Here is a 57,671-nt window from a genome sequence, read left to right on the forward strand (position 1 = left end):
CTGCCCAACACGCCGGACTTCGCGACCAGCTACCTGGGCGTCCTGCGCGCCGGGCTCGTCGCGGTACCCGTCAACGCCGACTTCACCGCGCGGGAGCTGCGGCACGTGCTCGCCGACTCCGGCGCAGCGGTGCTCATCGCCACCGAGCGGGTCCGTGACCTCGTCGCCCCGTACGCCGCGGAGCTGCCGGCGCTCACCGCGGTGCACACCCGCCCGCCGGCCGACAGCGGCGAGCAGACCGTCGACCTTCCGGTCCGCGGCGCAGACGATCTCGCCGTACTGCTCTACACCTCCGGCACCGAGGGACGCCCCAAGGGCGCGATGCTGTCGCACGGCGCGCTCGCGGCCAACCTCGAACAGGTGAGCCGCATCGAGCCACCGGTGGTCGGGCCGGAGGACACCATGCTGCTGGCGCTGCCGCTCTTCCACGCGTACGGGCTCAACTCGGGGCTCGGCGCGGTGATCCGGCGCGGCGCGACAGGTGTGCTCGTCGACGACCTCGGCTCCGACATGGCGCTCGCCGCGGTCGCCCGGCACCGGGTCACCGTGCTGGTCGGCGTACCGTCGATGGTGCTGGCCTGGTCCATGGCGGACAGCGACGCGCTCACTGCGGCGATGGCCTCGGTCCGGCTGGTGGTCTGCGGCGCGGCGCCGCTGGAGCCGGCCGTGGCGGCCCGGTTCACCGCCGTCGCCGGCCGCCCGGTGCACGTCGGGTACGGCCTCACCGAGACCGCCCCGGTGCTCACCTCCACCCTGGTCGGTCGGGACCCCAAGGCCCGCTCGATCGGCCGGCCGCTGCCCGGCGTCGAGCTGCGCCTGGTCGGCGCCGACGGCACCGATCTGTGGCACGACGGGACGGCCGCGCCGGACGACGACCCCGACGGGCCGGACCTCTCCGACGCGGCACCGGGCACCGACCCCGGCCAGATCGTCGTCCGGGGCCCGAACCTCTTCTCCGGCTACTGGCCGGACGGGCGGGGCGGCCCGGATACGGCGGGCTGGTGGCCCACCGGCGACATCGCGTACGCCGACGAGGACGGTGACCTCTTCCTGGTCGACCGGCTCGGCGAGCTGATCCTGGTGAACGGCTTCAACGTGTACCCGCACGAGGTGGAGTCGGTGCTCGACGGGCACCCGGGGGTGGCCGAGTCGGCGGTACTGGGTGTGCCGCACCCGCGGACGGGCGAGACTGTCCGGGCGTACGTGGTGCGGGCACCCGGTGACCCGGTGACCGCGGTGGAGCTGCAGGGCCACTGCGCCCGGAACCTGGCCCGGTTCAAGTGCCCGACCGGCATCGAGTTCGTCGACGCCCTGCCGCACTCGGTGATCGGTAAGGTCCGTAAGACGCAGCTTCGCTCGGCGGCCACCACGCCCGCCCCGGTGCCGTCCCCGGCGGCGCCGGCCGACGACCTGTCGGTTCCGGCCGACCCGCGCACGGAGGTGCCCGATGTCCAGTGACGCCCGGCTCACCCTGATCACCCGGCCCGACTGCCACCTCTGCGAGGAGGCGCGCGCCGCGCTGGGGCGGGTGGTCGCGGTCACCGGGGACCGGTGGATCGAGTGGGACGTGACGACCGACGTGGAGCTGGAGCGCGACTACGGCGACCGGCTGCCGGTGGTGCTGCTCGACGGCAAGGAGCACGGCTACTGGCGGGTGGAGGAGGAGCGGCTGCTCCGGGATCTCACCACCCCCCAGCTCTGACCGCCGCCGGGTAGCCTTCGGCGACATGACCCCTGCACGTCCCCACCTGGTCTGGGACTGGAACGGCACCCTCCTCAACGACCTCAGCCTGGTGATCGACGCCACCAACGTCGTGTTCGCCAGCGTCGGAGGCCCGTCCGTGACCACCGACCAGCACCGGGTGCGGTTCCGCCGGCCGGTCGCCGAGTACTACGCCGACGTGCTCGGCCAGGCCGTCGACGAGGAGGAGTTCGGCCGGCTGGACCGGATCTTCCACGAGGCGTACCGCAGCGGCCTCACCACCTGCGAGCTGGCCGCCGACGCGCGGACCGCGATGCAGGCGTGGCCCGGCGGCCAGTCGCTGCTCTCCATGTGGTTCCACGAGGAGCTGGTGCCGACGGTGCACCGCTTCGGGCTGACCGGGAACTTCCTGCGGGTGGACGGGCTGCGCGGCGGGACCGGCGGCGACCGGAAGGCGAAGTCGCTCCAGAAGCACCTCGCCGAGCTGGGCGTCGACGGGCCCTCGGCGGTGCTGATCGGTGACTCGATCGACGACGCGGACGCCGCCTCGGCGGTGGGCGGCCGCGCCGTGCTCTACACCGGCGGTTTCACCGACCCGGCCCGGCTGCGCGCCTCCGGCCACCCGGTGGCCGACACGCTGACCGAGGCCGTGCGGCTTGCCCGGTCCCTGTTCTGACGGTCAGTTGCGCAGGTAGGCCAGCACCGCCAGGACGCGGCGGTGCTGCTCGGTGTCGGGTGGGAGGTTGAGCTTGGTGAAGATGTTGCGCACGTGCTTCTCCACCGCTCCGTCGCTCACCACCAGGGCGCGCGCGATCGCCGTGTTGGAACGCCCCTCGGCCATCAGCGCGAGCACCTCCCGCTCGCGCGGGGTCAGCTCGCTCAGCGGGTCGTCGCGGCGGCGCCGGGCGAAGAGCTGACCGACGACCTCCGGGTCGAGCACCGTGCCGCCGGCGGCGACCCGCCGCAGCCCGTCCAGGAACTCGTCGATCGCGGCGACCCGGTCCTTCAGCAGGTAGCCGATCCCGCCGCCGCCGGCACCGCCGGTGGTGGCGAGCAGATCGTCGGCGTACGACACCTCGACGTACTGGGAGAGGACCAGGACGGGGCTGCGCGGCACCAGTTGGCGGGCCTGCACCGCCGCCCGCAGCCCCTCGTCGGTGTGCGTCGGCGGCATCCGCACGTCGACGATCGACACGTCCGGCCGGTGCGCCACCACCGCCTCGACCAGGGCGTCGCCGTCACCGACGACGGCCACCACCTCGTGCCCGCTCTCGGTCAGCAGCCGCACCAGCCCCTCGCGGAGCAGTACGGCATCGTCGGCGATCACCACGCGCATGGTGGTGTTGTCTATCACGTCGGCGCTCACAGCGGCAGTTCGGCGCGGATCTCGGTGGGGCCGCCGGACGGGCTGATCACGGTCAGTTCGCCGCCCGCGGCCCGGACCCGGTCGGCGATGCCGGCCAACCCGTGCCCCTTCGCCGCGTGCGCCCCGCCCTGGCCGTCGTCGCCCACGCTCACCGTGAGCCGACGGTCCGCCCGCTCGACGCTCACCTGGCACTCGGTCGCCCGGCTGTGCTTCGCCACGTTGGTGAGCGCCTCGGCCACCACGAAGTACGCCGTGTTCTCCAGCGCCGGGTCGAGCCGGCCGCCCTGGGTGCCGAGCTCCGGGTCGACCCGCAGCTCGATGGGGATCAGCCCGCGCCCGGCGAGCGCGGCCAGCGCGCTCGGCAGGCCGCGGTCGACCAGGATCGGCGGTGCGATGCCCCGGGAGAGGGCACGCAGCTCGGCCAGCGTGTCCCGGGTCTGCGCGACGGCCTCGTCCAGGGTCCGCCCGGCCGCCTCCGGGTCGGAGGCGAGCTGCTGCCGGGCCCGGCTGAGGTCCATCGCCAACCGGACCAGCCGCTGCTGAGGGCCGTCGTGGATGTCCCGCTCGAGCCGGCGCAGGGCGGTCGCCTCGGCGGAGGCCGCGGCCCGCTTCTGCTCCTCCAGCACGATGATCCGGTCCCGCATCTCGGCCACCCCGGTGAGCATCGCCCGGGAGAAGCTGGCCTGCAGCAGGGCGCAGCCACGGACCACGATCGGCAGGGTGATCAGGAAGAAGACGCCGATCGCGGTGTAGAGGCCGACCCGGGTGGCGGTGGTGCCGCCCAGCCCGAGCAGGTCGGCCAGGTCGGTCTCGTCCGGCGGGTGGGGCAGCGCCCAGTCGTACGCCCAGTAGAGCGTTCCCCCGACGGCCCCGGCCCACCAGACCACGGTCACCACGAAGGTGCCCACCGCGACGATCAGCTTGAAGATGCCGTGCGACAGGTCGAGCCAGGACTGGGCGTCGGCGATCGGCACGAAGATCCGTCGCCAGGCGCTCGCGCCCGGCTCGGCCGCCCGGTAGTGGGGGCGTATCCGGGGCTGGTGCAGCACGGACGGCAACCGGAGCCGTTCGATGTCGGCCAGGCCCCGGGCGGCGTAGAGGGTTCCCGCCAGGACGGGCAGGCCGATCACCGTCACCATCAGGCCGATGCCGAGCGCCGTGCCGGCCAGCAGCACGACGAAGCTGGCCAGCGCCAACGGGAAGCCGAGCAGCACGTAGCCGGAGTCGTGCAGCAGTTGGCGGGTGACGGTCGGCGCCAGCTTCGACTGGTTGGCGGTGACAGTGACGGTGGTCATGTCAAAAGGCTAGGCAGTCCGGGGTCCGGGGCCCATCCCGCAGCCCGTCCTCTGCGCCGTAGGGCTGGCCCTACCTCCGGTTTCTCCACCGGTTGTGGTCGCGCTTTCGGCCGGAAAATAGCGGATCGCACCGATCGAAAAGGCGATTGGAGGCCGCCCACGGCGCGGGATTGGTCAGAGAAGTCGGGATTGAGCAATAATCTCCGTGCGGTGCCGGCGGATACCGCCGGATCGATCTTGCGGAATGGAGGGCCAGGTGGAGCCGCGTCGCGAGCTGACAAGATCGCGATTTGTGCACCTCTTCACAAGCGCCTACTCTGTGATTTCGACGCGCCCCGCTAGCACAGCCGGCACCCTCGGTCGCCAGCGGGAGTCCCGAAGCGGCCGACCGCCGGAGTTGGCCGAGGATCGCACCGCACGGAGTCTCATGAGTCAGCACCGTCACCCTGGCGCGCCCGGTAGCGCCGGTGCCGTACCGGCGCTCCCCGACCTGCCCGAGGCGACCGTCGCGCGGCTCCCGGAGTACCTCCGCGCCCTGCACAACCTCGCCGACGCCGGCCACGAGACCGTCTCCAGCGAGGGCCTCGCCGCCGCTGCCGGCGTCAACTCCGCCAAGCTCCGCAAGGACCTCTCCCACCTCGGCTCGTACGGCACCCGCGGGGTGGGCTACGACGTGGCGCTGCTCATCGAGCAGATCGAGTCCGTGCTCGGGCTCACCCAACGTCGGGCGGTCGCCCTCGTCGGCGTGGGTAATCTCGGTCACGCCCTGGCGGGCTACGACGGGTTCGCCAGCCGTGGCTTCCGGATCGCCGCGCTCTTCGACGCGGACCCGGCACGAGTGGGCGAGGAGATAAACGGCCTGGTAGTGCAGCATGTCGACGAGCTGCCCCGGGTCGCCGCCGAGGAGTCCATAGCGATAGGCGTGATCGCCACACCGGCCGCCGCCGCCCAGCCGGTGGCCGACCAACTGGTCGCGGTCGGCGTGACCAGCATTCTCAACTTCGCGCCCTGCGTACTCTCGGTTCCGGAGGGCGTCGACGTACGCAAGGTCGACCTCGCCATCGAGCTGCAGATCCTGTCGTTCCACGAGCACCGCAAGGCGTCGTTGACCGCGCTGCCCGCCACCGGTGGGTCCGCCCTCACCGCTCTGCCGGGTGGGCTCGCGGCCAACGACTCCCAGGAGGCGATCGGTACGTGAAACTCCTCGTCGTCGGCGCGTCCTACCGGACCGCCCCGGTCGCCACCCTGGAGCGGCTCGCCGTGCCGCCCGCCGAGTTCACCCGCATCCTGGACCGGCTGGTCGCCCAGCCGTACGTGAGCGAGGCGGTGCTGGTCTCCACCTGTAACCGGGTGGAGGTCTACGCCGCCGTGTCCGGTTTCCACGGCGGTCTCGGTGACATCTGCGCCGTCCTCGCCGAGCAGGCCGACTGCTCGCCGACGGCGCTCGCCAACCACCTCTACGTGCACTACGACGCCGCCGCCGTGAACCACGTCTTCCGGGTCGCCACCGGGCTGGACTCGATGGTCGTCGGCGAGGCGCAGATCCTGGGTCAGCTCCGGGACGCGTACCACTGGGGCACCGACGCCGACTCGGCCGGCCGCCTCCTGCACGAGCTGATGCAGCAGGCGCTGCGGGTGGGCAAGCGCGCGCACGCCGAGACCGGGATCGACCGCGCCGGGCAGAGCGTGGTGACCGCCGCGCTGGAGCTGGCCGCCACTCATCTCGACGGCGACCTCGCCGGCCGTCCCGCCCTGGTGGTCGGGGCCGGCGCGATGGGCTCGCTGGGGGTGGCGACCCTCGCCCGGCTCGGCGCCGGGCCGCTGAGCGTCACCAACCGGGGGGCCGACCGCGCCGTCCGGCTGGCCGAGTCGTACGGCGCGACGGCCGTCCCGATGGCCGAGCTGACCGCCGCACTCTCCACAGTGGATATCGTAGTGGCCGCCACCGCGGCCATCGAACCGGTCCTCACCCGGTCGGTGGTGGCCCGGGCGCTGGCCGACCGGGACCCCGCCCGAGGGCCGCTGGTCCTGCTCGACCTGGCTGTGCCGCGCGACGTGGCGGCCGGGGTGGCCGAACTCCCCGGCGTCGAGGTGATCGACATCGAGCGGATGGCCGCCCTGCTCGCCGAGGGGCCGGCGGCCGGTGACGCCGCCGCCGTGGAGCAGATCGTCACCACCGAGGTCGAGAGCTTCCTCAACTGGCTGCGCGGCGCGGACGTCGCGCCCACCGTCGCCGCCCTGCGCGGGCGGGCCGACGACGTGGTCGGCGCGGAGCTGCGCCGGCTGGCCCAGCGGCGACCGGACTTCACCGACGACCAGCGCGCCGAGGTGGCCCGGACGGTGCACCGGGTGGTGCAGCGGCTGCTGCACCAGCCGACCGTGCGCGTCCGCCAGCTGGCCGCGGAGCCCGGTGGCGACCAGTACGCCGCCCTGCTCCGTGAGCTGTTCGACCTCGAGGTGCCGCAGACCTCTCCGGTCGACACCGTTCCCGAGGTCATGGAGACCGACCCCGCCCCGTCCTCCGGAGGTGAAGGATGAGCACCCCCCTGCGCCTCGGCACCCGGGGCAGCGCCCTGGCGATGGCCCAGTCCGGCCACGTCGCCGAGGCGATCACCGCGGCCACCGGCCGTCCGGTCGAGCTGGTCGAGGTGGTCACCGCCGGCGACCGCTCGCAGGCGCCGGTGCACCGACTCGGTGTCGGCGTCTTCGTCTCCGCGCTGCGGGACGCGCTCGTCGCGCGCACCATCGACTTCGCGGTGCACTCGTACAAGGACCTGCCCACCGCGCCCGCCCCCGGGCTGCACATCGCGGCGGTGCCGCCCCGGGAGGACCCGCGCGACGCGCTGGTCGCCCGGGACGGCCGCACGCTCGCCGAGCTGCCGCCGGGAGCCACGGTCGGCACCGGTGCGCTGCGTCGCATCGCCCAGCTGCACGCGCTGGGGATGCAGCTGGACGTCACCCCGATCCGGGGCAACGTCGACACCCGACTGGGACGCGTACTCGGCCCGGACGCCGACCTCGACGCGGTCGTCCTGGCCCGGGCCGGGCTCAGCCGGATCGGACGGGCCGGCGAGATCACCGAGTCGCTCGACCCGATGCTGATGCTGCCCGCGCCCGCCCAGGGCGCGCTGGCGGTGGAGTGCCGGGCCGACGACCTCGACCTGATCGAGCTGCTCGCCGTACTGGACCACGCGCCGTCCCGCGCCGCGATCACCGCGGAGCGGGCGCTGCTGGCCACCCTGGAGGCCGGGTGCAGCGCACCCGTCGCCGCCTACGCCGAACTCGCCGAGGGCGACGTCGGTGAGGAGATCTACCTGCGCGGGGCGGTGATCAGCCCGGACGGCACCCGCGAGATCCGGCTGTCCCGCACCGGAACGCCCGCCGATGCGGCGGAGATCGGCAAAGCGCTCGCTGCCGAACTCCTCGACCTCGGCGCCGACACGATCCTCGGCCAAGAAGGACACACCGGCCCGGGGACCCAGCAAATTGGGAGCACAGAATGACCCGCACCCGTAAGCCCGTGGGCCGCATCGCGTTCGTCGGGGCCGGCCCCGGCGACCCGGGCCTGCTGACCCGCCGGGCGCACGATGCCCTGGTCGACGCCGACCAGGTGGTGTACGACCGGGGAGTACCCGAGTCGCTGCTCGCCTCCGTACGCGCCGAGGCGCGGGCGGACGCGGAGTTCACCCCGGCGGAAGGCGCGCCGGGAGACGTGGCGAAGGTACTCATCTCCGCGGCCCGCGCCGGGCAGAACGCGGTCCACCTGGTCGCCGGTGACCCGTTCGGGCACGACTCGGTGGTCAAGGAGGTGCAGGCCGTCGCCCGTACCGCCGCCCACTTCGAGGTGGTGCCCGGTGTGGGGCAGGCCGAGGGCGTCGCCGCCTACGCGGGCGTGCCGCTGCCGGGCGTACGCACGGCGGCCGACGTCGAGGACGTCAGCGCGCTGGACTTCGAGGCGCTGGCCGCCGCGGTGACCCGCGGCTCGCTCGCGCTCGCCGTGGACGCGGGCGACCTCTCCGCCGTCCGGGACGGTCTGCTCTCCGTGGGGGTGGACGGCACCACGGCGGTCGGCGTGACCGGGGACGGCACCGGCGAGACGCAGTACACGACCACCTCGACGGTGGACAGCTTCGTCGCCGCCGCGCTCGGCTTCACCGGCCGGGTGGTGCTCACCCTCGGTGAGGGCGTCGGCGAGCGGGACAAGCTCAGCTGGTGGGAGAACCGGCCGCTGTACGGCTGGAAGGTGCTCGTGCCGCGTACCAAGGAGCAGGCCGGTGTGATGAGCGCCCGGCTGCGCGCGTACGGGGCCATCCCGTGCGAGGTGCCGACCATCGCGGTCGAGCCTCCGCGTACCCCGGCGCAGATGGAGCGGGCGGTCAAGGGCCTGGTCGACGGCCGGTACGCCTGGGTGATCTTCACTTCGGTGAACGCCGTCCGCGCGGTCTGGGAGAAGTTCGCCGAGCACGGCCTCGACGCCCGCCACTTCGGCGGCGTGAAGATCGCCTGTATCGGCGAGGCGACCGCGGAGGCCGTGCGCGCGTTCGGTATCCAGCCGGAGCTGATCCCCTCCGAGGAGCAGTCCTCCGAGGGCCTGCTGGCCGAGTTCTCGCCGCACGACGAGGTGCTCGACCCGGTCGGCCGGGTGCTGCTGCCGCGCGCCGACATCGCCACCGAGACGCTCGCCGCCGGGCTCACCGAGCGCGGCTGGGAGGTCGACGACGTGACCGCGTACCGGACGGTCCGGGCGGCGCCGCCGCCGGCCGAGATCCGCGACGCGATCAAGTCGGGCGGCTTCGACGCGGTGCTCTTCACCTCGTCCTCGACCGTGCGGAACCTGGTCGGTATCGCCGGAAAGCCGCACGCGCGTACCGTGGTGGCCGTCATCGGCCCGAAGACGGCGGAGACCGCGACGGAGTTCGGCCTGCGGGTCGACGTCCAGCCGCAGCACGCCTCGGTGCCCGATCTGGTGGAGGCGCTCGCCGCCTACGCCGTCGAGCTGCGGGAGAAGCTCGCCGCCATGCCGGCCAAGCAGCGCCGCGGCTCGAAGGTGCAGGGCCCGACCGCGCTGAGGTTCCGGTAACCGTCAGGAGTTGATCGTGTCGTACCCCGAGATCCGGCCCCGCCGCCTCCGCCGCACCGCCGCGATGCGGCGGCTGGTCGCCGAGACCCGCGTCGACCCGGCCGAGCTGGTCCTGCCGATGTTCGTGAAGGAGGGGCTGACCGCCCCCCGCGAGATCAGCTCGCTTCCGGGAGTGCTCCAGCACTCCCGGGACTCGCTGCGGAAGGCCGCGGTCGAGGCGGTTCAGGCCGGGGTCGGCGGGATCATGCTCTTCGGGGTGCCGGAGCAGCGCGACCCGTCCGGCTCCGGTGGTCTCGACCCGAACGGCATCCTCAACGTGGCGATCCGGGACGTGATCGCCGAGGTCGGCGACGCCACCGTGGTGATGGGCGACCTCTGCCTGGACGAGTTCACCTCGCACGGGCACTGCGGCCTGCTCGGCCCCGACGGCGAGGTGGACAACGACGCCACGCTGACGGCGTACGCCGAGATGGCGCTCGCCCAGGCGGACGCCGGGGTCCATGTGGTGGGGCCGTCCGGGATGATGGACGGCCAGGTCGGGGTGATCCGGCGGGCGCTCGACGCCGCCGGTCACCAGGAGGTGACGGTGCTGGCGTACGCCGCCAAGTACGCGTCGGCCTTCTACGGCCCGTTCCGCGAGGCCGTCGAGTCGGCGCTGGAGGGCGACCGCCGTACCTACCAGCAGGATCCGGCGAACCTCCGGGAGTCGCTGCGCGAGGTGGCGCTCGACGTCGCGGAGGGCGCCGACATGGTGATGGTGAAGCCGGCGCTGCCGTACCTCGACGTCGTCTCGGCGGTACGCGCGGCGGTCGACGTGCCGGTCGCCGCCTACCAGGTCTCCGGCGAGTACGCGATGGTCGAAGCGGCCGCCGCGAACGGCTGGATCAACCGGGAGGGCGTGATGCTGGAGACGCTCACGTCGATCCGTCGGGCCGGCGCCCAGATCATCCTCACCTACTGGGCCGTCGAGGCCGCCCGGCTGCTCCGCGAACGTTACTGACGCGCGGGCGCTTGCGTCGCTTTCCCGCCGGCGCGTGGCTCCAGCGCCACCTGCCGAGCCGGGACGCGCCGGGCCCAGGCGTGTCCCTGGACATGACGGAGCGTAATGCCCTGCCCCTCCGCCCCGTACCTTCAGCGGATCCTTTGCTCTGCACCCCTATATGCACCAGTTGCTCTGCGTGAGTGGCGCGTATAGGGGTGCAGAGCAAAGGCGGCGAAGTGGTGTACCTCCGGGTCCCCGGCTTCGGCGAGAAAGCCCTGGTCAAGGCGGCGAATCCTCAGGTTTGGGAGTTGGGCGCGACTCGCCGGCCCACCAGGGATGTAACTGTCGGTGATATTCGCCCCGCCCGCTTGTTCGCTACACAGCGTTAGCGTGCCGTGTCGAGCCGCTACCGGGGACGGGCCCGGAGAGGAGACAGCACCAGTGCGGGGAGTTGTCCACAGGACCCGGCGTTGTCCACAGGCGTCGCTGGCGGGATTGCGGGATACGGCGCCGACCGGGACGGTTGGGGGATGAGCGATGCCGCGACGGAACCCACGGGGGAGACGGGCGACGCCGCCGCGCCCTGGCCGGTGGTCGGCATCGTGCGGGCGGCCCGCCGTCGCGCCGACCTGAGCCAGCGCGAGCTGGCGCGCCGGGCGGGCGTGCACCACGCGACCGTGGGGCGGATCGAGGCCGAACGGCTCGTGCCGAGCATCGAACTGCTCTGCCGCATCATCGACGTCGCGGGTCACCGGCTCGTCGTCGTCGACGAGTCCGGCCGGGTGCTGAGGCCGATGCGGGACTGGGCGGACACCCGCGACGGGGCGGAACGGCGCTACCCCTCGCACCTGGACGCGATCCTCGACCCGGAGCCGGGGGAGTGGTGGGCGGACATCTACGGGCTGGCGCGACCGCCCGAGACGTTCTACCGCGACCGGGACGTCCGGGACGCCATGCGGCGGCGGAGCGAGTGGGAGGTGCGGGTGGCGAAGTACCGCAACGTTCCACCACCGCCACGCCTCATCAGGTACGGGTGAAGGCAGCCCCGTCGGCTCAGCGCGACGCGTCGAGGCGGTGCACCAGCTCGCCCACGTCGACGCTGTATTCGCACCAGTCCCGGTCGGGCCGGTAGCCCAGCTCGGCGTTGACCTTCAACATCGCCTCGTTGGCCTGGGCGTTCCAGGTCTGCACCTCGGTCAGCTCCGGCGCGGCCGAACGCAGCTCCAAGAGCATCCGCGCCTTGATCGCCCGGTCGATCCCGTAGCCCCGGTGATCCTGCGCGACGATGGTGTCGTACTGGTCGGCGCGGGTCGGATGCTGCGCCGGCACCACCACCTCGGTGAGGCCGGCCACCTCGCCGGTCTGCTCGTGCAGGGCCAGCACGATGTACGGCCGCATGCCCCGCCGGTGCAGGCAGTCCAGGCTGTCGCGGAGCCGCTGCGCATCGTACGAGCTGGGACGCAACTCCCCGTCCTCGATGTCGCGCACCTCGGCCTTCGCCCGCGCGTACGCCTCGATCAGCTCGTCCGGCGGCCCGTCCGGATGGAACTCGAGGTGGTAACCGGCGCCCACCCCACCGGCCATCCCGGTCAGGTCCGCCCAGTCCACCGTGGAGAGGTCAAGCACGCTGCGGGTCTCGACGTACTCCCGGACGAAGCCGAGGGACTCGTAGAAGCCGACGGCGGGGGTGTCACCGACCACCTCGACACCGATCGAGGAGAAGCCCTCCTGGTAGACCCGGTGTCCGGCGACGCGGACCAGTTCCCGGCCGAGGCCGGTGCGCCGCACGGACGGGTGCACCAGCACCTCCAGCACCCCGATGTCGCCGAGCAGCAGCACGTGCACCTGGCCCAGGATGTCGCCGGGCGACCCGTCGCCCCTCGGCTCCGCGTGCGCGACCCAGGAGATCCGCCGCTGACCCGGCATCACCTCGGTGAGGTATTCCCGCAGGGAACTCCGCTGCCACGGTGGATCCTGCGGCAGGTCGGCTGCGAGGACCGCGTTCAGCGTGTCCAGCAGCGACGAGATCTCGGCAGACGACGCGGTCCGGGCGTCCCACTCGCGCACCATCACCCGTCTAGCTTGCCGCTAACGACAGCTCGGGGGAAGTGTCCAGTTCTCCAAATGTATGCAGACGATCACTTCACGTACGGCTGGCCTGTCCGTACTGATTTGCGGTGTCGAAGACCTTCTGTACGTACGGGCGCACATCGTTGTACGAAAGGATCGCGTTCCACCAGTCGGTCGGGATGCTCAGATTCCGGCCGGCGCGGCACAGGTAGTTGCCGGCGGCGAGGGCGGCGTCGTCGAGGTCGTGCGGGTCCTTCACGCCGTTGTTGTCCGCGTCGACGCCCACGTCGTTCCAGGTCGTCGGGATGAACTGCATCGGCCCGATCGCGCGGTCGTAGGTGGTGTCCTTGTCCAGCTGCCCCCGGTCGGTGTCGACGATGCGCATCCGGCCCCCCTGCCCGTCCAACGGCAGGCCGACGATCTCCGGCATGGCCCGCCCGTCCGGGCCGAGGCTGGCGCCGTTGGCCTTCCCGTGCGAGGACTCGACGAACCCGATGGCGGCCAGCGTGGTCCAGTTCAGCGCGCAGCTGCGGTTGGTCTGGGCGAGCACCAGCTCGGCGTAGCCGTACGCCTCCATGGCGACCTGCGGGATCCCGACCTTCGGACCGACCTGCTTGGCCCAGTCGGCCAGCGCGTCCGCCGGGCGTCCCCCGACCGCCGGGGCGGTCGGCGCGCCGGAAGTGGCGGTGGTGGGCGGCGGGCTGCCGGGCAGGCCGGGCTGCCCGGACGGCGACATCCCGGGGATCGGGGCGTCGGCCTCGGCGGTGGCGTCGGCCGCGACCGGACGCGGCGCGCGTACCGTCGCCGGCACGATCAGCGCCCCGGCGGTGGCCGTCACCGCCACCAGCAGGAGCAGGAACAACCCCGGCAGGGTGAGCCGGCCGCTCGGCCGCCGGGACCAGGCCCGGGTCGCCCGGGCGGCGGCGGTCGCGGCCCGGCGGGGACGCAGGCGTACGGCGTGCGCGAACGGCACCCGGTGCCGGCTGGAGCGCGCGGCGACCGGAGCCCCCACCTTCGTGGCCGCGTCGACCGTCCCGGCCGCGCCCTCCGGCTTCGGTTCGGTACCCGGCCGATCGTCGGCCGTCGCGTCGCCCGCGGCCTTCGGCCCAGAGCCGGTCTTCGGCGTGGCGTCCGGCTTCGGCTCGGCGTCGGTTGTCGCCGGGGCGCCCGCTGCCGTCAGCTCGGGCCCGGTCTTCGTCGTGGCGTCCGGCTTCGGGCCGGCGTCGGCTGTCGCCGGGGCGCCCGCGGCCGTCGGCTCGGGCTCGGTCCCCGATGTGCCGTCCGGCTTCGGGTCGGCGTCGGCCTTCGGGAGGGCGTCCGGTGCCGGTTGGGCGGTCTCCGGCGTGCCCTCCGGCTTCGGGTCGGCGTCGGCCGCCGGCTCGTCGGCCTTCGCGGCGGAGCTCGCCGGCTGGGCGGAGCTGCCCGTCGTGGGCGCGTCGGAGGCGGCCGCCGGCTGGGATTCTGCGTCGCCGGTCGGCGCGGGTTCGGCCGGAGTGTCGGATCTCAGCCAGGGACGCCGGGGGCGAGGCACCTGCCGGGGTGTCTGGTCGGGTGCCGCGCCGGACTCGGCGATCGCCCCGTCGAGCGGCGCGGCCGGTCGCAGGGGCCGAAGGGTCGAACTGTCCTCGCCGTCCACCCGTCGAGTATCACCCATCCCTCGCGACACGTCAGGCCCCCACGTACGCTGAATGCATGCCACGGTACGACTTCCGCTGCCGCGCGTGCGGCGCGACCTTCGAGGTCAACCGCCCGATGGTGCAGGCCAGCGAGCCGGCCGCGTGCCCCCAGGGCCATCTGGACACTGTGAAGCTGCTCTCCACCGTCGCGGTCACCGGCCGTGGCGGCGCCTCCGGTGGCGCCCCGGCGCCCGCCGGTGGCGGCTGCTGCGGTGGCGCCTGCGGTTGCTGAGCGAGCACGACCCGCTCCTACGGCTGCTGTTCCTGCTGCTCCCGGCGGGCGGCCTGCACCCCGGCCTGGAACCGGGTACGGGCGCCGAGTGAGGCCATCAGCGCCGCGATGTGTCGCTGTGCGGTGCGGTAGCCGACGCCGAGCTGGCGCGCGATCGCCTCGTCGGTGAGGCCCGAGAGCAGAAGCGCGACGAGCCTTCGGTGCTCGACCGTGCGTCGGGGGCTCGGCGGTGCGGCCGGAGACGGCCGCAGGGGCAGGGCGGAGCGCCACAGCCCCTCGAAGAGGTGCACCAGGGCGTCGAGGAGCGCACAGGGCCGCAGCAGCACGGCGCTCTCCCGCTCGTCGAGCGGGCGGCGGATGAGCAGGCCGTACCGGCCGTCGGCCAGGTAGAGCTTGACCGGCAGGGTCGGCAACACCCGGGCCTGCTGGCCGGCGGTGATGAGTTGTTCGAGCCCGCGCAGGGCGCCCGGCTGCTCGAGCGACGAGCGCTCGTAGATGGTGCGGGAGCGTACCCCCCGGCGGAGCAGCTCGACCCCGCCGCTCGTCGTGCCGGACCCGTCGAGGTACGGGGGCTTGTCCAGGCAGAGGATCTCCGTTTCGGCGGTACGCCGGAGGCGGACGAGGCGCTCCAGCACCGCCTCGCGCCCGCTCACCACTTCGAGCACGGCGGTCGAGTCGGTCAGGTCGGAGTGCGCGCGGTGGACCGCGGCCAGCCCGTGCAGGTGCTCACGGGCGGCCCGCAGCTGCGCCTCGTACGCCCGGATCGGCGCGTCGAGGGCGACCTCGGGGTCGACGGCGGTGTAGGTCGGCGGATCGCTCTCCGTGGCCCGGACGAGCCCGGCGGCGGTGAGTGCCTCGAGCGCGTCGCGCAGCGGCTCGCGGCGGATCCAGGACCGGTCGAGCTCGGCCGCCGTGGCGCCGGGCTCCGCGACGACCAGCTCGTACGCCGCCGACTCGACAGCGTTCAGGCCGGCCGCGGCGAGGTCGCCCTCCGGAAGCGCCGGCACCGTCACGTCAGGTCGACCGAGGTGGTGATCCATTCGCGACGGATCGCCTGGTAGCCGGCCTGGAACCGGCTGGCCGCCCCGAGCCGCCGCAGCATCGCGCTGATCCGGCGGCGCACGGTGCGTTCGGTGCAGCCCTGCGCGGCGGCGATCGCGGCGTCGGTCAGCCCGGCGGCGAGCAGCGGAAGCAGCTCCCCCTCGGCCGGCGACGGCGCGTCCCCGACCTCCACGAGCTGGGGGTGACCGTCGCGTACCCGCAGCGGGACGCCCTGGTCCCAGGCCAGCTCGAAGAGCGCGCCGAGCACCTCGATGAGCGCCGGGTCACGGACGAGCATGGCCGACTCGACGTTCCCGGTCCGGACCGGGAGCAGCGCCAGCGGATGGTCACTGAGCACCAGTTTGGTCGGTACGGTGGAGACGCGGATCTCCTCGCCCACGGAGAGCCCGCGCGCGAAGTCGGCGAGCCGGTCGGGGTCGTCGAGGCCCCGCCGGTCGTAGATCACGCGGTAGCGGATGCCCTGGCGGAGCAGCCCCGGCTCGACGGGGTCGGTCAGCGGCGGGCCGTCCACGTAGGGCGGTGCGTCGAAGACGCACACCTCGTGCCGGGCGCTGAGCTGGACGTCGGCGAACGCCTGCTTGATCGCCTGCTTGCCGTGCAGGAGTTCGGCGAGGTTCCCCGCGTCCTGCGGGCGCCGGCCGGCGCGGAACACGGCCGCCAGCCGGGCGCGGCGGGCCCGGGCGCGGGTGAGGGCGCGCTCGCCCGCGAGCGCCAGCGGGTCGGCCAGCTCGTCCGGCGCGACCGCCTGGAACCGCGCCGGGGCGCCGGGCAGTCGCAGCGCCAGCCCCAGCTCCTCGAGCCGGGCGAGCAGCGACCTCGCCTGCCCTCGCCACGGTTGGTCCGCGGCGAACCGGTCGAGTGCGTCGAGGGGGACGGCGGGGCGTTCGAGCAACCACTCGTAGAGCGCCTGCTCGGCCGCCGTGACCCCCAAGATCCGCAGCACCCGTTCATCGTGCGGCAACCCCGGGTTGATGTCCATCCTGTTCCCGCCGGTGGCGTGAACCGGACGGCGCAACGACCTTCTGTCGCATCGGCAGTGGTGGCATCGTCGGCAGGCGCGCTCGCCAGGAAATCTGTGCCGGTGCCGGACGCGCTCGCGACCATGGTCGATCGGCTCAGCCGGCGGGCGCGGTCGTGAGTCGACTCACCGGAGGAGAGTGCGGAGCGTGCCACCCGAAGCAACACCCCTGAACCTCACGAGGCGGCGCGCGTTGCCGCCCGAACCGGTGCCTCCGTGCGCCGGCCCGGTGACCGCCGGGCTGCGGCCGGGCGGTGCCCGATGAGCGCCGCGCGGGCCGCCCGGCGGGCGCGATGGTCCCAGCTCGTCGGCCTGGTCGCGGCGCTCGGCCTGGTGGCCGGCGTGATGACCGTGGCCGACGGTGCGGGCCGGCCCGCCGTGGCGGCGCCGGAGAAGATCCAGCCGGAGCTGCGGGCCAGCATGAAGACGCTGCCGGCGCAGCCCTTCTGGGTACGCCTGGACGCCCGCGCCGACCTCTCCGCGGCGTCGGCGGTGAAGGACTGGAACGAGCGCGGTACGGCGGTCGTCGACGCGCTGCGGAAGACCGCCGAGAAGAGCCAGGTGGACGTCGTCCGCCGGCTGAAGGCGGAGGGCGTGGAATACCACACCTTCTACGCCTCGAACACCGTCTACGTCGCCCAGGGAACCCTGGACCTGGCCGAGGCCCTCGCCGAGGAGACCGAGGTCAGCGCGATCCAGGTGCACCGCACGTACGAGCTGCCGGAGCCGTTGCAGGCCCAGCAGGTCGCCGACGTCGACTCGGTGGAGTGGGGCGTGCACGCGATCGGCGCCGACCGGGTGTGGGCGGACGGCACGCGCGGCGAGGGCATCGTCGTGGGCAGCATCGACAGTGGCGTGCAGTTCGACCACCCCGCCCTGGTGAAGTCGTACCGGGGCAACCTGGGCGAGGCGGGCTTCTCGCACGACCACAACTGGTACGACCCGGCCCAGGTCTGCGGGTCGCCGTCGCTCGCGCCGTGCGACAACAACGACCACGGCACGCACACGATGGGCACGATGGTCGGCGACGGCGGGCCCGGCAACCACATCGGGGTCGCGCCCGGCGCCCGGTGGATCGCGGCGAAGGGCTGCGAGGAGCGGAGCTGCTCCGACTTCGCGCTGCTCGCCTCGGCGGAGTGGATGCTGGCGCCGACGGACCTGACCGGCCAGAACCCGCGGGCGGACCTGCGGCCGCACATCGTGAACAACTCGTGGGGCACCGACAACGGCGCCGCGAGCGACCCGTGGTTCGCCGACGTCGTCGCCGACTGGCGGGCCGCCGGCATCTTCCCGATGTTCTCCAACGGCAACGCGGGCGAGAACGGCTGCGACACCTCGGGCACCCCCGGGGACTACGCGTCCACGTACAGCGCCGGCGCGTTCGACGTCAACGGCAAGATCGGCTACTTCTCCAGCCGGGGACCGGGCGCGAACGGCATCACCAAGCCGAACATCGCCGCCCCCGGGGTCGACGTCCGCTCCAGCGTTCCGGGCGGCGGCTACGGCGTGCTCAGCGGCACGTCGATGGCGAGCCCGCACGTGGCCGGCGCGATCGCCCTGCTCTGGTCGGCCGCGCCGAACCTCATCGGTGACATCGACGAGACCACGACCGTGTTCGACCAGGTCGCCGTCGACGTCAACGACACCACCTGCGGCGGCACACCGAGCAACAACAACGTCTGGGGCCAGGGCAAGCTGGACGCGTACGCCGCGATCGCGGAGGCCCCGCGCGGCGAGACGGGCCGGTTGACCGGCACGGTCACCGACGCGGAGACCGGCGAGCCGATCAGCGGCGCCGAGGTCCGGATCAGCGGCCCGATCCACCGTACGGTCACCACCGGCGCCGACGGCGGCTACGCCGCGACGCTCTCGGCCGGCGAGTACGACGTCACCGCCGGCGCGTACGGCTACGGCGACGGCACCGCGTCGGTGACCGTCTCCGCCGACGCCACCGCCACCCGGGACGTCCGGCTCCAGCGCAGCGCCGAGGTCAAGGTCAGCGGAACGGTCACCGACGACTCCGGGCACGGCTGGCCGCTGTACGCCCGGATCAGCGCGCCCGGCCTGCCGGTCGGACCGTGGTTCACGAACCCGAGGACCGGCCGTTACGACCTGACCCTGCCGGCCGACTCGACGTACCACCTGAGCGTGACGCCGCTCTATCCGGGCTACCGGACCAGCGCGATCGACGTGCCGGTCGGCGAGGGTGCCGTGGTCCAGGACGTCCGGGCGGAGATCGACGAGACGGCGTGTCTGGCACCCGGCTACGCGTACCCACTGCGGGCGGAGTTCGAGGGCTGGACCGACCCGGCGAAGCGGGCGGGCTGGACGGTCGAGAACAACCTCGGCTCCGGGCCCGCCTGGCAGTTCGACACCCCCGGTGGTCTGGACAACGTCACCGGCGGCACCGCTGGCTTCGCCTCCGCCAACTCCTGGCACAACGACCTCGCGGCGGAGGACACCTACCTCGTCTCGCCGGTGGTCGACCTCTCGGAGCAGAGCGCGCCGCAACTCGCGTTCAAGACGCTCTACCTGGGTGAGGCCGGGACCGCGCGGGTGGGCATCGAGCTGAGCGTCGACGGCGGCTCGACCTGGACCAGCGTCTGGGAGAAGGGCATCGAGAACGCCGCTGGGCTGTTGAGCGTCCCGCTGCCGCAGGCCGCCGGCCAGGCACGGACCCGGCTGCGGTTCCACTACGCCGGTAGCGGCATCGCCCTCTGGCAGGTGGACGACGTCAGCGTCGGCACCTGCGTCCCGACCTCCGGCGGCCTGGTCACCGGGGTGGTGCGCGACGACAACACCGGTGCCCCGGTGAACGGTGCGAAGCTGGTCGACAAGGCGAGCCGGAGCGAACTCGCGGCCAGCGCCGCGACGCCGCTCGACCCGAACCTGCCGGACGGCTTCTACTGGCTCTTCGCCTCGCAGCCGAAGCCGACCTTCACGGTCAGCTACCCCCGGTACGCCACCGGCGAGGCGCGCGTCGCCGTGTCGCCGGATCGGGTCACCACGAAGGACTGGCGCCTGCGCGCCGGACACCTGAAGGTCGGTGGGACGAAGCTCGACGTCACCACGCGGCTCGGGAAGTCGGCCACCCGTACCCTCACCCTCACCAACGACGGCACCACTCCGGTGCACGTCAAGCTGGGCGAGCAGGTCGTCACCCCCACCGGCCCGGCCGGTCAACGGGTCGCCGAGCAGCCCGGCGCGCCGCTGCGGCGGGTGAAGGTGGATCCGCCGAGGACCGGTCCGCTGCCGAAGACGCCGGCCGGCCAGCCGGTCCAGCCGGCCGAGCCGGCCACCCCGGAGGAGGCGACGCCGGCCGTCGGGCCGTGGACCCGGATCGCCAACTACCCGACCCGGATCCTCTACAACGCCGCGGGCTACCACGCGGGCAAGCTCTACTCCGTTGGTGGCAGCACCACCGCGTTCCTGGAGGGGATGACCCGCGCCGGGTACGTCTACGACCCGGTGGCCCTCACCTGGAGCCCGATCGCCGACTCCCCGGAAGCGGTCGCGAACGGCGCCGGCGTCTTCCTCGACGACCGGATGTACCTCGTCGGGGGCACCAGCATGCAGGGCACGGTGCTCAAGACGGTCTACGTCTACGATCCCGCCGACGACTCCTGGGGACGGGCGGCGGACCTGCCGCAACCCATCAGCGACGCCGCGATCGCGACGCTCGACGGGCGGCTCTACGTCGTCGGGGGCTGCGGTGAGTCCTGCCCGGCGCACGCCGCGACGGTCTACCGCTACGACCCGAGCCGGGACTCGTGGACCCGTCTCGCCGACTACCCGATCGGGGTGAACGCTCCCGGCTGCGCCGGGGTCGCCGGCCGGGTCGTCTGCGCCGGCGGGTACGACGGTGACAACGTGGTCGCGTCCACCTTCCTCTTCGACCCGGCCACCGGGGCCTGGAAGCGGGGCGCGGACGCGCCGTACGCCGTCTTCACCATGGGCGCCAGCGGCGCGTACGACAAGCTGCAGCTCTTCAGCGGCCTGCAGAACGGGTCCGTGATGACCAACGAGGCGATCGAGTACGACCCGGTCTCGGACTCCTGGGGTCACCTGCCCAACGTGAACCTTCCGACCTCCGACGCCGCCACGGCCTGCGGCGTCTACCGGGTCGGTGGCTCGGTGGGCCTGTGGAACCCGCAGCTCAGCGCCGAGATGCTGCCCGGGTACGACTACTGCGGCGGTACGGCGGACGTGCCGTGGCTCTCGGTGGACAGGCGGGAGTTCGACGTGGCGCCGGGCCGGTCGGTCCGGGTGACCGTCCGGGTCGACGGCGACGAGGTCACTCAGCCGGGGAAGCAGGCCGCGCGGCTGGTCGTGCTCACCGACTCGCCGTACCCGGCGGGCGACGTCGCGGTCACCGGGCACTTCGAGGCGCCGCCGAACTGGGCGACGCTGCGGGGCACGGTGACCGACGCCGGCACCGGTCACCCGGTGGCCGGTGCGACGGTGACGGTCTGCGGCGAGCACCGGGCCGCTCCGGCGGACCGTCCGGGGCAGCCGGGCTGCGGGCCGGTCAGCTACACGGCCGTGACCGACGCCGACGGCCGCTACGAGCTGCGGCTGGCGAAGAACCAGCAGGTCCAGGTCACCGTGGTCGCCCCGGGATACCAGCCGGCGACGACGGTGACGACGATCCGGGGGGCGAAGAACACCGTGAACGTCGCCCTGCGTACCGGCTGAGGACCGCCGCCCTTTCCCGGGCCAGCTTCGTCGGAACCGGTGACCCGGTCTCCGGCGGGGCTGGCCCGGCCCGTTCGTGGGCCGTCCCCCCGCGACCGGAACTCCATCGGAGCTGCGCCGAGCGGAGGGCGGCCTTGCCCTGGGCGAGGCCGAGTGGCACCTTGAGTCCGAGCCCGGCCGGGCCGTTCTCACGATGCGTGATCGCTCGGCTTCGGGCAGCATGAAGCCGACGTCACGGGCGGAGGTTCGACGCATGGCGGAACGGATCCAGCTCCCGACCGGGTGGGTGACCTTCGTGTTCACCGACATCGAGGGCTCGACCCGGCTCGCCCAGCTGCTCGGCCCGGAGTACCGCCCGGTGCTGCGCGAACACCGGCGGCTGCTGCGCCGGACCCTGGCCGGGACCGGCGGCGCGGAGCTGCTGACCGAGGGCGACTCGTTCTTCCTGGCGTTCGCGGACGCGACCGCCGCGTTGACCGCCTGCCTCACCGCCCAGCGCGCCCTGACCAGCCACGACTGGCCCACTCCGGAGGCCGCGCCGCGGGTGCGGATGGGCCTGCACACCGGCTACGCCGAGCCACGCGACGGCGAGTACGCCAGTCCCGAGGTGCACCGGGCGGCCCGGATCGCCGCTGCCGCGCACGGCGGACAGGTGCTCTGCTCGGCTTCAACCGCCCGCCGGGCCGACCCGCTGCCCGCCGGCGCCTCCCTGCTCGACCTCGGCCTGCACCGGCTACGCGGCTTCGACGACCGGGAACGCCTCTTCCAGCTGGTCGCCCCGGGTCTGGAGCGGCAGTTCCCGCGCCCGCGGACCGCCGACGCGGTGGCGCACAACCTGCCGACCCAGGTCACCTCGTTCGTGGGCCGCGAGACGGAGCGGGCCGAGCTTCGCGGGCTGGTGCAGGGGCACCGCCTCGTCACCGTGCTCGGCGCGGGGGGTGCCGGGAAGACCCGGCTCGCGGTCGAGCTGGCCGCCGGTGTCGTCGAGGCGTACCCGGACGGCGTCTGGTTCGTCGACATCGCCGCGGTGACCGATCCGGGGCTGGTGGCGTTCGAGATCGCCGCCGTGCTCGGGCTGCGCCCGGAGCCGGGCCGCCCGATGGTGGACACCCTGGTGGAGTACGCCGCCGCCCGGCGGATGCTGGTGCTGCTGGACACCTGCGACGCGCAGCCCGCCGCCTCCGCCGAGGTGATCTCGCGGCTGCTCGCCGGTGGGCGTGGAGTGCGGGTGCTGGCCACCAGCCGCGAGTCGTTCGGCCTGCCCGGCGAGGTGGTGTGGCGGATCCCGCCGCTCTCGGTGGAGCCCCGCACGGACGGGGCGGAGAGCGACGCCGTGGCTCTGCTGCTGGACCGGACGGCCGCGGCGCGCGGCGGCCGGTCGCCGGAGCAGGCGGAGTCGGCCGACCTGCGCCGGGTGGTGCAGCGGCTGGACGGGTTGCCGCTCGCCATCGAACTCGCCGCCGCCCGGCTGCGGGTGCTCTCGGTCGGCCAGCTCGCCGAACGCCTCGACGACGTGCTCGGCACCCTGGACGCCGGCCGGGAGAACCCGGAGCCGCCACCGGTGGACCGCAGTTGGATGGGGAACCAGCAGGACACCGTCGACCTGGTGGCCGCCGCGGCCGGGGCCTCCCCGCCGACTCCGGCGACGCGGGCCGTGCAGCGCTCGGCGACCGAGCGGCACCTAACCATGCAGGCCACCGTCACGTGGTCGTACCGGACGCTCGGCCCGCGCGCCGCCCGGCTGCTGCGGTGGTTGGCCGTCTTCACCGGCCCGGTGGACCTGGCGACCGTGGAGTGGCTGCTCGGCGACGATCCACTCGACCCGCTCTCCGTGCTGGTGGACAAGTCGATGGTGCTGGCCGAGCCGCACGCCTCCGGGTGCACCTACCGGATGCTCGACCCGATCCGGGCGTACGCGGCACGTCGGCTCGCCGAGGCCGGTGAGGAGCAGGCCGCCCGGGACCGGCACGTGGCCTGGTCGGCGCACGCGCTGGAGCAGGCGCACCTGGGCCCGGACACCCGCCCGGTCACCCTCTCCCTGTACGCGCTCGACCCGCTCGCCGGTGAGCTGCGGGCCGCGCTGCGCTGGTGCGCCACGGGCGGCAGCGCGGCGGCCGGGCTGCGGCTCGCGGGGGGCCTCGACCAGTGGTGGCGAGAGCGGGGGCTGGCCCGGGAGGGGCGGCTCTGGCTGTTCCGGCTCTACGGGCGGATTGCCGAGACCGGTGAGCGGATCGCCGAGGCCGAGCTGGCCGCCGCGTACCACATGCATTCGCTGCACGCGGGCGCGGACGGTGAGTTCGCCGAGGAGCTGCGTTACTCCCAGCGGGCCGAAGCGGCGGCCCGGCAGGCCGGCGACGCCGGGCTGCTGGCCCGGGTGCTGGCCGGTCGAGCCGCCCCGCTCGTCGACATGGGACAGCTCGCCGAGGCGGAGCGGGTCTGCCGGGAGGTCATCGACTGGGCGCAGAGCCAGGAGGTGCTCGGTGACGCGCTGCTCGCGGTCTACAGCCTGGCCGAGCTGCTCTGGCGGCGCGGTGCCCTCGACGAGGCGGCGGAGCTGCTCGGCGCGGCCCGACCGGTGGAGGCGGCCCGCCCGCTGGAGCGTGGCCGGCGGTCGGTGGACATGCTGCTCGGCATGGTCGCGCTGGCGCGCGGCGACCTCATCGCGGCGCACGAGCACCTGCTGGTCGCGCTCCGGTCGCGGATGAGCCACGGCTTCCACGGCCGGGCCTGCGACACGTTGAACGCGGTGGCGGTGCGCTGCGCGGCCGGCGGTGACCTGGTCGTCGCCGCGCGGCTCTTCGGCGCCGCCCAGGCGACCGGGGCCGACCTGCGCTGCGCGTCCGGCATCTACGCCGGCTACTGGGCGGAGCAGCAGGCGGGGCTGCGTGAGCGGTTGGGCGACGCGGCCTTCGACGACGCCTACGGCGAGGGGGCCGAGCTGAGCCTGGAGGAGGCGGCGGCGCTCGCGCTCGACGTGGAGCACCCCGACCTGGCGGCCGACTCGACCCGGTTCAGCGCGACGCCGGTACGTCCCGCGCCGCGCCAGGCGGCCGCCCCGGAGCCGGACCGCCGCCCGGCCGGCCGGAGCGAACGGGCCTGAACGAACGGGCCTGACCGCCCGTCGGGCCGCGCGCTGAGGTGTTGCGCCGAGGAGCGCCCTGAAGGGCGCGCACTGAGGTGGCCTGCCGACGTTCGCGCGCTGAGGGGGCGCGCTGAGGGGCGCGCGCTGAGGGGCGCGCGCTGAGGCCGCGCGCTGAGGTGGCGACCATCGGAGCTCCGCGCGTGCCGGGCATGCCCGGCCATCCGGCGTCCGGTGGCTCACGCCGAGGCGGCAACTTCGGGGAAGCTGCGGCCTCGGCCGTTCCGGAGGCAGCAGTTTCGGGGAAATTGCGGCGTCCCGCACGGGGGTTGCGCGGCGTCCCGCACGGGGGTTGCGCGGCGTCCCGCGCGGCGGTTGCGCGGCGTCCCGCGCGCGGCGCGCCGGCGGTGGTTCCGGGGCGTGCCGGGGCGTGCCGGGGCGGGCCCGTGCCGCCGGTCTTCCGGTGGCACGGACCCTGGCCTGCGGCACCGGTGATCCCGGCGGGTCGGATCGGGTCAGGCGCGCAGCCCGGCGCGGCGCTCGGCGTCGGCCTTCATCTTGGCGGCCCGGTCGATGTCGGCCGGGTTCACGGCGGCGGGGGAGCCGAAGATGCTGACCGCCTGGTAGTAGGTCCAGGCCAGGCTGAGGCAGGCCGGGCGGACGACCGCGTTGTAGGTGGCGCACACCCGCTTCAGGTCGGAGTAGAAGGCGTTGTCCAGGCGGGACTTGTTCGCCGGGAACTGGCCCATCGCCTTGTAGTTGCGATAACCGAAGTCGTGCCGGTAGCAGGAGAGCTCGAAGCTGAACCCGAGCGGGTTGTCCGGGCTGGACGAGCAGTAGTCGGTGGACCAGTCGAAGGCGTACTCGGCCCAGGGGGCCTTGTTCAGCCGGGCCGAGTTCCACGAGCTGTAGCTGCCGGCGCTGGTCTGCGTCCAGCTGGAGAGGACGGAGAGCTTCTGCGCCGGGGTGACGGCGGCGCTGGCGGGGGCGGCGACTCCCAGCGCGACGAGCAGCGCGAGCGCGCCCGAGGCGAGGAGGGTGGTGAGTCGTCTGGGCACTGGTACCTCCGCGGGGGTGTGCGGGTGCGACGGATGTTACCGGCGAGTTACCGGGTGCCGATCAGTCTCGATCAATAGATGGGCGCGGATATTGCATCGCCCCCGACTATTGGTGACATTCGTTGAAACAGACCAATGCCCCGGGCGCGCGGGGCGCCCGGGGCGGTCGACTGCCGGTCAGCGCAGGACGAAGGCCGGTGGGCTGGCCGGGCTCTCGTTCGCCAGCCGGTCGAGGGCGGTCAGGTAGTAGGTGTACCGCTTGCCGGGCAGGGCGGTGCTGTCCACCCAGGACTGCGTTCCGCCGCCGGTGGCCCGGACGGTCTGCACCAGGTGCGCGGCGTCGGCGCGGTCGCAGGCACCCGCCACCTTGACCCCGTCGAACCGGTAGATCGCGTACGAGGTCGCCGTACCGAACGGGCCGACTCCGTCGGCGGGCTGCCGCCAGGTCAGCCGGACCCCGTCGTCCTGCCGGGCCGACCGGGTGACCACCGGCATCAGCAACGGCTTCGACGGCAGGTGCGACATGGTGGGGATCAACGCCGGGCGGGAGTAGTGCTCGGACGCGTAGATGTCGGTGGCGCCGAGCCGGTTCGCCCGCACCTGCACGGCCGAGAAGTGCACGTTGCCCTGCACCTCCGGGTACGACCGGTTGAGCGTCAGGTGGTCCGAGAGTTCGCGGGGGTTCATCCAGAACGCCCCGTACGCCGGGTCGCCGCTCTTGTAGTCGGCCTGCCCGATGTAGAGCTGCACCCGGGTGCCCCGGACGGTCTCCGCCCACCACGGCACCAGTCGCGCGTAGTCGGCGGCCGGGTACTGGCCGATGTACCAGTAGAGCTGCGGCACGACGTAGTCGATCCACTCCTGCTTGACCCACTTACGGGTGTCGGCGGAGATGATGTCGTACGACTGGCTGCCGGTGGTGTCCGAGCCGAGCGGGTCGGCGGAGGCGTTGCGCCAGATGCCGAACGGGCTGACCCCGAACTTGACCCAGGGCTTGACCGCCTTGATCTTGGCGTTCATCTCCTGGATCAGCAGGTTGATGTTGTCCCGCCGCCAGTCCGCCTTGTCGGTGAAGCCCCGGTTGTACGCCGCGAACGTGTCGTCGTCGGGCACCTGGTGGGTGCCGCTCGGGTACGGGTAGAAGTAGTCGTCGAAGTGCACGCCGTCGATGTCGTACCGCTTGACGGCGTCCATCATCGCGGTCTGGACGAACTCGCGGACCTCGGGGACACCCGGGTCGTAGTAGAGCCGGCTGCCGGCCACCCCGGCGGGCGGGTAGGCGAACGTCCAGTCCGGGTGCTGGCGCGCGGGATGACCGGGGGCGAGCTGGTCGAGGTCGGCACCGGCGCCGCCGGGAGCCGGCATGGAGACCCGGTACGGGTTGAACCAGGCGTGGAACTCGAGGTTGCGCTTGTGCGACTCGCTGACCAGGAAGGCGAGCGGGTCCCAGCCCGGGTCCTGCCCCCGGACCCCGGTCAGGTACTCCGACCAGGGCTCGTACGGCGACGGCCAGAACGCGTCCGCGGTGGGCCGGACCTGGACGACGACGGCGTTGTGGTGGAGCCGCTCGGCCAGGTCGAGCCACTCCAGGTACTCGGCCTGCTGCCGGGCGACCTGCTCCGGCGCGGTCTGGGAGGCCTTGCTGGGCCAGTCGATGTTGGTGACGGAGGCGATCCACAGGGCCCGGAACTGCCGCTTGGGCGTGGCCGGATCGGTGTCGCAGTTGACGGTGGTGGTGCTCGCCGCGTCGGGCGCGGCGGTCGCGGGGGTGCCGGCGACGAGCGCGCCGAGCAGGACCGCGGCCAGCCCGGCGGCGCCGAGCCGAGTTGCCTTCATGGGTGTGTCCCTTCGTTGGGGCTCCCGTGCCGGATTCGTCGCGGCGACCTCGGCAACATCCGCCGTCGGCTATATGCCGCTGGTAGGAAATTTTCATATCGACGTACGTCCGCGCAAGAGCCTGCCCTGGATCTGCCCGTACGTCCGATCCGCCGTCTCTGCGGTGATCGCCACGTTCCCGCGCGCCGCCGGCCCTGGAGACGCGCGCGCCGTCCAGGAGGTGTTGCGGCGTCCGAAGCGCGGTGATTGACGGTGATGCGTGCTGGGTAGCAACGGCGGTCACCGGCCGCCACGCGGGTGGTCGGACGGTGGGAGGGGTGAGCGCGGTGTCCGTGCTGCGTACGAAACCGATCAAGGACGTGCTCGCGCAGGGCGACGCCGACGGCACCGACGGCCGACCCGGGCTGAAGCGACGCCTCGGCGCGCTCGACCTCACCGGCTTCGGCATCGGCATCGTGATCGGCACCGGCATCTTCACGCTCACCGGTATCGAGGCGCGGGACAGCGCCGGTCCCGGCGTGGTGGTCTCCTTCGGCATCGCCGGCGTGGTCGCCCTGCTCGCCGCCTTCTGCTACGCCGAGCTCGCCTCCAGCGTCCCGACCGCCGGCAGCGCCTACACCTACGCGTACGCGACCATGGGCGAGATCGTCGCCTGGATCATCGGCTGGGACCTGCTGCTGGAGTTCGCCCTCGGCGCGGCAGTGGTGGCCCGCGGCTGGTCCGGCTACCTCGCCGAACTCTTCGACCTTCCCACCACCTGGTTCGGTGAGGAGGGGAGCGTCGTCAACATCGGCGCCCTCGCCGTCGTGCTGGTCCTCGGCGCGATCGGCATCGTCGGCATCCGGGAGTCCGCGCGGATTACCAACCTGCTGGTCGTCGTCAAGGTGGCGATCTGCGTCTTCGTGGTCGTCGCCGGCCTCTTCTTCGTCAAAGCCGCGAACCTGACCCCGTTCATTCCGCCCGCCGAACCGGCCGCCGACGGGGAGGGCGGCCTGAAGCAGCCCGTCACCCAGGCCATCTTCGGCCTGGAGCCGTCGGTCTTCGGCTTCGTCGGGGTGCTCAGCGCGGCAGCGGTGGTCTTCTTCGCCTACACCGGCTTCGAGGCGGTGGCGAACCTCGGCGAGGAGACCCGCAAGCCGCGCCGGGACCTGCCGCTGGGGCTGCTCGGCACGCTGCTGATCTCGACCGTGCTCTACATCGGCGTCTCGCTGGTGGTCGTCGGCATGGTGCCGTACACCGAGATCGACCGGGGCGCCCCGATCGCCTCGGCCTTCGAGTCGGTCGGGGCCGGCTGGGCGGCGATCCTCGTCTCGATCGCCGCGGTCGCCGGCCTGACCAGCGTGATCCTGGTCGACCTGGTGGCCATGGGCCGGATCGGCTTCGCCATCTCCCGGGACGGGCTGATCCCGCCGTCGATCGCCAAGGTGCACCCGCGCTGGGGCACCCCGTACCGGATCTCGGCGATCATGACGGTCGGGGTGGCTGTGCTGGCCGGCTTCCTGCCGCTCTCCGCGCTGGCCGACCTGGTGAGCATCGGCGCGCTCTGCGCGTTCGTGCTGGTGTCGCTGGCGGTGCCCATCCTGCGGCGGACCCGCCCGGAGCTGGAGCGGCCGTTCCGGGTGCCCTTCTCACCGGTGCTCCCGATCGTCTCCGCGCTCGCCTGCGTCTACCTGATGCTCAACCTCTCGGTCGAGACCTGGCTGCGCTTCCTGGCCTGGATGCTCCTCGGCGCGCTGATCTACTTCGGCTACGGCTACCGGAAGAACCGCCTGGCCCGCCGCGAGGCGAGCCCCGTCCCCGCACCCCGCTCCTCCACCCCCTGACCCGCCCCCCCACCCGCCCGCGCCCGCCCCGCCCCGCGCCACCCCGCCCGCGGTGCGGCGCGGCCTCGTTCACGGAAAGAGTGGCCATCCGACGCTGGATGGCCACTCTTTCCGTGAAAGTGCGGGACGCTGCGGGTGCGCGGGTGCGCGGGTGCGCGGGTACGGGGGTGCGGGGGTGCGGGGGTTCGGGACGGTGGGGGCGTGCGCGGTGCGGGTGGCGGGGGTTAGGGGCGGGGTTGGGGGGTTTTGGTGGGGCCCTTCACGACGGGTTTGCCGTCTTCCCAGACGACCTCGTCCAGCCAGGTCTGCCGCCCCGGGTCGACGCTGCCCTCCTGGCCGGGCGGCCAGGCGTGGTAGAGCAGCCAGGTACGCCCGTCCTTGACGACCATCGACGCGTGCCCCGGCCCGGACGCCACCTCGTTGCTCCTCAGGATCGGGTTCTCCGGAGCCTTCACGCACGGGCCGCTCGGCGACTCGCAGATCGCGTACCCCTCGGCGTACTCGGCCCGGTCGTACGCGTTCGCCGCGAAGAAGAGGTAGAGCCGGCCCTCCTGGCGGTGCAGGAACGGCCCCTCGATCAGGGTTCCCTCCCACGGCTCGGTCTGCTTCAGCAGCTTCGTCGGCTCACCGACGAGGCTCAGACCGTCGTCGGAGAGGCGCTGGGAGAAGATCCAGGTGTCCACTCCGATGGCGTTGCCGTCGTTCTTCCACAGCAGCCACAGGCTGCCGTCGGTGTCCCGGAACGGGCTCGCGTCGATCGACCCGCCCAGCTCGGGCTGGCAGATCAGCGGGCCGGCGGAGTCGTCCCGGTACGGACCCTGCGGCGAGGTCGCCACCGCCCGCCCCACGCACTGCCGTCCCGCCTCCCTGCCGGCCACGGTGTAGTAGAGCACGAACGACTCCGGCCCGAGCTGGATCGCCTCCGGGGCCCAGGTCTTCCCCGCGTCCGCCCACGCCGGCAGCTCCGGCAGGGCATCCCCGACCGGCGTCCAGTCGGTCAGGTTCGCGGAGGTGTGCACCGGCACGTTCCGGCCGTCGGCGTTGGTGTGGAACAGGTACCAGGTGTCGCCGACCCGGATGGCCTGCGGATCGGGGGCGTCGGTCCGGATGACCGGGTTGGTGAACATGCTCGGGTCACTCCCCGTACTCGTGGGTGTGGGTCGGTCGGTGTCGTCGCCGCAGCCGGAGACGAGCAGTGCGGCGGCGAGCAGTGCGGCGGCGAGAACCGCCGCCGCACCGCGTCGCCGGAGCCTTCCGGCCGTCATCCCTTCAGGCCGCTGCGCGACACGCCCTGGATGATGTGCCGCTGGGCGAGCACGAAGAGGATCAGCACCGGCACGCTGGCCAGCACCGCACCCGCCATGATCACCGGATAGTCGGTCACGTACGAGCCCTGGAGCAGGCCCAGGCCGGGCGGCAGGGTCAGCTTCTCCGGGCTGAAGAGCACGAAGATCGGCCAGAGGAAGTCGTTCCAGTTGGTCAGGAAGGAGAGCACCGCCAGGGTGGCCAGGGCGGGCTTCGACAGCGGCAGCACCACCCGGTAGAAGATCTGCCACTGGTTCGCGCCGTCGAGCACGGCCGCCTCCTCCAACTCCTTCGGCAGGGAGAGGAAGAACTGCCGCAGGAAGAAGACGCCGAAGGCGCTCGCCGCGCCCGGCACGATCACCACGGCGAGGGTGTCGATCCAGTTCAGCGAGTCGACGATCAGGAAATTCGGGATGATCAGCGAGGTCGGCGGGATGAAGAGCGTCCCGATGATCAGCGCGAAGGAGACCCCGCGACCGCGGAACCGCATCCGGGCCAGGGCGTACGCGGCCATCGAGGCGGTCGCCAGCACCAGCAGCGAGTGCAGCGTGGCCGCCAGCATGCTGTTGAGGAACCAACGCAGCACCGGGTTGGCGGAGTTGGTGAGGATCTGCTGGTAGCCGTACCCGGAGAGCGGGTCGGGCAGCCAGTCCGGCGGGATTCGCTGGGCGCCGTCGTAGGTCTTCAGCGAGGTGATGACCATCCACGCCAGCGGGATCAGGAAGACCAGGGCCAGCGCTACGAGGATGGCGTAGAGCCCGACCCGGCGCAGCGTGTGCGCGGGTGCGGTGCGCGTGGGCGTCGTCATGGCGGTTCCCTCAGTCTTCCCGGTAGCGGAAGAGGCGGAAGTTGGCGAGGCTCACCACGGCCAGCATCAGCGCGAAGACGATGCTCATCGCGGCGGCGCGGCCGGCGTCGTTGTTGCGGAGCCCCTGCTCGACGATGTACCAGACCACGGTGCGGGTCTCCGTGCCCGGCGCGCCCTGGGTGATCAGGAACGACTGACCGAAGACGTTCGCCGAGGCGAGCACGGTGGTGGTCATGACGAAGAGCAGCACCGGGCGCAGCCCGGGGAGCGTGACGTGGCGGAACCGTTCCCAGGCGCTCGCGCCGTCCACCTTCGCCGCCTCGTACAGCTCGGGCGCGATGTCCTGCAGCCCGGCCAGGTAGATCACCGCGTTGAAGCCCGAGGTCCACCAGACGGTCACACCGACCAGCGAGATCCACGCCCACGGCACGTCGGTCACCCAGGGGGTGTCCGACGGCAGGCCGACGGCGCCGAGCACCCGGTTGACCAGGCCCAGGTTCGCGTCGAGCAGGAAGCGCCAGAGCAGGCCGATGACCGCCACGCCGAGCACGTACGGCGCGAAGTAGACCGCCCGGAAGAAGGTGCGGCCGGGGAACGAGCGGTTCAGCAGCAGCGCCAGCCCGAGCGGGACGACCACCAGCAGCGGCACCGAGACGACCGTGAAGATCGCGGTCGCCCGGACGCTCTGCCACCAGTCCCCGAAGACCGCCGAGTCGCTGGAGAAGAGCTCCTGGTAGTTGTCCAACCCGACGAAGGGTCGGTTGGGCAGTTGGAAGTCCCACTGGTGCAGGCTGAGATAGAGGCCGAGCACGATCGGCAGCAGGCCGAAGACCGTGAACAGCACCAGATACGGCGCGAGGAACAGATACGGCGTCGCCCGACCGACCCGGTTCGCCGACTTGGCGCCCCGGCGGGCAGCACTGGCCGCCGGGGGCGGCGCGTCACCGCGCGCCGCCCCGACCTCGATCACGTCCGCCACGGAGAATCAGCTCCCGTACTTCTTGCGGTTGTCCTCGAGCTGCCGGTTCGCCTTCGCCACGCCCTCGTCGAGCGCCTGCTTGGGCGTCTTCTTGCCCAGCGCGGCCACGTTGAACGAGTCGTAGAAGGTCTTGATGACCTCACCCAGACCCGGGGTGGCCGGCGGGAAGGCCGCGTAGTCCAGCTCGGGGGCGAGCGCGCTCACCTCGGTCAGCGCCTTGAACTCGGCGCTCTCCCGGACGCTCTTGCGGGCCGGCACCTGGCCGCCCTTGCCCCAGTCGAGGGAGTGCTGGCTGAGCCAGTTGATGAAGACCTTCGACGCCTGGACCTTGTTGGCGTTGTTGGCGCGCTGCTTGACGATGGTGAAGTTGTGCGAGTTGGCCCAGGCCGCGGGCTTGCTGCCGATCTGCGGCAGGGGCGCCACCCCCCACTGGACATCGGGGCTCTTCTTCAGATCGTTGATCTGCCAGATGCCGTTGAAGGTGAAGGCGTTCTTGCCGCTCTTCAGGGCCAGGTACTCGGCGTCCTGGCCGACGTTCGCCGGTGAGTGCCCCTGCTTGATCATGTCGACCATCCAGGTGCACGCCTCGACCGCCGGGTCGGCGTTGAAGGTGGCCTTGTTGACCTCGGCGTCGAAGAGGCTGCCGCCGAACTGGTAGATCAGCGAGTAGAAGGACATCCCGCCGGTGAACTGGAACGGGCTGATCCAGAAGCCCTGGACGCCCGACTTCTTCAGCTCGGTGAGGGCGGCGGTGAAGTCGTCCCGGGTGGTCGGCGGCTTGTTCGGGTCCAGCCCGGCCTTCTCCATGACCGACTTGTTGTAGTAGAAGCCGAGCGGGTGCATGTCCAGCGGGATGCCGTACCGCTTGTTGTTGTAGAGCCCGCCCTGCCAGACCGTCGGCGCGAAGTCCGCCTCGGTCAGCTCCAGCGTCTTGGCCACGTCGTCCAGCTCGCTGATGACGCCGCGGGCGGCGAAGGTGGCGAGCTGGTCCATGTGCATGACCGCGATGTCGGGTCCGTTCCCGCTGGAGGCCGCGCTGGGGAGCTTGTTGTAGTAGTCCTCCCACTGGTACGTGGCGACCGAGACCGCGATGTTCTGGTGCTCGGAGTTGAACTGGTTCACCAGCGTCTTGAAGATCTCACCGTCGCCGCCGGTGAAACCGTTCCACAGCTTCAGGTCCACCTTCGGCCCGGTGTAGTCCTTCCCACCGTCGCCGCCGGCGGCCGGCCCGGAAGAGTCGCCGCCGCCGCAGCCCGCCAGCGTGAGCGTGGCCGCGGCGCCGAGCCCGACGCCGAGCCCGAGGAGCCGCCGCCGGCTCATTTCGTTGTGGATCATGCCGTATCTCTCCTTGGGGGGACGGTATGAAGTGTGCCCTGGTCAGCGCGGGTTACCGAAGCGCAGCACGTTCCAGGAGACGGCGGGCAGGCGCACCGAGCACCGGCCGCCGTCGATGGTGGGGGTGGTCAACTCCCGGGGCGTCACCTTCTCCGGTTCGGCCTCGGTGTTCGTCGCCTCCGGGTCGTCGCCGGCGGCGAGGGTCAGGTGTGACGTGGCGGACAGCCCGGGCACGCCGCGCAGGTCGAGCTGCAGCTCGAGGTCGGCCTCGCCCCGGTTGACGGCGAAGACGGTCACCTCGCCGGTCTCCTCGTCGTGCACGGCGACGGTGTCCAGCACCGGAACCTCGCCGTGCTTCTTCGTCTCGTACGTCGGCGAGACCGGCTCGGTGCGCAGCACGGTGCCGCGCGCGTACCGGGCGGTCAGGGCGAACGGGTGGAAGATGCTCTGCCGCCAGGCCGGCCCGCCGTTGCGGGTGCGGATCGGGGCGATCACGTTCGCCAGCTGCGCCTGGGCGGCCACGCCGACCCGGTCCGCGTGCCGGAGCAGGGTGATCAGCAGATCGCCGACCACCACCGCGTCGACCGCCGTGAAGTCGTCCTCGATCAGCGCCGGCGCCTCGACCCAGCCCCGCCGGTCCAGGTCGGCCTGGAGGCGGGACTCGTACCAGACGTTCCACTCGTCGAAGGAGATCTTTAGCTTCCGCTTCTGGCGCTGCTTGGCGGCCACGTGGTCGGCAGTGGCGACGACCTCGGAGATGAAGTTGTCCATGTCGACGGCGGAGGCCAGGATGCTGGCGCGGTCCCCGTCGGAGGGGTCGTAGTAGGTGTGCGCGGAGATGTAGTCGACGTGCTCGTAGGTGTGCTCGAGCACCGTCGCCTCCCAGGAGGCGAAGGTGGGCATCCGCCGGTTGGAGCTGCCGCACGCGACGAGGCTGATCGACGGGTCGACCATCTTCATGGCGCGGGCGGCCTCGGCGGCGAGCCGGCCGTACTCGTCGGCGGTCTTGTGCCCAACCTGCCAGGGGCCGTCCAGCTCGTTGCCGAGGCACCAGAGGCGTACGCCGAACGGCTCCTCGGCGCCGTTCTTGCGCCGCTGGTCGGAGAGGCGCGTGCCACCCGGGTGGTTCGTGTACTCCAGCAGGTCCAGCGCCTCTTGCACGCCCCGGGTGCCGAGGTTGACCGCCATCATCGGCTCGACCCCGGCTTCGTCGGCCCAGGTCATGAACTCGTGCAGGCCGAAGGCGTTGGTCTCGATGGTCTTCCAGGCCAGGTCGAGCCGGCGCGGCCGGTCGCCGACCGGGCCGACGCCGTCCTCCCAGCGGTAGCCGGAGACGAAGTTGCCGCCGGGGTAGCGGACCACCGAGACGCCCAGCTCCCGGGTCAGTTCCAGCACGTCACGTCGCAGCCCGCGCTCGTCCGCGTCGGGGTGGCCGGGCTCGTAGATCCCGCCGTAGACGCAGCGCCCCATGTGCTCGACGAAGGAGCCGAAGAGTCGTCGGTCGGCCGGGCCGATCGCGAACGCGGGGTCGATCGTGAGCTTCGCGGTCCGCACGAATGTCACCTTTCGTCATTTCTGATGCCGGGTGACCGCAGTCACCGCCCACCCGGTGTCCCTGGTTTCTACAACGTTGTAGGCAACGTTGTAAAGAGCTGACTACGAGGTAAAGTGCCGGTTGTTACGTCGGGAGGGGGGCGAATGCGGCACAGGCTCAAGGACGTCGCCGAACGGGCCGGGGTGTCGGTGAAGACCGTCTCCAACGTGGTGAACGGCTACGCGCACGTCCGACCCGACACCCGGGCCCGGGTCGAGGAGGCCATCGCCGTACTCAACTACCGGCCGAACCTCTCCGCCCGCAACCTCCGCAAGGGGCGCACGGGCGTGATCGCGCTCGCCGTACCCGAACTCGACATCCCGTACTTCGCCGAACTCGCCCGGCACGTGGTGACCGCCGCCGCCGATCTCGGCTGGACGGTGCTGATCGACCAGACCGGTGGCGGCCGCGAGCAGGAACGGGTCGTCGCCTCCGGCATCACCGACCACCTCATCGACGGGCTGATCTTCAGCCCGCTCGCGCTCACCGCCGACGACCTGATCAACCTGGACGGCACCCCGATGGTGCTGCTCGGCGAACGCGTCGCACACGGCCCGGCCGACCACGTCGTGATCGACAACGTGGCCGCCGCCCGGGAGATCACCAACCATCTGGTCGGGCTCGGCCGCCGCCGGATCGCCGCCATCGGCTCCCAGCGCACCCCCGAAGGCGCCAGCGCCCGGCTCCGCCTCGACGGCTACCGGAGCGCGCTGGAGGAGGCCGGCCTCGGCTACGACGAGGCCCTGGTCGCGCCCGCGCCGGTCTGGCACCGCGCGGACGGTGCGGCCGCCATGCGCAACCTGCTCTCCTCGGGCGTGCGCCCCGACGCCGTCTTCTGCTTCAACGACACCCTCGCCCTCGGTGCGCTGCGGGCCCTGCACGAGGCGGGGCTACGCGTACCCGAGGACGTCGCGGTGGCCGGCTTCGACGGCATCGAGGACGGACGCTTCTCCGTGCCGACGCTGACCACCATCGCCCCGGACAAGGAACGGATCGCGCGGCTCGCGGTCGAACTGCTGGCCAACCGGATCGACGGCGACCGCACCGCCGAACCCCGCGAACTCGCCGCCCCCTACCGCCTGGAATCCCGCGAATCCACCCAAGGCCGCTAACCCAGCCGCGCTGATCAAGAGGTTTGCGTCAGAAGGCGCCTTCAAAATGACGCCAACCTCTTGATCGCCGGGGTGAAGGGGTGGGTGGGCTGGGGTGGGGGCGGGGGGTTAGTCGAAGAAGCGGGCCAGGTGGGATTTGGTGGGCGGGTCGCTGTCGGGGGGTACGGGAGTGAGGTCGGCGAAGATCGAGGCACCGTCACAGCCCGCGTGCAGCGGGTACCAGCGCGGGGTGCCCGGCGGACGCTGAAGGCAGATCCCCTTGAAGGTCTGCACGTCGAGCAGCCGTACGTGGGTCGGGTCGGCCACCGCGTTCACGTGCCCCCACCACGGGCTCATCACGTGCAGCACGCCTCCCGGCCGGAGCACCCGGTGACACTCGTCGAGCAGCGGCAGGAAATCGATCAGGTGCTCCAGGATGTGCACGGTGAAGAAGACGTCGACCGAGTCGTCGGCCAGCGGCAGGGAGCCCGACAGGTCCGCCACCGCGTCCACCCCGCTGGCCGGGAAGATGTCCAGCCCCAGGTTGCCCGGCCACTGCTTGTTCGGCCCGCATCCGAGGTCCACCACCACCGGATCGTGCCCGGCCACCCGTACCCGGCACCAGACGCCGAGCACCCCGGCGAGCCGGCCGATCCGGTCCCGGGCCAGCCGTAGCTGCCCCGGATCGGCGACCTCGCCGGTCACGTGGGCGACCCCCCGGTCGAAGCGCACCTCCACGGTGAGATCGCGCAGCCGGTCGTCGTGCGCCTTCTGATCGGTCCACGCCTCCGCGAGGAAGCCGTCGATCGCCCGCAGCCGATCGCCCGACGGCGGGGTCTGTGCCAACGCGACCATGTCCACCTCCGGCCGCCCGTTACCCGCATCGCCGTCCGGTATGCCTGCCGCCACCGCCGCCGCGTGGATTCGCCCTCCGGCGACCGCCGCGGCCGGGCGCTGCCACGCCCCTCCGACCGGCCGCCGCCGCTCGCGCATCCGGCCCCCGACCGGCACCGCTGCGCGCCGCGCATCCGGCCCCCGACCGGCACCGCTGCGCGCCGCGCATCCGGCCCCCGACCGGCACCGCTGCGCGCCGCGCATCCGGCCCCCGACCGGCACCGCTGCGCGCCGCGCATCCGGCCCTGCGGCCAGCGCCGTGCGGATCCGGCCCGGCGGCCGAGGAGGATCACGGCGGACCGGGTCGCCGCGCACCGCCGCCGACAGCGGCGTCCCGAAACGGTCAGCCGGTCGTGCTGCGGCGGGGGCGGCTGCCGATCCGCATCCGCTGCCGGGGCGGCGGAGCAGCCGACTTCGGCCGTTTGAGGTGGTAGCGGTGCAGCTCGTTGTTGCCGGGCAGGGAGGGGTCCTCGCTCATCGCGACCAACTCCCACCCCTGGTCGCCGGCCCGGTTCAGATGGGCCAGCGCGGTGTCCCCGTACGGGGTGACGTCGACCATCGAGCCGTCCGGGCCGTACCAGACGAAGGTGACCTCCCAGCCGAGGTCGTTCGTGGCCGCCTGGCGCCGGCGGACCAGCAGCGCGTACTCCCACTTGAGCATGGGGTCATTCTCACCCCGGGTGACGCCGTCGGCACGGCATCAATCTTCGGCGATCCGCCCCGCGTCCACCCGCAGCCGCCGGTTCGTCGCCACCGCGGCGAGCATCCGCCGGTCGTGGGTGACCAGCAGCAGTGTTCCCGGGTAGTTGGCCAGCGCCGCTTCGAGCTGTTCGATCGCGGGCAGGTCCAGATGGTTCGTGGGCTCGTCGAGCACCAGCAGGTTCACCCCGCGCCCCTGCAGCAGCGCCAACGCGGCCCGCGTCCGCTCGCCGGGGGAGAGCGTCGCGGCCGGGCGCAGCACGTGCCCGGCGCGCAGGCCGAACTTGGCGAGCAGCGTCCGCGCGTCCGCCGGCGACATCTCCGGTACGGCGGCGCGGAACGCGTCGATGAGCGGGGCGTCGCCGAGGAAGAACCCTCGGGCCTGGTCCACCTCGCCGACCACCACTCCCGGGCCGAGCGCGGCGTGACCGGTGTCGAGTGGCAGCCGCCCGAGCAGGGCGGCGAGGAGGGTGGACTTGCCGGCCCCGTTCGCGCCGGTCACCGCCACCCGGTCGGCCCAGTCGACCTGGAGGTTCACCGGCCCGAGGGTGAAGCCGCCCCGGCGTACCACGGCGTCGCGGAGCGAGGCCACCACGGCCCCCGCGCGGGGCGCGGCGGCGATCTCCATCCGCAGCTCCCACTCCTTGCGCGGCTCCTCGACCACCTCCAGCCGCTCGATCAGCCGGTCGGTCTGGCGAGCCTTCGCGGCCTGCTTCTCCGTCGCCTCGGTGCGGAACTTCCGGCCGATCTTGTCGTTGTCGGTGGCCTTGCGCCGGGCGTTCTTGACGCCCTTCTCCATCCACGCGCGCTGGGCCCGCGCCCGGTTCTCCAGCGTCGCGCGGGTGTCGGCGTACTCCTCGTAGTCGGCCCGGGCGTGCCGGCGCGCCACCTCGCGCTCCTCCAGGTAGGCCGCGTAGCCGCCGCCGTAGTGGTTGACCTGCTGCTGCGGCAGGTCCAGCTCCAGCACCCGGGTCACCGTCCGGGTCAGGAACTCCCGGTCGTGGCTGACCAGCACCGTGCCGGCGCGCAGCCCCGTCACGAACTCCTCCAGCCGCTCCAGCCCGGCCAGGTCCAGGTCGTTGGTGGGCTCGTCGAGCAGGAAGACGTCGTACCGGCTGAGCAGCAGCGAGGCCAGCCCGGCGCGCGCCGCCTGGCCGCCGGAGAGCCCCGTCATCAACTGCTCCAGGTCCACCGCGAGGCCCAGCTCGGCGGCGACCTGCTCGGCCCGATCGTCGAGGTCCGCGCCGCCGAGCGCCAGCCACCGCTCCAGCGCCTCGGCGTACGCGTCGTCGGCGCCGGCCCGGCCGGCGGTGAGCCCCTCGGTGGCGGCGTCCAGGGCGAGCTGCGCCGCGGTCACCCCGGTGCGGCGGGCCAGGAAGGCGCGCACCGTCTCGCCCGGCCGCCGCTCCGGCTCCTGCGGCAGGTGCCCGACGCTCGCCGTGGGCGGGTTGAGCGTGACGCTGCCGGCCTCCACCGGCAGCAGACCGGCGAGCGTACGCAGCAGCGTCGACTTCCCGGCCCCGTTCGGCCCCACCAGCCCGACGACGTCGCCGGGCGCGACGACCAGGTCCAGACCGGTGAAGAGCGGAGTGTCGCCGTGCCCGGCGGAGAGGTTCTTGACGATCAACGTGGCGCTCATGAGGAGGCGAGCCTATCCGGCTGAGTGCACGCGACCCGCCCGGAAGGTGCAGACTCGGCGGAGTGGTGACCACACTGGCGATCGACTGCGGTGGCGGAGGCATCAAGGCCTCCGTCCTCGACGAGGCCGGCACGATGCGGACCCGCCCGCTGCGCGTGCCCACGCCGTACCCGCTGTCGACCTCGCTCTTCGTCAAGACGTTGCTTGACCTGGGGGCTCAGCTGCCCCCGGCGGACCGGGTGACCGTCGGGATGCCCGGCATGCTGCGGCACGGCGTGGTGGTGGCCACTCCGCACTACGTCACCCGGGCCGGGCCGCGCACCAGGATCGATCCCGACCTGCTCGCCGAGTGGTCCGGCTGGGATGTCCGCTCGGCGCTCTCCGACGCGTTCGGCACGCCGGCGCTGGTGCTCAACGACGCCGAGGTGCACGGCGCCGGGGTGGTGGCGGGCACCGGGCTGGAGCTGGTGCTCACCCTCGGCACCGGGCTGGGCAGCGCCCTCTTCGACGGGGGTGTGCTCGCGCCGCACCTGGAGCTCTCGCACGCGCCGGTGCGCTGGGGCATGACGTACGACACGTACATCGGCGAGCCGGAACGGCGACGGCTCGGCGACGCGTTCTGGTCACGACGGGTCCGAGGGGTGGTCGACGGGCTGCGGCCGGTGTTCCGCTGGGACCGGCTCTACCTGGGTGGCGGGAACTCCCGGTTGATCAGGCCGGAGCAGTTGGCCCGGATGGGCGACGACGTGGTGGTTGTCCCGAACACGGCCGGAATCGTCGGTGGTGTCCGGGCCTGGGACCTGGCCGCCGCCCGACCCGCCCGACCCGCCTGAGGGGCGCGGGCGGGGGAGCTGCGCCCCGATCGCCCCGGGAACAGTCGACGCCGGCGCGGTGTTGTGCCAGCGTCAGGAGTGTGACCGGCGCGAGACGAGGGAGTGGGCAATGGATCTTCTGGCCGACTACCGGCGGGCGACCATGTTCTTCGAGACGGGTGACCCGACCGAGGCCGTCCGGCTGCTCGAGCCGATCGTCGAGGCGGAGCCGAGCAACGCCTCGGTGCGGCAGCTGCTCGCCCGGGCGTACTTCCAGTCCGCCCAGCTCAACCGGGCCGAGGAGCACCTGCGGGAGCTGGTCGACCGGGACCCGAGCGACCACTACGCGCACCACGTGCTGGGCCGTACGCTCGAGCGGCTGAACCGGTACCCGGACGCGCTGCGGCACCTGCGGATCGCCGCCGCCATGCACAGCGGCAACGACGACTACCGCACCGCGCTGCGCCGGGTCGAGACCCGGGTCAGCGGTCGCTGACGTCGGAACAGACAGAACGGCGAAGGGCAGCCCGGGTGGCTGCCCTTCGCCGTTCCCGGACCCCGTCCCGGCGGACCTAGGATGAACTGGTGAAGCTCAAGCTCGATCTCCACGACATCTACAACAAGGGCCACGACATCGACCGTGCGCTCCGAGGGATCATGGACGAGGCGGTCGCGAAGAAGGCCACCCTCGTGGAGATCATTCCGGGTAAGGGCTCCGGCCAGCTCAAGAAGAAGGTGCTGCGCTTCCTCGACCAGAAGGACGTCAAGCAGCTCTACCACCGGGTGGAGAAGGACTCCAAGAACTTCGGCCGGCTCTTCGTGCACTTCCGCTGGAAGTAGTGACGGAATGCCCCTGAGGCCTGCATCGCAAGCCTCACGGACCCACCGCTTGAAGGTGTTTCCAGCGACGAGGGAGGGCGTCGGCGACAAGACGCCTGGCAATCTGCGCGGCGACGTCAGGATGGGGAACCACCTGCTGATCCTAGGAGCCCTCATCCAGATACCGCCAGCCGCTCATGGTCGCGATACGCTGCGCAGATGCCGCGCACGTACAAGCAGACCGTCATCAAGCTGCTTTTTGGTACGGCCACGCATTGCGCCTACCCAGGGTGCGATGCGAAATTGATCTTCAAGGACCGCGGGCTATATACGCCAACTGTCGAGATTGCACACATCCGATCCGAAAAGCCGGATGGTCCCCGCTATGACTCCAGCTATCCGTCGGAGAAGATCAACGACTTCGAGAATCTCCTACTGCTGTGCGGGCAGCACCACCCGCCGGTAGATCAGCATGAGTCGGCCTACGGAGTCGTCGAGCTCGTGGAGTGGAAGCGGCGTCAGGCCCAGCAAATCGAGCGGCCCATCCCACGCGCTGAACTAGCGGCGATCGAACGTGTTCTGAATGACGCGCGCCCAATTGCCTCGGACGCAGTCCTCCGAGGACCGGTTGCGCATCTTGGCGAAGCCGAGCGCCTTCAGCAGGCGGAAGAGCGGGTCTCAGAGGCGCCAGGCGAAGCCGCCGGCCTGTTCGACCAAGTGGCAGCCGCGCTGGAGGCCTCCCCATTCGCCCAACACGCCTCCATAGTTCGAGCCAGGCAGGCCAAGGCCTTGGAGGCGGCCGAGGACTTTGAGGCGGCAGCAAAGCTGCGGGTGGAATTGGGCTGGCGCAGCTATCGATCGGGAGACCCTTTCTCCGTGGGGCAGCACGTAAACGCGATCGTTCGGTATCAGAACCACGTGCAGCAAACCACCGTTCGAAGCGCGTCAGGTCTTTCGGCGGCGGGTGCCTTCGGGTACGACCGGCATGTAACTCTCGAACACCTTGCATCTGCGTTCGATTCAATGCAGGGGGGAGACATAGGGCGGATCGAGTGTGGACTCACGCTAGCCGAGCAGGCGATTACATGGCGTCGGATGGACCTGCTAACGGCACGCATCGGCGGCCTCACGGCTATGGCGAACGACACGCCCACCGACGATGCGGGGTTGGCGCTGAGGGCTCGGATCCTGATGTGCGTGGCCGAAGCATCTGACGATTGGAGCGAGCTGGTCAGCTCGGCCCGTCACCTATACCCGCCTAGGGTCACGGCATGGATTGCGGCACGCCATGCCAGGTATCTGACTCTAGGGAAACAGTCAGATCAGGCAATTCAACGCTGGTTGGATGCAATTGATGGCGCAATTCAGGCAGGGGTGAACGAGTCCGCTGCAGCATGGCTCTATAGCCAGCGGGGAACCCGTATGCGGTTCGGAAAGGTTGAGGGCGATCCAAACGATCTTCACCGCCTTGCTCAAGCCTTGAAAGCATCTGGGGGCGGCTCTGTCCTGTCGGAGCCAGCTCCACTGGCTGAACGGGCGGCTTTGCGAATGCTCGACCAGAAGTGGCCCGACGCTCTTCAGTTCCTGCACCAATACCTCTACCATTCTGTAATATCGGCCAGCTGGGAGGCCGAGCAAGCTGCCCATGTTAGGTTCGGAGACCTATTTGCGGCGACAGGAGTAGCAGAAGAGGCAATACGCCACTATGTCCGCGGTGGGGATTCGAAAAAGCTAGAGCAATTCGCGAAGAAGTTGCCTGACCGCCCCGTTCACTTTCATCCGCCAGCCGGCGATGCGCCGCACTGGGAACGGATTGCCTCGTTCAGGTTCGCGAAGGCTGCCGCAAGTCTGTTCCCTGCAGTGGTTGCCAGCGAATGGTCGGAAGTCGCTATTAACGAGCTAACTTCTACCGCGCCAGGAAGCTGGCCCACCGATACCTGGTACCCGGCGTTCGATGCCTTCGCGGCCGTAGCGGATGAAGCTTCCTGGTCTGAGGCGGAGAAATTTCTTGACCTTACTTCCGGCTATCTCTCAAGGGAGCCTGGAACGCATCACCGCACAGACGATGCTCACATATCGGCTCTTGCGAAAATCGGGGAGAGCCACCCGGACCTACAGGGGCGAATTCTTCTAATGCTCTGCGATGCCATTAAGTTGGGTAACGAGGTTGCTCAACAGGCGGTATCGGAGGGTCAGGAGATACTGGCGAGAGATTCGGCAACGACAGGAGTGCAGCTGGCGGATGCGGCCGGTGAGGGCAACGTGCAGGCTGCTATAGCACTAATCCTCGCCGACGCCGATCGAACGTCGGCTATTGAGGTTGCAAAAATGCATGTTGCGCGGGACTCCGCACCACGGGTGCATATTCCTGGTCAGATGACCTTAGGGACATCGCTTAGACAGTCGGCAGTTCTGGCCACTGTGTTGGAAGAGTCGGCTAGGTCGAGTTTTGTAACCGCGATGATGGTTCGACTTCGAGACAGGCGTGATGATGCGTACAACAGGGCAGACGCCCTAGCTGCTGTCTCCACCGTCGCACCCTCGCTCTCAGACGAGATGCGGGACAAGGTCTTCCGAGAGCTGATGGATTTTGCACAGGGCCCGACCGAAAGTGAACTGAGCTTTGGGTTTGGGGACGATGATCCCTTCAGCCGCTTTAAAGTCTCATTGGGGGCTCCTCCGCTCGCCGCCAGAGCGGCGCAAGTTGCAGCGAAGGTCGGTCATAGAGTCGAACAGTATGACGATGTGCAGCGGCTGACGCTTAGCCTTCTTCCATCTGCCGATGACGGAGCTAGCTTCGCCCTCGCAAGTGGTCTCCGCGAGATCCCGGCCGAGTTCCTGAGGGTGTCCGTGCCGCCACTTGCTGGTCATTCCAATCGATGGATCCGTTGCTTTGCAGCGATAAGTTGGGCTCGTGATCCCCAGCGGTGGCCGGACCTAGGCGTTCGGCTTGCACGGGACCCTGAGCCTAGTGTGAGATACGCTCTAGCCGACGCGTTGAGGCCCGTTCCCGAACACAGCGAGGTGCGAAACATCCTCGGCACGGACCATCGCCGGGAAGTAAGACGAAGGATCGAGCGAGGGCACAACTAGCGGACCTCGGGTCCTTCCGGTTCGCCGGGGCTTACGGAAGCGTCGCCATGTGGCCCATATCAGCGTGACTGGTGGATGTCGCGACAATCGTTATGCAATGCTGCGGAATTCCCAGGGGTTGGCGCGATTTGCGGGTCTGGCGAAGCCGAACCCAAAGATGTTCGCGCTAATCTCCTGTGTCACTCGCTGCTCGATTCTGGGCTCCAGTCGATCAGGAATGATGCTGGTTGGGTAGTTCGGCAATTCAGAGTCACTTGACTCCCGTATCTGCATTCCCCGGTCGCTGAGCTCGATTAGGGTGCCGCGATAATGCAGGAAGGGACGCCCCTCGCATTCAACTGGCTGGCCATAGCCTTGAACTCGGCTCACATGGTCGATTGTGAGGCGGTTCAACTCGGCCACGTCGCGCAGATCTCCGCTACTTTGCTTGTCGATACTGTGCCCCGCCGCGTAGAAGCGCTCCATGGCTAGCAGCTGTTGGAGGGGGACGATCCGAGCATCAGGTCGTGCTACCTGGTCAAAGTCATCATTTGTATCTCGTGCGGTGTTATGGAGGACGAGGAGAACCTCCCGGAATGGGCATTCTCTCAGCGCTTCGCGTACCTCATCGTCGAAGAACCGATCCGTCCTATAGTCGGTCGCGTTGAAGCTGAGATCAAACCAATCGAGGATGACGAGGTTTACATGGCTGAACTCTCCGAGGTCGTACCCTCTCCCAGTCTTCGTTAGAATCACGTCACGTAGAGCCGTGCGGTATTCGGCGATACTCGGAGTTTCCATCATGACAGCAGGGAGATCCGGGTAACGAACGTCGCCCTCCGCGTCCGAGATCTTGACCCTGACTGACTTAAGCGTCTTGACGTCGTTCTTGTGAAGGTGGGAACCGCCGGACCAGAGACGGTGAGCATAGCCGGCGATCAGGTTGAAGCGTGCATGGGATTCGTGAAAGAAGAGCTGCGTGACTTCAACTCCAAGCGGCTTGCTTCCGATTGAGCGCGACAGAGCGAAGTCTGGACGTTCGCGGGAGATTACACTTCGGAAGTTCGAGAGGTCATAGACCGCCTCAAGGATTGCCAACTCTTGAGCGCGCTTCCGCTCGGCTGGCGTCATTCCTGTGAGTGGATCAGGAGCAGGCTCGCCGATGTCCATGCCTCATCATAAGCGGCCATGCAACCTGATAATCCTGTCCCGTCCCGGTGGCAAGGTGCGTTACCAGGAGAGCGTGCGTGGCAACCGAATCTGGAACTGGAACTTGCGGAGGGATCGGCACGGCAAAGGGGAGCGGCAATCCATGTGAGAACTTTCTGTACGAGATCAAGGCGGCCCGCGTCGCGGGCCGCTCGCGCCGCCGAACCTGGGCCGGGCCGATGGCCCGCCGCCGCGCCTCTGGCCTTCGGCCGCCAGCGCGTCGGTGTTAGCCCGCCGGCGGCGCGACATACGACGAAGCCCCGGGCCGCCATGAGTATTGGCAGTTCCGGGGCTTCGATGTTGAGCGACACAGGGGCAGTGCCTCCGGCGGGGGTCCTCGGGCACTCCGGGATGGTGGCGCCATCCCGACAATCTTCGTCCGGGGCGAAGCCGCGCGGGTAGAGCCTGCCCGGTCAAGGTCGTTCAGCCTCTGGGTGCTCCACCTTGACCGGGCAGGCCCCACCCACTCCCCAGTGTGCGGACGAAGGCCGACGGGATGGCTTGGGCAGCGGTAGGCGGAGACCGTCGTAGCCATGGCGAGCAACGTCGAAGAGACATAATCACAGACGTGAATTTTGTGGCTGAGGCTTCCCCGGCAGCTCCCTGGTGGGCGGTTCCAGTGGTGGCAGGCGTCTTTGCCGTAGGTGGCGTGGTGGTGTCGCAGGTGGTGACGATGCTCCTGGACGCAAGACGGGCGCGTCGGGAAGCCGCGACCCGATGGCACGCAGAGAGGCGTCATGTATACGCCTCGTTCGCCGCAAAGATCGAAAAGCAAATCGTGGAGATCACGCTCAAGTGGGAAGGCGGCGCCCTGCCCATGTCGTTCTTATCCGACCTTCTGGAAGAGGCTAAAGCTGCTCACATCGAGGTGGAGCTGATCGGCACCAAGCCGGTACGCGACGCCGCAGACGCGCTCTGGGACGGTTTGGCGAGGGGCGGGGACCAAGCCATGTCGGGCGGCAAGGCAAACGACCTGACCGTAGACGACTTTCTGCGCGACACGCGTTCTCTACTGAGGGCTTTCGTCGGAGCGGGTCGCGAGGAACTCGGGGTGCAGTGAGGCTAACGGCGTGCCCGGCGGAGGGATGGGCGGGTGAGGAGAGCCGCCGAGTTGGCTGCTGCCGGCTGTCCATGCAGATTGACGCTGCGTCAAGATCAGGCCGTTTCCATGCCGTCGAGCGGCGGCCAGCAGTAACCATCGATGACCCTCCATGCCAAGCATGGCGGCAGCTCGCAGGTGTGGTCGCCCGGTTTAATCGACTATGCCGCTGGCCTTCACCAATACCGCTGGAAATGAGCTGATCTGTGAACGAGGAGCGTGCCCGGATGGTGGACAAAAGTGACGTCGAGGCAGCCGCCGCTCTCATCGCCGGCCGGGTACGGCAGACGCCGGTGCTCACCGTCGACGGTGGCGAGTTCGGTGTGCCGGGGCGGCTCAGCCTGAAGCTGGAGCTGCTCCAGCACGCGGGCTCGTTCAAGCCGCGCGGCGCGTTCAACCGGATGCTCCAGGGCCCACTGCCGGAGGCGGGGGTGCTCGCGGCGTCCGGCGGCAATCACGGGCTCGCGGTCGCGTACGCGGCGCGGGCCCTCGGCGTACCGGCCGAGGTCTTCGTGCCCGTCACCGCCTCGCCGGTGAAGGTGGAGCGGCTCGCCTCGCTCGGCGCCCAGGTGCGACAGGTCGGCCGGCACTACGCGGAGGCGCTGGCGGCGAGCAGCCGGCGGGCCGAGGAGACGGGCGCGCTGGTCGTGCACGCGTACGACCAGCCGGAGGTGGTGGCCGGCCAGGGCACGGTCGGTCGGGAACTCGAACGGCAACTGGACGGGATCGACACCGTACTGGTCGCGGTCGGCGGTGGCGGCCTGGTGTCCGGGATCGCGACCTGGTTCGACGGCGGGGTGCGGGTGGTCGCTGTCGAGCCGGAGCCGATTCCCACCCTGCACAGCGCGCTCAAGGCCGGCCGCCCGGTCGACGTCGAGGTGGGCGGGATCGCCACCGACTCGCTGGGCGCCCGACGGATCGGCGAGATCGCGTTCGACACCGCCCGGCGTACCGGTCTGCTCTCCGTGCTGGTCCGCGACGAGGATCTGGTCCGGGCCCGCCGGCTGCTCTGGTCGGAGCTGCGGGTCGCCGCGGAGCTGGGTGGGGCCGCCGCGCTGGCCGCGCTGATCGGCGGGGCGTACGTGCCGCGCCAGGGCGAGCGGGTGGCGGTCATCGTCTGCGGCGGCAACACCGACCCCGGCGACCTGGCCACCCGCCCGAACTGAACCCGTCGGCCGCACGTCCGGCCGACGGGTCCAGGGCCCGGTCGGCCGTCAGACCGGGTAGGTGCGGGCCACCGCGAGCATCTCCGAGCTGTGCGAGCCGACGATCCCGACGTCCGGCGGGCGGGGCTGGAAGGCGGGCAGACCGTCGAGGCCGTCGCTGGCGTCCATCGCCCGCAGACCCAGCCGGTCGGCCTTCGGCGTGACGGTGAGCGTCACCTCGAAGCCCTCCGCCGGCGGGGCGTGGAAGACCACCCCGAAGCCCCAGCGGCCGGAACGGGGCTCGACGGGCACCGGCCGGCCGGCGACCTCGGCGCGCAGCACGGTGGCCGTGGTCGTGTCGACGTGCAGGCTGGCCAGGCGCGCCGGACGCTGCGGGGTGAGCCGCAGCCGCACGGTGCGCTCGCCGCCCGTGGTGCTGTCGGCCAGCACCTCGAGCTTCGGGGCGGGCAGGTTCGTCGGCTCTGCCGGGCCGCCGCGCAGGGTCTGGTCGCCCAGCGCGGGGAAGTCGTCCAGGGACGCCGGACCCTTGACGTACCGGCTGGTCCACGGCTGCGGATCGGTCTCGTCGGTGAGCCACCGGGCCGAGCCGGTGCCCGCGTCCAGCGCGTACATCAGGTGGGTCGGTGCGGGATGCGCGGCGTCGAACCGGTCGACGCGGAGCCCGACCCCGGCGCAGACCACCGCCGCCACCGCGGCGGCGAGCGCCGGCACCGCGCCGAGCCGCCGGGCCCGGAGCGCCACCAGTCCGCGCTGCCCGCCGGCCCGGGGGTGCAGCAGATCCAGCACCGGCAGTACGGCCAACCCGAGCAGCACCGTGACCAGGGCGGCCACCCCGCCCATCGCCATGCCGAGCGCCGGGAAGAGGAGCACCACAGTGGGCAGGAGGACGACGACGCCCACCGCGGCGCCCACGGTGACCGCGACCACCGGCCAGGGCCCGTCGATCCGGGTGCCGAGCGCGGCCAGGCCGGCGAGCGCGCCCGCCAGCGCCGGCAGGGAGGCGAGGTACGCCCCACCCGGCACCAGCAGCGCGAGCACCACCCCGAGCACCGCCAGCCAGCCCAGCCCGCCGACGGCCAGCGCGGCGGGGCCGATCCGGCGGCGGGTCAGCGCGTACCAGGCGAGGACGACCGTCGCGGCGAGCGCGAGCACGGCGAGCCGATACCAGATCGGCCGGTACGGGTCGAGCAGTGCGGCGTAGCCCGGCCGGATCGCGGTCATCAGCGCCCAGAGCCCCTGCGCGGCGAGCGGGGCGGCCACGATCGGGACGAGCGCCAGACCGAAGCCCGCCGCCAACCGGCCTCCGCTCGCGCGACCGCGCCGCCGGGTCAGCCAGCCCAGCGCGACGACCGCGACCAGCGCGAGCAGCGCGAGCGGGAGGGTCAGCTGGCCCGGGTAGCGGGCGAGCCCGCCCGGCACCGAGAAGTAGGTGTCGTCGCCGGCGGCGGTCAGCTCGGTCAGGTCGATCCGGCCGAACTCCCGGGCCATTCCGAGCGCGTTCTCACCGTGCTGCTGGAGGCTGGCCCGGTCCAGCGCGGCGGCGGTGTCCAGCGGGGTGTGGTAGATCGCCGCACCGTCGATGTACGCCGAGTTCAGGCCGACGAAGTTCTCCGCGAGGAACGCGGTGAAGTCGGTGTCGTTGGGTAGCGCACGGTAGATCTCCACGGCGAACGAGGTGCCGACCGGGTGCGGCGCGGCCCGCCCGAAGACCTCCACCAGTTTCGCGTTCCGTCGCGAGGTCTCGAACATGATCACCGGGCCGGTGGAGCCACGCGCCTCCAGGTTGAGCACCACCCCGCCGTCGGCGGCGAGCGGGTGGCCGGAGGCGAATCCGGACGCGCCGCAGAGACACGCCTCCTCGGCGTCGGTGAGCACGAAGACGATGTCGTTGCGGGGGCGTGGTCCGGCGGCCAGCGCCCGGGCCACCTCCAGGATGGCGGAGGTGCCGGCGGCGTCGTCGTTGCCGCCCGGGCCGGACTGCACCGAGTCGTAGTGGGCGACCAGGAAGAGCCGCCCGGTCGGATCGGTGCCGGGCAGCCGGGCCACCACGTTGCGGACCCGGGCCAGCGTGACGCCACCGGCCGCCCCGCTCAACTGACCCGCCTCCGGCGCCACGGCGTCCTGCACCTGGGTCTCCAGGCCCAGCTCCCGCAGGACCCGTTCGACGTGCGCGCGGACCTCGTCGTTCGCGGCGCTGCCGGCCGGGTGCGGACGCGCCGCGATGACCTGGACGTCGCGGTACGCCCGGTCGGCGCTGAACTCGGTCGGTGGCGCGTCGGCCGGCAGCGGGGTCGGGGGCCGCAGGTCGAGGAGGCTCACGGCGCCGACGGCGACCAGCGCGACGGCGGCCGCCAGCGCGGCGACGAACCGCCGCCGGGGCCGGGCCAGCGCCCGGTCGGCGGGCGGGCTCGGAATCGGGTGGGCGGGTGCGCGGTCCGGGGCCGGGGTGGGGGGTGCGCCCACGGGAACTCCTCGGGGACGGGGCCAGAGCTGGCACCATCCTGCCCCGCGCGGGCCTGGAGCGGGACCCCCGGACGTCCCGGCTGCCGCGCACCGCCGGTGCCCGGTCGAGGCGTTCCGGGGCGGGTCGGCGAGGGTCCGATCCACGGGACCGACGGTGTCCGCTTTGCCCCTCGGTGGGTAGTGATTCGGCCCATGTCCGGCCGCACCGAGTCCGTCGTGTTGTGTGCGACCGTTGTCTAATACAGGATCAGCAGGGCACTCGGAAGGAGCCCGACATCACCAGCGAACTTCCGCGTCTGGCGGCGGTGACCCGGCCGAACCGGGGGACCGGTCTGGCCGGTTCCCCTGTGGTGCCGTATCCGCACGGCGGCCTGGGACGGCACCCCCACCTGCCACCGGGCGAGCGGCTGCGGGTGCTGCTGGTCGAGGACGACGAGGGCGACGCCTTCCTGGTCGGTGAGCTGCTGGCCGAGACCAACTCGATGATCGACCTGCTGGTCGCGACCAGCCTCAGCGAGGCGCGCCAGCGGGTGACCGGCGTGGACTGCGTCCTGCTCGACCTCGGTCTTCCGGACGCCCAGGGCCTCGACGGGTTGCGCCAGGTGCTGGAGATGGCGAGCGGCGCGGCGGTCTGCGTACTGACCGGGCGCAGCGACGAGCACCTGGGCATCGTGGCGGTGGCCGAGGGAGCCCAGGACTACCTGGTCAAGGGGCAGGTCGACGGTGTCCTGCTGACCCGGGCGCTGCGCTACGCGGTGGAGCGCAAGCGCGCCGACGAGAACGCCCGCCGGCTGCGCGAGGTCGAGCTGCGCCAGGCCGAGTCGGCCCGCCTCGAACGAGGCCTCCTGCCGCAGCCGCTGATGTCGACCGACCAGGTCGCGGTGCACACGTTCTACCGGCCCGGCCGGCACGCCGCGCTGATCGGCGGCGACTTCTACGACGTGGTGCAGACCCGCCCCGACCGGGTGGACCTGATCGTGGGCGACGTCTGCGGGCACGGGGTCGACGAGGCGGCGCTCGGCGTCGAGCTCCGGGTCGCCTGGCGCGCCCTGGTGCTCGCCGGGGTGCCCGACGACGAGGTGCTGCCCGCGCTGGAGCAGGTGCTGATGAGCGAGCGCCGACTCCAGGAGATCTTCGCGACCGTGGCGACGGCGCGGCTCGACCTGGACGCCAACCGGGCGGTCGTACGGTTGGCCGGGCACCCGCCGCCGCTGCTGCTCAGCCGCGGTGGGGTGGCCCCGGTGCCGGCCCCCGGCGGTCTGCTGCTCGGCGTCCGGCCCCGCCCGCCGATCGCCTACGACCTGAAGTTCGACACGGAGGACTGGTCCCTGTTGATGTACACCGACGGCCTGATCGAGGGGCGCGTGGGCGACAGCGACGATCGGCTCGACGTGCCCGGCCTCGGCGAGCTGCTGGCGGAACCGGCCAGCCGGGAGGTGCCCCTGCCCGAGCTGCCGGCCTGGCTCGTCGGACGGGCCGAGCAGATCAACGGCGGGCCGCTCGCCGACGACGTCGCCATGCTGCTGGTCACCCGGGGAGGTGGCCGATGAGCGCCGGCCTGCGTGCCTGGAGCCTGCGCCGGCGAGTGGTCGCGCTGCTCGCGATCGTGGGCGTGCTGCTCGTCGGGCTGGCCGTGGCGGAGGCGTCCCTGGCGGAGCGGAGCCGTAACCAGGTCGACGCGCTGCTCAACCAGACCGGCCCGCTGCGGGTGCAGTCGCAGGAGCTGCTGAACGCCCTGCTCGACCAGGAGACCGCGGTACGCGGCTTCGCGGTGAGCGGCGACCGGGCCGACCTCGGCCCGTACGAGGCCGGGGTGCGGCAGGAGCAGGACGTCATCGCCTCGATGCGGCGACTGCTGAACGACTACCCGCAGATCGGCGGGGATCTGCGCCAGGTCGAGACCCGGGCCGACGAGTGGCGACGGGCGGTCGCCGTACCGGTGATCACCGTGACCGAGCAGGAGGGCACGGCGGCCGGCCAGGCGCTCGTCACCCAGGTGGCCCGGCAGCAGTTCGACGAGGTACGGGCCGCCGTGGACGACCTCCAGGCCGAGATCTTCGACGCCCGGGAGAGCAACGCGCGGGAGGCGCGTCGCAGCGGGAACCTGCTCGCCGTGCTGCTGATCGTCGCCGCCCTGGTGGTCGTGGTCACCGGTGTGCTGCTGCTGCTCTCGCTGGACCGGACGGTCGTACGGCCGCTCACCGAGCTCGCCCAGCACGTACGGAGGGTCGCCGAGGGCGACTTCCAGCACGCCATCCCCGGTTCCGGGCCGCCCGAGTTCGTGCAGCTCGCCGACGACGTGGACGCGATGCGCCGCAGGATCGCGGCGGACCTCGCCGAGGTGCGGGAGGCCCGGCAGCGGATCGAGTGGGTCAACAGCCAGCTCCAGAAGCAGGCCGAGGAGTTGACCCGGTCCAACCGTGACCTGGAGCAGTTCGCGTACGTCGCCTCGCACGACCTCCAGGAGCCGCTGCGCAAGGTCGCCAGCTTCTGCCAGCTGCTCCAGCGCCGCTACGCCGGGCAGCTCGACGAGCGGGCCGACCAGTACATCGCGTTCGCGGTGGACGGCGCGCAGCGGATGCAGCGCCTCATCAACGACCTGCTGGCGTTCTCCCGGATCGGCCGGCTGACCGTCGGCTTCAGCGAGGTCGACCTCAACAAGGTCATGGGAGAGGTGGCCGGTCAGACCGAGGCGGCCCGGCAGTACGCGGACGCCGAGCTGACCTGGTCGGAGCTGCCGGTGATCCAGGGCGAGGAACCGCTGCTGACGAACCTGCTCGCCAACCTGGTCAGCAACTCGATCAAGTTCCGCCGGTCGGACGTGCCGTCGAAGGTGCACGTCTCCGCCCGGCAGGTGGGCGACGAGTGGGAGATCAGCTGCCAGGACAACGGCATCGGCATCGAGCCCGAGTTCGCCGACAAGATCTTCGTCATCTTCCAGCGGCTGCACTCGAAGGACGCCTACCCGGGCACCGGTATCGGGCTGGCCATCGTCAAGAAGATCGTGGAATACCACGGCGGTCGGGTCTGGGTGGACACCGACGTCTCCGAGGGCGCCGCGATCCGGTTCACCCTGCCCGCGCTGCCCGAGGATCGTGCGGCGGCCGGCGAGAGCCCGGACGAGGAGGCGACCGGCGCGCAGGCGACGGAGACGCCCGACGGCGTCCCGGACGGCTCGCCGGAGCGGGAGCGGGAGCGGGAGCGGGCGGAGCGTACGGAGGAAGCGCCGGAAGGCGGTAGGACGGGTGGCATGAGGGAGACAGTGGGATGACCGCGCCGGCGGACGGGAAGAGTCCGATCGAAGTCTTGCTCGTCGAGGACGATCCGGGCGACGTGTTGATGACCCAGGAGGCGTTCGAGGAGCACAAGCTGCGCAACCGGCTGACCGTCGTCTCCGACGGGGCGGAGGCGTTGGCGTACCTGCGCCGTGAGGGTCGGTACGCGGAGGCGGTGACCCCGGACCTGATCCTGCTCGACCTCAACCTGCCCCGCCGGGACGGCCGTGAGGTGCTCGCGGAGATAAAGAAGGACGAGGAGCTCCGCCGGATCCCGGTGGTGGTGCTCACCACCTCGCAGGCCGACGAGGACATCCTGCGCAGCTACCAGCTGCACGCCAACGCCTACGTGACGAAGCCGGTGGACTTCGAACGGTTCATCGCCGTGGTGCGCCAGATCGACGAGTTCTTCGTCAGCGTGGTGAAGCTGCCGCCGCGTGGCTGACAACCTGCTCGACGACGTCGGTGTCCTGCTCCGTGAGACCGCCGACCAGGTCGTGCTACCCCTGTTCCAGAAGCTGGACGACTCCGACGTCGCGGAGAAGGCGCCCGGTGACATCGTCACCGTCGCCGACCGCCGGGCCGAGGAGATGATCTCGGCTGGGCTGCGCCGGCTCCTTCCCGGCTCGGTGGTGGTCGGCGAGGAGGCGGTCGCCGAGGATCAGGGGCTGCTGCGGCACCTGCGCGGTTCCGGGGACGTGTGGCTCGTCGACCCGGTCGACGGCACCGCGAACTTCGCCGCCGGCCGCCGACCGTTCGCGTTGATGGTGGCGCTGCTGACCGACGGGCGGCCCGTCGCGTCCTGGGTGTTCGACCCGCTCGCCGACACGCTCGCCACGGGCCGGGCCGGCGAGGGGACGTACGTCGACGGGCGTCCGATCCGTACGGACGACGCCTCCGCGGAGCTCGCCCAGCTGCGTGGCATGGCGATCGCCCGGTTCCTCCCGTCGGCGAACCGCGACCGGGTGCGGGCCGGCGGCGACCGGATCGGTGAGCTGCTCCCCGGGCAGCACTGCGCGGGCCGGGAATACCTGGACATCCTCGTCGGGCGGCAGCAGTTCGCGGTCTTCTGGCGCACCCTGCCCTGGGACCACGCCCCCGGGGCGCTGCTGGTCCGCTGCGCCGGCGGGGTCGCCCGCCGCTTCGACGGCACCGAGTACCACGCCGCCGACGAGGGGTACGGCCTGCTGGTCGCCGCGAGCGATCGGATCTGGGAAGAGGTCCGGGCGGCTCTGCTCGACAGCTGATCCACGCGTACGGCGACCGGCTCGACACGCTGCGTCGACGCGACGCGCCCCTGGGCATTTCCGGGACTGGCCGGCGTCGCCCGGTCCGGTATCGTGACCGGCGGTCACCGCCAGCAGGCCGCCGAACGGGGCCGGCGGGACCGCCGCCGCGCAGGACGCACCGGGGGGCCGGCGGTCGACGGAAGGACGCTGTCGTGCCCAGGATCATGCCCAGCAGGCGTCGCGCCCGCGGCCCACTGATCGCCTTGCTCGCCGCCGTCGTCGTGCTGCTCGGCAGTGGCTCGTTGCCCGCGTACGCGGAGCCCAACGAGGGCGGCACCAAGAAGCTGCGGGACGCGCTGACGGCCACCGCCCGGGCGCACATCGAGGCGAAGCAGAAGCTGGACAACTCCAAGCGCCGGCAGACGCAGTTGACCGGCCAGCTGACCGGGCTCCAGGTGCGGGTGAACGACCTGAGCACGCAGGTCGGCGAGGTGGCGGCGCGCTCCTACCGGGTGGGCCGGCTCACCCCGGCGTCGATGCTGCTGGGCAGCGCCTCGCCCGACGCGTTCCTGGAGCGGGCGGCGAACCTCGACCTGATGGCACAGCGGGACGGCAAGCGACTGCGCGAGCTGACGGAGGCGCGCGAGCAGGCGCAGCGGGCCAAGCTCGCCATCGACGCCGAGGTGCGGCAACAGGCGAAGCAGCTCGCCGTGATGGCGAAGAAGAAGAAGGAGGCCGAGGCGGCGCTGGCGGCGGTCAGCTCCGGTGGCAGCGGCGGCTTCGCCGGCGCGAACTCGAGCTCGGCGAAGCCCGCCCCACGCAACTCGGACGGCTCCTGGCCGTCGGAGTCCTGCTCGGTGAACGACCCGACCACCTCCGGCTGCATCACGCCGCGCACCCTCAACGCCCTCCAGCAGACCAAGGCGGCCGACTACACCCGCCACGTCTCCTGCTACCGCAGCGGCGGCGACGGCGAGCATCCCAAGGGGCGGGCCTGCGACTTCTCGGCCGCCGCAGGCGGCTTCAAGGACGAGAACGCCACCGGCGGCGACAAGGCGTACGGCGACAGCCTCGCCGCGTGGCACGTGCGCAACGCCGATCGGCTCGGCGTGCTCTACGTGATCTGGTACCGGCAGATCTGGCATCCGGGCACCGGCTGGCGCTCCTACAGCGGCAGCGGCAGCCCGGCGGCGAGCCACACGAACCATGTTCATCTATCGATGTACTGACCCACCGGGGCGGCTCGGCTGCGTACCATCGCGACGATGAATCTCTCACCGTCCGACGTCGCCGACCCGCCCGTGCCCGCCGCGCCGGTCACCGGGCGCGCCCTGCCCAACGGGCTCGCCGCCTTCCTCGTCTTCTTCTCCAGCGGCGCCGTCCTGGTGCTGGAGACGGTCGCCCTGCGCCTGGTCGGCCCCTACGTCGGGGTGACCCTCCAGGTGACCAGCTCGGTGATCGGCATCGCGCTGGCCGCGATCGCCTACGGGGCGTGGGCCGGCGGTCGGCTGGCCGACCGGCGCGACCCGCGTCCGCTGCTGGCCCCCGCGCTCGTGCTCGCCGGCATCGCCACCGCCGTCACCCTGCCGGTCGTCCGGTACGCGGGCGAGGTGCTGCGCGGCGGGGCGGCCAGCGCCATCCTGCTCCTCGTCGCCCTCGCCGTCTTCGTTCCGGCGCTGCTGCTCTCCGCGGTCACTCCGCTGGTCGTCAAGCTCCAGCTCGCCGACCTGCGCCGCACCGGCCAGGTGGTCGGCCGGCTCTCCAGCATCGGCACGCTCGGCGGCATCACGGCCACCCTCTCCACCGGGTTCGTGCTGGTCGCCGCGCTGCGCAGCACGGTGATCCTGCTGGCGCTGGCCATCGCGCTCGGCGTCACCGGCCTGGTCCTCGGCTGGTACCTGCACCGGCAGGGCGTCGTGGAGCTGCCGGGTCGGGGCCGGACCAAGGCGGCGTTGGCGGTGCTCGGCCTGCTCGGCGCGGGTCTCAGCACGGTCGCACCGAACCCGTGCGACATCGAGACGGCGTACCACTGCGCGAAGGTCGAGGTGGATTCGTCCCGGTCGACCGGGCGGACGCTGCTGCTCAACTCGGCGCAGCACTCGTACGTGGACCTCGCCGACCCCCGCCACCTGGAGTACGCGTACACGAAGTGGTTCGGTGCGGTGGCGGACGTGGCCGCACCGGCCGGCCGGCGGCTCGACGCGCTGCACCTGGGCGGGGGCGGTTTCACCGTGCCCCGCTATCTGACCGCCACCCGTCCCGGCAGCGACAACCTGGTTTTCGAGATCGACGGTGGGCTCATCGAGCTGGGTGAGCGGGAACTCGGCGTACGCCAGGGACCGGACCTGCGGGCGGTGGCCGGCGATGCGCGGCTGCTGGTCGCCGCCGAGGCCGACGAGAGCCGCGACCTGGTGGTCGGCGACGCGTTCGGGCACCTGGTGGTGCCGTGGCACCTGGCCACCCGGGAGATGATGGCCGAGGTACGCCGAGTGGTGCGCCCGAGCGGCGTCTACGTGCAGAACGTCATCGACTACCCGCCGCTGCGCTTCATCCGCAGCGAACTGGCCACCGTCGCCGCCGAGTTCCGGCACGTCGCGCTGATCGCGCCCCCGGAGGCGATCATCGGCGAGCAGGGTTCCAACTTCGTCCTCGTCGCCTCCGACGCGCCGCTGCCGCTGGAAGCGATCCGCAAGCGACTGGCCGAGGTGGACGTCCGCGCGGTCCTGATCGCCGAGGCCGAGCTGGACGAGTTCGTCGGCGAGGCGCTGGTGCTCACCGACGACTACGCGCCGGTGGACCAGCTGCTCGCCACCGCCTGATCGAGTGACTTCCTGCCCGATTTCGGTCCGAGAGGTGTAGCCGGGACGGGTCCGGGCAAGAACCTCGACCATGGGCGGAGGGGACCGGTTCGCGGTGCGGCCGCTCGGTGGGCGGTACCGGCTCATCGAGCAGCTCGGCGCGGGTGGCATGTCGGTGGTGTGGCGCGGCTACGACGAGGTGCTCGGACGGCAGGTCGCGGTCAAGGTGCTGGCGTCCCGGCTGGCGAGCGAGCGCGCCCTCCGGCACCGGCTCCGGGTCGAGGCGCAGGCCGCCGCGCGGCTCTACCACCCCAACATCACCAACGTCTACGACTACGGCGAGTCCGAGCAGGACGGCGTCACCGTCCCGTACGTCGTGATGGAGCTGATCGACGGCGGCTCGCTGAGCAG

General features: G+C 71.8%; 44 protein-coding genes and 1 pseudogene (2 of these 45 cut by a window edge). 27 read left to right on the plus strand and 18 right to left on the minus strand.

Going from position 1 to position 57,671, the window contains the following annotated elements:
• The 3 genes in view from D7147_RS21605 to D7147_RS21615 are tightly spaced (at most 25 nt apart) and all read left to right on the plus strand, a layout consistent with a single transcriptional unit that may run on beyond the window.
• On the plus strand, positions 1-1,458 hold the 3' portion of the coding sequence (locus D7147_RS21605) for an AMP-binding protein (RefSeq protein ID WP_120680465.1). It extends 276 nt beyond the left edge of the window; only the last 1,458 of its 1,734 coding nucleotides appear in the window; its start codon lies beyond the left edge, outside the window; it ends in the stop codon at positions 1,456-1,458.
• On the plus strand, positions 1,448-1,702 hold the full coding sequence (locus tag D7147_RS21610; protein ID WP_120680467.1) for a glutaredoxin family protein: 255 nt from the start codon (positions 1,448-1,450) through the stop codon (positions 1,700-1,702). Before D7147_RS21605 ends, D7147_RS21610 begins: the two co-directional genes overlap by 11 nt.
• A 25-nt stretch (positions 1,703-1,727) precedes the next feature.
• Complete coding sequence (locus tag D7147_RS21615) at positions 1,728-2,378, plus strand: HAD family hydrolase (protein ID WP_120680469.1); 651 nt, start codon at positions 1,728-1,730, stop codon at positions 2,376-2,378.
• Between the two features lie 3 nt (positions 2,379-2,381).
• Here the strand turns inward: D7147_RS21615 and D7147_RS21620 are convergent, their stop codons facing one another.
• Both D7147_RS21620 and D7147_RS21625 read right to left on the minus strand, forming a co-directional pair.
• Positions 2,382-3,038 carry a response regulator transcription factor gene (locus D7147_RS21620; RefSeq protein ID WP_120680674.1) on the minus strand — a complete coding sequence of 219 codons (657 nt, stop codon included), beginning with the start codon at positions 3,036-3,038 and terminating at the stop codon, positions 2,382-2,384.
• Between the two features lie 26 nt (positions 3,039-3,064).
• On the minus strand, positions 3,065-4,363 hold the full coding sequence (locus D7147_RS21625; RefSeq protein WP_120680471.1) for a sensor histidine kinase: 1,299 nt from the start codon (positions 4,361-4,363) through the stop codon (positions 3,065-3,067).
• Positions 4,364-4,790: 427 nt separating this feature from the next.
• Here D7147_RS21625 and D7147_RS21630 point away from each other — a divergent pair, with 427 nt between their 5' ends.
• The 6 genes from D7147_RS21630 to D7147_RS21655 all read left to right on the plus strand — a co-directional run bounded on the left by D7147_RS21630 (position 4,791) and on the right by D7147_RS21655 (position 11,462).
• Complete coding sequence (locus D7147_RS21630; protein WP_120680473.1) at positions 4,791-5,561, plus strand: redox-sensing transcriptional repressor Rex; 771 nt, start codon at positions 4,791-4,793, stop codon at positions 5,559-5,561.
• Entirely contained in the window at positions 5,558-6,901 is a 1,344-nt protein-coding gene (locus D7147_RS21635; RefSeq protein ID WP_120680475.1) for a glutamyl-tRNA reductase, read from the plus strand. The genes D7147_RS21630 and D7147_RS21635 overlap by 4 nt, the downstream gene beginning before the upstream one ends.
• Positions 6,898-7,866: a hydroxymethylbilane synthase gene (gene hemC / locus D7147_RS21640; protein WP_120680477.1), complete on the plus strand. Its 969-nt coding sequence runs from the start codon at positions 6,898-6,900 to the stop codon at positions 7,864-7,866. The genes D7147_RS21635 and hemC overlap by 4 nt, the downstream gene beginning before the upstream one ends.
• Complete coding sequence (locus D7147_RS21645) at positions 7,863-9,443, plus strand: bifunctional uroporphyrinogen-III C-methyltransferase/uroporphyrinogen-III synthase (RefSeq protein ID WP_120680479.1); 1,581 nt, start codon at positions 7,863-7,865, stop codon at positions 9,441-9,443. The genes hemC and D7147_RS21645 overlap by 4 nt, the downstream gene beginning before the upstream one ends.
• A gap of 16 nt (positions 9,444-9,459) precedes the next feature.
• Positions 9,460-10,443, plus strand: coding sequence for a porphobilinogen synthase (hemB, locus tag D7147_RS21650; protein ID WP_120680676.1), 984 nt, complete (start codon positions 9,460-9,462; stop codon positions 10,441-10,443).
• Between the two features lie 512 nt (positions 10,444-10,955).
• On the plus strand, positions 10,956-11,462 hold the full coding sequence (locus tag D7147_RS21655) for a helix-turn-helix transcriptional regulator (protein ID WP_120680481.1): 507 nt from the start codon (positions 10,956-10,958) through the stop codon (positions 11,460-11,462).
• A 16-nt stretch (positions 11,463-11,478) separates the two neighbouring features.
• On the opposite strand, the gene D7147_RS21660 is transcribed toward D7147_RS21655, so the two are convergent.
• Together D7147_RS21660 and D7147_RS21665 are read right to left on the minus strand one after the other, a co-directional pair.
• Positions 11,479-12,495: a GNAT family N-acetyltransferase gene (locus D7147_RS21660; RefSeq protein WP_120680483.1), complete on the minus strand. Its 1,017-nt coding sequence runs from the start codon at positions 12,493-12,495 to the stop codon at positions 11,479-11,481.
• 73 nt (positions 12,496-12,568) lie between these two features.
• The gene (locus tag D7147_RS21665; protein ID WP_233563276.1) at positions 12,569-14,131 is read right to left on the minus strand and encodes a lytic transglycosylase domain-containing protein; all 1,563 of its coding nucleotides are present in this window, start codon (positions 14,129-14,131) and stop codon (positions 12,569-12,571) included.
• Between the two features lie 56 nt (positions 14,132-14,187).
• Here D7147_RS21665 and D7147_RS21670 point away from each other — a divergent pair, with 56 nt between their 5' ends.
• Positions 14,188-14,403, plus strand: a complete 216-nt coding sequence (locus D7147_RS21670) for an FmdB family zinc ribbon protein (protein WP_120680487.1) — start codon at positions 14,188-14,190, stop codon at positions 14,401-14,403.
• Positions 14,404-14,420: 17 nt separating this feature from the next.
• Here D7147_RS21670 and D7147_RS21675 read toward each other — a convergent pair whose 3' ends face one another.
• Both D7147_RS21675 and D7147_RS21680 read right to left on the minus strand, forming a co-directional pair.
• The gene (locus tag D7147_RS21675; RefSeq protein WP_158609371.1) at positions 14,421-15,416 is read right to left on the minus strand and encodes a helix-turn-helix transcriptional regulator; all 996 of its coding nucleotides are present in this window, start codon (positions 15,414-15,416) and stop codon (positions 14,421-14,423) included.
• Positions 15,413-16,408 carry a helix-turn-helix domain-containing protein gene (locus D7147_RS21680; RefSeq protein ID WP_147437418.1) on the minus strand — a complete coding sequence of 332 codons (996 nt, stop codon included), beginning with the start codon at positions 16,406-16,408 and terminating at the stop codon, positions 15,413-15,415. The genes D7147_RS21675 and D7147_RS21680 overlap by 4 nt, the downstream gene beginning before the upstream one ends.
• Positions 16,409-16,744: 336 nt before the next feature.
• Between D7147_RS21680 and D7147_RS21685 the strand changes: the two genes are divergently transcribed.
• Positions 16,745-21,178: a S8 family serine peptidase gene (locus D7147_RS21685; RefSeq protein WP_120680493.1), complete on the plus strand. Its 4,434-nt coding sequence runs from the start codon at positions 16,745-16,747 to the stop codon at positions 21,176-21,178.
• A 253-nt stretch (positions 21,179-21,431) separates the two neighbouring features.
• Positions 21,432-24,278 carry an ATP-binding protein gene (locus D7147_RS21690; RefSeq protein WP_120680495.1) on the plus strand — a complete coding sequence of 949 codons (2,847 nt, stop codon included), beginning with the start codon at positions 21,432-21,434 and terminating at the stop codon, positions 24,276-24,278.
• A 494-nt stretch (positions 24,279-24,772) separates the two neighbouring features.
• On the opposite strand, the gene D7147_RS21695 is transcribed toward D7147_RS21690, so the two are convergent.
• Both D7147_RS21695 and D7147_RS21700 read right to left on the minus strand, forming a co-directional pair.
• On the minus strand, positions 24,773-25,315 hold the full coding sequence (locus tag D7147_RS21695) for a phospholipase (protein ID WP_120680497.1): 543 nt from the start codon (positions 25,313-25,315) through the stop codon (positions 24,773-24,775).
• A gap of 177 nt (positions 25,316-25,492) precedes the next feature.
• The gene (locus D7147_RS21700) at positions 25,493-27,151 is read right to left on the minus strand and encodes a glycoside hydrolase family 10 protein (RefSeq protein WP_120680499.1); all 1,659 of its coding nucleotides are present in this window, start codon (positions 27,149-27,151) and stop codon (positions 25,493-25,495) included.
• Positions 27,152-27,468: 317 nt separating this feature from the next.
• Between D7147_RS21700 and D7147_RS21705 the strand changes: the two genes are divergently transcribed.
• Positions 27,469-28,974, plus strand: a complete 1,506-nt coding sequence (locus D7147_RS21705) for an amino acid permease (RefSeq protein WP_233563278.1) — start codon at positions 27,469-27,471, stop codon at positions 28,972-28,974.
• A 224-nt stretch (positions 28,975-29,198) separates the two neighbouring features.
• Here D7147_RS21705 and D7147_RS21710 read toward each other — a convergent pair whose 3' ends face one another.
• From D7147_RS21710 to arfA, 5 genes are read right to left on the minus strand one after another with little or no spacing between them, the layout of a single operon-like run.
• Positions 29,199-30,239 (minus strand): glycoside hydrolase family 43 protein, encoded by a 1,041-nt coding sequence (locus D7147_RS21710; RefSeq protein ID WP_120680501.1) that lies wholly within the window; start codon positions 30,237-30,239, stop codon positions 29,199-29,201.
• Entirely contained in the window at positions 30,236-31,087 is an 852-nt protein-coding gene (locus D7147_RS21715) for a carbohydrate ABC transporter permease (protein ID WP_120680503.1), read from the minus strand. Before D7147_RS21715 ends, D7147_RS21710 begins: the two co-directional genes overlap by 4 nt.
• A gap of 10 nt (positions 31,088-31,097) precedes the next feature.
• Positions 31,098-32,066, minus strand: coding sequence for a carbohydrate ABC transporter permease (locus D7147_RS21720; protein ID WP_120680505.1), 969 nt, complete (start codon positions 32,064-32,066; stop codon positions 31,098-31,100).
• A 6-nt stretch (positions 32,067-32,072) separates the two neighbouring features.
• Positions 32,073-33,401 carry an ABC transporter substrate-binding protein gene (locus D7147_RS21725; protein WP_120680507.1) on the minus strand — a complete coding sequence of 443 codons (1,329 nt, stop codon included), beginning with the start codon at positions 33,399-33,401 and terminating at the stop codon, positions 32,073-32,075.
• A 42-nt stretch (positions 33,402-33,443) separates the two neighbouring features.
• Positions 33,444-34,955, minus strand: coding sequence for an arabinosylfuranosidase ArfA (gene arfA / locus D7147_RS21730; RefSeq protein WP_120680509.1), 1,512 nt, complete (start codon positions 34,953-34,955; stop codon positions 33,444-33,446).
• 144 nt (positions 34,956-35,099) lie between these two features.
• Here arfA and D7147_RS21735 point away from each other — a divergent pair, with 144 nt between their 5' ends.
• Positions 35,100-36,107 carry a LacI family DNA-binding transcriptional regulator gene (locus D7147_RS21735; RefSeq protein ID WP_120680511.1) on the plus strand — a complete coding sequence of 336 codons (1,008 nt, stop codon included), beginning with the start codon at positions 35,100-35,102 and terminating at the stop codon, positions 36,105-36,107.
• A gap of 108 nt (positions 36,108-36,215) precedes the next feature.
• Here D7147_RS21735 and D7147_RS21740 read toward each other — a convergent pair whose 3' ends face one another.
• The 3 genes and pseudogenes from D7147_RS21740 to D7147_RS21750 all read right to left on the minus strand — a co-directional run bounded on the left by D7147_RS21740 (position 36,216) and on the right by D7147_RS21750 (position 39,318).
• A complete protein-coding gene (locus tag D7147_RS21740; protein WP_120680680.1) occupies positions 36,216-36,941 on the minus strand; it encodes a methyltransferase domain-containing protein in 726 nt (241 codons plus the stop codon).
• A 454-nt stretch (positions 36,942-37,395) separates the two neighbouring features.
• Positions 37,396-37,641: pseudogene (locus D7147_RS21745) on the minus strand (hypothetical protein); the annotation flags it as partial.
• A gap of 39 nt (positions 37,642-37,680) precedes the next feature.
• Positions 37,681-39,318 (minus strand): ABC-F family ATP-binding cassette domain-containing protein, encoded by a 1,638-nt coding sequence (locus tag D7147_RS21750; protein WP_120680515.1) that lies wholly within the window; start codon positions 39,316-39,318, stop codon positions 37,681-37,683.
• A 62-nt stretch (positions 39,319-39,380) separates the two neighbouring features.
• On the opposite strand from D7147_RS21750, the gene D7147_RS21755 reads away from it, so the two are divergent.
• The 4 genes from D7147_RS21755 (at position 39,381) to D7147_RS32165 (ending at position 44,042) form a co-directional block, all read left to right on the plus strand.
• A complete protein-coding gene (locus D7147_RS21755; protein WP_120680517.1) occupies positions 39,381-40,151 on the plus strand; it encodes an ROK family protein in 771 nt (256 codons plus the stop codon).
• 109 nt (positions 40,152-40,260) lie between these two features.
• Positions 40,261-40,626: a tetratricopeptide repeat protein gene (locus tag D7147_RS21760; protein WP_120680519.1), complete on the plus strand. Its 366-nt coding sequence runs from the start codon at positions 40,261-40,263 to the stop codon at positions 40,624-40,626.
• 89 nt (positions 40,627-40,715) lie between these two features.
• The gene (locus D7147_RS21765) at positions 40,716-40,970 is read left to right on the plus strand and encodes a Smr/MutS family protein (RefSeq protein ID WP_120680521.1); all 255 of its coding nucleotides are present in this window, start codon (positions 40,716-40,718) and stop codon (positions 40,968-40,970) included.
• A 198-nt stretch (positions 40,971-41,168) separates the two neighbouring features.
• Positions 41,169-44,042, plus strand: coding sequence for a hypothetical protein (locus D7147_RS32165; RefSeq protein WP_147437419.1), 2,874 nt, complete (start codon positions 41,169-41,171; stop codon positions 44,040-44,042).
• A 90-nt stretch (positions 44,043-44,132) separates the two neighbouring features.
• Here the strand turns inward: D7147_RS32165 and D7147_RS21770 are convergent, their stop codons facing one another.
• Positions 44,133-45,191 (minus strand): hypothetical protein, encoded by a 1,059-nt coding sequence (locus D7147_RS21770; RefSeq protein WP_147437420.1) that lies wholly within the window; start codon positions 45,189-45,191, stop codon positions 44,133-44,135.
• A gap of 607 nt (positions 45,192-45,798) precedes the next feature.
• Here D7147_RS21770 and D7147_RS21775 point away from each other — a divergent pair.
• Positions 45,799-46,290 carry a hypothetical protein gene (locus tag D7147_RS21775; RefSeq protein ID WP_147437421.1) on the plus strand — a complete coding sequence of 164 codons (492 nt, stop codon included), beginning with the start codon at positions 45,799-45,801 and terminating at the stop codon, positions 46,288-46,290.
• Positions 46,291-46,535: 245 nt separating this feature from the next.
• Positions 46,536-47,495 (plus strand): threonine/serine dehydratase, encoded by a 960-nt coding sequence (locus tag D7147_RS21780; RefSeq protein ID WP_325050675.1) that lies wholly within the window; start codon positions 46,536-46,538, stop codon positions 47,493-47,495.
• Positions 47,496-47,543: 48 nt separating this feature from the next.
• Here D7147_RS21780 and D7147_RS21785 read toward each other — a convergent pair whose 3' ends face one another.
• Positions 47,544-49,958, minus strand: a complete 2,415-nt coding sequence (locus D7147_RS21785; protein ID WP_120680527.1) for a M28 family peptidase — start codon at positions 49,956-49,958, stop codon at positions 47,544-47,546.
• A 350-nt stretch (positions 49,959-50,308) separates the two neighbouring features.
• Here D7147_RS21785 and D7147_RS21790 point away from each other — a divergent pair, with 350 nt between their 5' ends.
• The 7 genes from D7147_RS21790 to D7147_RS21820 all read left to right on the plus strand — a co-directional run.
• Positions 50,309-51,508 carry a PP2C family protein-serine/threonine phosphatase gene (locus tag D7147_RS21790; protein ID WP_233563279.1) on the plus strand — a complete coding sequence of 400 codons (1,200 nt, stop codon included), beginning with the start codon at positions 50,309-50,311 and terminating at the stop codon, positions 51,506-51,508.
• Entirely contained in the window at positions 51,505-53,229 is a 1,725-nt protein-coding gene (locus D7147_RS21795) for a sensor histidine kinase (protein WP_120680531.1), read from the plus strand. Before D7147_RS21790 ends, D7147_RS21795 begins: the two co-directional genes overlap by 4 nt.
• Entirely contained in the window at positions 53,226-53,678 is a 453-nt protein-coding gene (locus D7147_RS21800) for a response regulator (RefSeq protein WP_120680533.1), read from the plus strand. The genes D7147_RS21795 and D7147_RS21800 overlap by 4 nt, the downstream gene beginning before the upstream one ends.
• Positions 53,671-54,480, plus strand: coding sequence for an inositol monophosphatase family protein (locus tag D7147_RS21805; protein WP_120680535.1), 810 nt, complete (start codon positions 53,671-53,673; stop codon positions 54,478-54,480). The genes D7147_RS21800 and D7147_RS21805 overlap by 8 nt, the downstream gene beginning before the upstream one ends.
• Before the next feature lie 206 nt (positions 54,481-54,686).
• Positions 54,687-55,691 (plus strand): coiled-coil domain-containing protein, encoded by a 1,005-nt coding sequence (locus D7147_RS21810; protein WP_199734230.1) that lies wholly within the window; start codon positions 54,687-54,689, stop codon positions 55,689-55,691.
• Positions 55,692-55,727: 36 nt separating this feature from the next.
• Positions 55,728-57,281, plus strand: coding sequence for a fused MFS/spermidine synthase (locus D7147_RS21815; RefSeq protein ID WP_120680539.1), 1,554 nt, complete (start codon positions 55,728-55,730; stop codon positions 57,279-57,281).
• A gap of 70 nt (positions 57,282-57,351) precedes the next feature.
• Positions 57,352-57,671 carry the 5' end (the start) of a serine/threonine-protein kinase gene (locus D7147_RS21820; protein WP_120680541.1) on the plus strand. The gene runs 1,312 nt beyond the window's last position, so 320 of the gene's 1,632 nt are visible here — the first part of the coding sequence; its start codon is at positions 57,352-57,354; its stop codon lies off the right edge, out of view.

This window comes from Micromonospora musae (assembly GCF_003626545.1).
GTDB lineage: Bacteria > Actinomycetota > Actinomycetes > Mycobacteriales > Micromonosporaceae > Micromonospora > Micromonospora musae.

Coding starts and splice junctions, on each gene's coding strand:
- D7147_RS21760 (WP_120680519.1), top strand. CDS start 40,261: ATGGATCTTCTGGCCGACTACCGGCGGGCGACCATGTTCTTCGAGACG.
- D7147_RS21610 (WP_120680467.1), top strand. CDS start 1,448: ATGTCCAGTGACGCCCGGCTCACCCTGATCACCCGGCCCGACTGCCAC.
- D7147_RS21710 (WP_120680501.1), bottom strand. CDS start 30,239: ATGACGGCCGGAAGGCTCCGGCGACGCGGTGCGGCGGCGGTTCTCGCC.
- D7147_RS21740 (WP_120680680.1), bottom strand. CDS start 36,941: ATGGTCGCGTTGGCACAGACCCCGCCGTCGGGCGATCGGCTGCGGGCG.
- D7147_RS21795 (WP_120680531.1), top strand. CDS start 51,505: ATGAGCGCCGGCCTGCGTGCCTGGAGCCTGCGCCGGCGAGTGGTCGCG.
- D7147_RS21630 (WP_120680473.1), top strand. CDS start 4,791: ATGAGTCAGCACCGTCACCCTGGCGCGCCCGGTAGCGCCGGTGCCGTA.
- hemC (WP_120680477.1), top strand. CDS start 6,898: ATGAGCACCCCCCTGCGCCTCGGCACCCGGGGCAGCGCCCTGGCGATG.
- D7147_RS21735 (WP_120680511.1), top strand. CDS start 35,100: ATGCGGCACAGGCTCAAGGACGTCGCCGAACGGGCCGGGGTGTCGGTG.
- D7147_RS21815 (WP_120680539.1), top strand. CDS start 55,728: ATGAATCTCTCACCGTCCGACGTCGCCGACCCGCCCGTGCCCGCCGCG.
- D7147_RS21615 (WP_120680469.1), top strand. CDS start 1,728: ATGACCCCTGCACGTCCCCACCTGGTCTGGGACTGGAACGGCACCCTC.
- D7147_RS21625 (WP_120680471.1), bottom strand. CDS start 4,363: ATGACCACCGTCACTGTCACCGCCAACCAGTCGAAGCTGGCGCCGACC.
- D7147_RS21800 (WP_120680533.1), top strand. CDS start 53,226: ATGACCGCGCCGGCGGACGGGAAGAGTCCGATCGAAGTCTTGCTCGTC.
- D7147_RS21655 (WP_120680481.1), top strand. CDS start 10,956: ATGAGCGATGCCGCGACGGAACCCACGGGGGAGACGGGCGACGCCGCC.
- D7147_RS21620 (WP_120680674.1), bottom strand. CDS start 3,038: ATGCGCGTGGTGATCGCCGACGATGCCGTACTGCTCCGCGAGGGGCTG.
- D7147_RS21685 (WP_120680493.1), top strand. CDS start 16,745: ATGAGCGCCGCGCGGGCCGCCCGGCGGGCGCGATGGTCCCAGCTCGTC.
- D7147_RS21725 (WP_120680507.1), bottom strand. CDS start 33,401: ATGATCCACAACGAAATGAGCCGGCGGCGGCTCCTCGGGCTCGGCGTC.
- D7147_RS21660 (WP_120680483.1), bottom strand. CDS start 12,495: ATGGTGCGCGAGTGGGACGCCCGGACCGCGTCGTCTGCCGAGATCTCG.
- D7147_RS32165 (WP_147437419.1), top strand. CDS start 41,169: ATGCCGCGCACGTACAAGCAGACCGTCATCAAGCTGCTTTTTGGTACG.
- D7147_RS21770 (WP_147437420.1), bottom strand. CDS start 45,191: ATGGACATCGGCGAGCCTGCTCCTGATCCACTCACAGGAATGACGCCA.
- D7147_RS21670 (WP_120680487.1), top strand. CDS start 14,188: ATGCCACGGTACGACTTCCGCTGCCGCGCGTGCGGCGCGACCTTCGAG.
- D7147_RS21645 (WP_120680479.1), top strand. CDS start 7,863: ATGACCCGCACCCGTAAGCCCGTGGGCCGCATCGCGTTCGTCGGGGCC.
- D7147_RS21690 (WP_120680495.1), top strand. CDS start 21,432: ATGGCGGAACGGATCCAGCTCCCGACCGGGTGGGTGACCTTCGTGTTC.
- D7147_RS21715 (WP_120680503.1), bottom strand. CDS start 31,087: ATGACGACGCCCACGCGCACCGCACCCGCGCACACGCTGCGCCGGGTC.
- D7147_RS21700 (WP_120680499.1), bottom strand. CDS start 27,151: ATGAAGGCAACTCGGCTCGGCGCCGCCGGGCTGGCCGCGGTCCTGCTC.
- D7147_RS21810 (WP_199734230.1), top strand. CDS start 54,687: ATGCCCAGCAGGCGTCGCGCCCGCGGCCCACTGATCGCCTTGCTCGCC.
- D7147_RS21750 (WP_120680515.1), bottom strand. CDS start 39,318: ATGAGCGCCACGTTGATCGTCAAGAACCTCTCCGCCGGGCACGGCGAC.